Annotated in this window: 44 protein-coding genes (1 of these 44 running past the window's edge); 27 read left to right on the top strand and 17 right to left on the bottom strand. The window is 71.4% G+C overall.

Annotated elements, in window-relative coordinates; all coding sequences use genetic code 11:
* Positions 1 to 734 carry the 3' portion of a cytochrome c peroxidase gene (locus tag K8612_RS05670; protein ID WP_223761507.1) on the top strand. Its footprint begins 706 nt before the window's first position, so only the last 734 of its 1,440 coding nucleotides appear in the window; the start codon falls outside the window, past its left edge; its stop codon occupies positions 732 to 734.
* A 10-nt stretch (positions 735 to 744) separates the two neighbouring features.
* Here the strand turns inward: K8612_RS05670 and K8612_RS05665 are convergent, their stop codons facing one another.
* Complete coding sequence (locus K8612_RS05665; RefSeq protein WP_223740457.1) at positions 745 to 1,248, bottom strand: SRPBCC family protein; 504 nt, start codon at positions 1,246 to 1,248, stop codon at positions 745 to 747.
* Between the two features lie 440 nt (positions 1,249 to 1,688).
* Between K8612_RS05665 and K8612_RS05660 the strand changes: the two genes are divergently transcribed.
* From K8612_RS05660 to bla, 5 genes are all read left to right on the top strand, one after another.
* Positions 1,689 to 2,321: an OsmC family protein gene (locus tag K8612_RS05660; protein ID WP_223740458.1), complete on the top strand. Its 633-nt coding sequence runs from the start codon at positions 1,689 to 1,691 to the stop codon at positions 2,319 to 2,321.
* Positions 2,290 to 2,487: a hypothetical protein gene (locus K8612_RS05655; RefSeq protein ID WP_223740459.1), complete on the top strand. Its 198-nt coding sequence runs from the start codon at positions 2,290 to 2,292 to the stop codon at positions 2,485 to 2,487. Before K8612_RS05660 ends, K8612_RS05655 begins: the two co-directional genes overlap by 32 nt.
* A gap of 202 nt (positions 2,488 to 2,689) precedes the next feature.
* Positions 2,690 to 4,825 (top strand): ATP-binding protein, encoded by a 2,136-nt coding sequence (locus tag K8612_RS05650; protein ID WP_223761506.1) that lies wholly within the window; start codon positions 2,690 to 2,692, stop codon positions 4,823 to 4,825.
* Positions 4,822 to 6,165, top strand: coding sequence for a sigma-54 dependent transcriptional regulator (locus tag K8612_RS05645; protein WP_223761505.1), 1,344 nt, complete (start codon positions 4,822 to 4,824; stop codon positions 6,163 to 6,165). Before K8612_RS05650 ends, K8612_RS05645 begins: the two co-directional genes overlap by 4 nt.
* Before the next feature lie 88 nt (positions 6,166 to 6,253).
* Positions 6,254 to 7,129 carry a subclass B3 metallo-beta-lactamase gene (gene bla, locus K8612_RS05640; RefSeq protein WP_255671398.1) on the top strand — a complete coding sequence of 292 codons (876 nt, stop codon included), beginning with the start codon at positions 6,254 to 6,256 and terminating at the stop codon, positions 7,127 to 7,129.
* Between the two features lie 89 nt (positions 7,130 to 7,218).
* Here bla and K8612_RS05635 read toward each other — a convergent pair whose 3' ends face one another.
* The 3 genes from K8612_RS05635 to K8612_RS05625 form a co-directional block, all read right to left on the bottom strand.
* The gene (locus K8612_RS05635; protein ID WP_223761504.1) at positions 7,219 to 7,629 is read right to left on the bottom strand and encodes a Tsi3 family protein; all 411 of its coding nucleotides are present in this window, start codon (positions 7,627 to 7,629) and stop codon (positions 7,219 to 7,221) included.
* A 92-nt stretch (positions 7,630 to 7,721) separates the two neighbouring features.
* On the bottom strand, positions 7,722 to 8,351 hold the full coding sequence (locus tag K8612_RS05630) for a hypothetical protein (RefSeq protein ID WP_223761503.1): 630 nt from the start codon (positions 8,349 to 8,351) through the stop codon (positions 7,722 to 7,724).
* Positions 8,348 to 8,794 carry a hypothetical protein gene (locus K8612_RS05625; RefSeq protein WP_223761502.1) on the bottom strand — a complete coding sequence of 149 codons (447 nt, stop codon included), beginning with the start codon at positions 8,792 to 8,794 and terminating at the stop codon, positions 8,348 to 8,350. The genes K8612_RS05630 and K8612_RS05625 overlap by 4 nt, the downstream gene beginning before the upstream one ends.
* A gap of 310 nt (positions 8,795 to 9,104) precedes the next feature.
* Between K8612_RS05625 and K8612_RS05620 the strand changes: the two genes are divergently transcribed.
* Positions 9,105 to 11,549 carry an Ig-like domain-containing protein gene (locus K8612_RS05620; protein ID WP_223761501.1) on the top strand — a complete coding sequence of 815 codons (2,445 nt, stop codon included), beginning with the start codon at positions 9,105 to 9,107 and terminating at the stop codon, positions 11,547 to 11,549.
* Between the two features lie 36 nt (positions 11,550 to 11,585).
* Here the strand turns inward: K8612_RS05620 and K8612_RS05615 are convergent, their stop codons facing one another.
* The 3 genes from K8612_RS05615 to K8612_RS05605 form a co-directional block, all read right to left on the bottom strand.
* A complete protein-coding gene (locus tag K8612_RS05615) occupies positions 11,586 to 12,878 on the bottom strand; it encodes a porin (RefSeq protein WP_223761500.1) in 1,293 nt (430 codons plus the stop codon).
* A gap of 112 nt (positions 12,879 to 12,990) precedes the next feature.
* Positions 12,991 to 13,422 carry a hypothetical protein gene (locus K8612_RS05610; RefSeq protein ID WP_223761499.1) on the bottom strand — a complete coding sequence of 144 codons (432 nt, stop codon included), beginning with the start codon at positions 13,420 to 13,422 and terminating at the stop codon, positions 12,991 to 12,993.
* 155 nt (positions 13,423 to 13,577) lie between these two features.
* Complete coding sequence (locus K8612_RS05605; protein ID WP_223761498.1) at positions 13,578 to 14,480, bottom strand: endonuclease/exonuclease/phosphatase family protein; 903 nt, start codon at positions 14,478 to 14,480, stop codon at positions 13,578 to 13,580.
* Between the two features lie 58 nt (positions 14,481 to 14,538).
* On the opposite strand from K8612_RS05605, the gene K8612_RS05600 reads away from it, so the two are divergent.
* Together K8612_RS05600 and K8612_RS05595 are read left to right on the top strand one after the other, a co-directional pair.
* Entirely contained in the window at positions 14,539 to 15,027 is a 489-nt protein-coding gene (locus K8612_RS05600; RefSeq protein ID WP_223761497.1) for a VOC family protein, read from the top strand.
* A gap of 40 nt (positions 15,028 to 15,067) precedes the next feature.
* On the top strand, positions 15,068 to 16,435 hold the full coding sequence (locus K8612_RS05595; protein WP_223740469.1) for a hypothetical protein: 1,368 nt from the start codon (positions 15,068 to 15,070) through the stop codon (positions 16,433 to 16,435).
* A 7-nt stretch (positions 16,436 to 16,442) separates the two neighbouring features.
* Here K8612_RS05595 and mtgA read toward each other — a convergent pair whose 3' ends face one another.
* Positions 16,443 to 17,330: a monofunctional biosynthetic peptidoglycan transglycosylase gene (gene mtgA / locus K8612_RS05590; RefSeq protein WP_223761496.1), complete on the bottom strand. Its 888-nt coding sequence runs from the start codon at positions 17,328 to 17,330 to the stop codon at positions 16,443 to 16,445.
* A 188-nt stretch (positions 17,331 to 17,518) separates the two neighbouring features.
* Positions 17,519 to 17,791 carry a hypothetical protein gene (locus tag K8612_RS05585; protein WP_223761495.1) on the bottom strand — a complete coding sequence of 91 codons (273 nt, stop codon included), beginning with the start codon at positions 17,789 to 17,791 and terminating at the stop codon, positions 17,519 to 17,521.
* On the opposite strand from K8612_RS05585, the gene K8612_RS05580 reads away from it, so the two are divergent.
* Positions 17,778 to 19,088: a hypothetical protein gene (locus K8612_RS05580; RefSeq protein ID WP_223761494.1), complete on the top strand. Its 1,311-nt coding sequence runs from the start codon at positions 17,778 to 17,780 to the stop codon at positions 19,086 to 19,088. The genes K8612_RS05585 and K8612_RS05580 overlap by 14 nt on opposite strands.
* Here the strand turns inward: K8612_RS05580 and K8612_RS05575 are convergent.
* Positions 19,069 to 20,037 (bottom strand): alpha/beta hydrolase, encoded by a 969-nt coding sequence (locus K8612_RS05575; protein ID WP_223761493.1) that lies wholly within the window; start codon positions 20,035 to 20,037, stop codon positions 19,069 to 19,071. The genes K8612_RS05580 and K8612_RS05575 overlap by 20 nt on opposite strands.
* A 37-nt stretch (positions 20,038 to 20,074) precedes the next feature.
* The gene (locus tag K8612_RS05570; RefSeq protein ID WP_223740474.1) at positions 20,075 to 20,674 is read right to left on the bottom strand and encodes a TetR/AcrR family transcriptional regulator; all 600 of its coding nucleotides are present in this window, start codon (positions 20,672 to 20,674) and stop codon (positions 20,075 to 20,077) included.
* 289 nt (positions 20,675 to 20,963) lie between these two features.
* Between K8612_RS05570 and K8612_RS39155 the strand changes: the two genes are divergently transcribed.
* Genes K8612_RS39155 through K8612_RS05545 form a run of 5 tightly spaced genes read left to right on the top strand, consistent with a single transcriptional unit; the run spans position 20,964 to position 29,325 of the window.
* Complete coding sequence (locus tag K8612_RS39155; RefSeq protein WP_223761492.1) at positions 20,964 to 22,958, top strand: AHH domain-containing protein; 1,995 nt, start codon at positions 20,964 to 20,966, stop codon at positions 22,956 to 22,958.
* A complete protein-coding gene (locus tag K8612_RS05560; RefSeq protein ID WP_223740476.1) occupies positions 22,955 to 23,602 on the top strand; it encodes a hypothetical protein in 648 nt (215 codons plus the stop codon). The genes K8612_RS39155 and K8612_RS05560 overlap by 4 nt, the downstream gene beginning before the upstream one ends.
* A gap of 42 nt (positions 23,603 to 23,644) precedes the next feature.
* Positions 23,645 to 25,672 (top strand): CHAT domain-containing protein, encoded by a 2,028-nt coding sequence (locus tag K8612_RS05555; RefSeq protein ID WP_223761491.1) that lies wholly within the window; start codon positions 23,645 to 23,647, stop codon positions 25,670 to 25,672.
* Positions 25,669 to 27,705 (top strand): hypothetical protein, encoded by a 2,037-nt coding sequence (locus K8612_RS39150; RefSeq protein WP_306799610.1) that lies wholly within the window; start codon positions 25,669 to 25,671, stop codon positions 27,703 to 27,705. Before K8612_RS05555 ends, K8612_RS39150 begins: the two co-directional genes overlap by 4 nt.
* A 3-nt stretch (positions 27,706 to 27,708) precedes the next feature.
* Positions 27,709 to 29,325, top strand: a complete 1,617-nt coding sequence (locus K8612_RS05545) for a WD40 repeat domain-containing protein (protein WP_223761490.1) — start codon at positions 27,709 to 27,711, stop codon at positions 29,323 to 29,325.
* Here the strand turns inward: K8612_RS05545 and K8612_RS05540 are convergent.
* Positions 29,308 to 30,759, bottom strand: a complete 1,452-nt coding sequence (locus K8612_RS05540) for a hypothetical protein (RefSeq protein WP_223761489.1) — start codon at positions 30,757 to 30,759, stop codon at positions 29,308 to 29,310. The genes K8612_RS05545 and K8612_RS05540 overlap by 18 nt on opposite strands.
* A gap of 172 nt (positions 30,760 to 30,931) precedes the next feature.
* Between K8612_RS05540 and K8612_RS05535 the strand changes: the two genes are divergently transcribed.
* From K8612_RS05535 to K8612_RS05505, 7 genes are all read left to right on the top strand, one after another.
* On the top strand, positions 30,932 to 31,342 hold the full coding sequence (locus K8612_RS05535) for a response regulator transcription factor (RefSeq protein ID WP_223740479.1): 411 nt from the start codon (positions 30,932 to 30,934) through the stop codon (positions 31,340 to 31,342).
* Positions 31,343 to 31,497: 155 nt separating this feature from the next.
* Complete coding sequence (locus K8612_RS05530; RefSeq protein WP_223740480.1) at positions 31,498 to 31,887, top strand: response regulator; 390 nt, start codon at positions 31,498 to 31,500, stop codon at positions 31,885 to 31,887.
* A gap of 414 nt (positions 31,888 to 32,301) precedes the next feature.
* Positions 32,302 to 41,067, top strand: a complete 8,766-nt coding sequence (locus tag K8612_RS05525; RefSeq protein ID WP_223761488.1) for an Ig-like domain-containing protein — start codon at positions 32,302 to 32,304, stop codon at positions 41,065 to 41,067.
* Positions 41,064 to 42,242, top strand: a complete 1,179-nt coding sequence (locus K8612_RS05520) for a FecR family protein (RefSeq protein WP_223761487.1) — start codon at positions 41,064 to 41,066, stop codon at positions 42,240 to 42,242. Before K8612_RS05525 ends, K8612_RS05520 begins: the two co-directional genes overlap by 4 nt.
* A 1-nt stretch (position 42,243) precedes the next feature.
* Positions 42,244 to 43,716 carry a CHASE2 domain-containing protein gene (locus K8612_RS05515; RefSeq protein WP_223761486.1) on the top strand — a complete coding sequence of 491 codons (1,473 nt, stop codon included), beginning with the start codon at positions 42,244 to 42,246 and terminating at the stop codon, positions 43,714 to 43,716.
* Between the two features lie 128 nt (positions 43,717 to 43,844).
* Positions 43,845 to 45,644 (top strand): diguanylate cyclase domain-containing protein, encoded by a 1,800-nt coding sequence (locus K8612_RS05510; RefSeq protein ID WP_223761485.1) that lies wholly within the window; start codon positions 43,845 to 43,847, stop codon positions 45,642 to 45,644.
* Positions 45,645 to 45,858: 214 nt separating this feature from the next.
* Complete coding sequence (locus K8612_RS05505; RefSeq protein WP_223740484.1) at positions 45,859 to 46,890, top strand: LLM class flavin-dependent oxidoreductase; 1,032 nt, start codon at positions 45,859 to 45,861, stop codon at positions 46,888 to 46,890.
* On the opposite strand, the gene K8612_RS05500 is transcribed toward K8612_RS05505, so the two are convergent.
* The 4 genes from K8612_RS05500 to K8612_RS05485 all read right to left on the bottom strand — a co-directional run bounded on the left by K8612_RS05500 (position 46,841) and on the right by K8612_RS05485 (position 51,307).
* Positions 46,841 to 47,341 (bottom strand): DUF6232 family protein, encoded by a 501-nt coding sequence (locus tag K8612_RS05500; protein ID WP_223740485.1) that lies wholly within the window; start codon positions 47,339 to 47,341, stop codon positions 46,841 to 46,843. The two genes, K8612_RS05505 and K8612_RS05500, sit on opposite strands and share 50 nt — an antisense overlap.
* A complete protein-coding gene (locus K8612_RS05495) occupies positions 47,334 to 47,699 on the bottom strand; it encodes a DNA-binding response regulator (protein WP_223740486.1) in 366 nt (121 codons plus the stop codon). Before K8612_RS05495 ends, K8612_RS05500 begins: the two co-directional genes overlap by 8 nt.
* A 127-nt stretch (positions 47,700 to 47,826) precedes the next feature.
* Positions 47,827 to 49,197 carry a sigma-54 dependent transcriptional regulator gene (locus K8612_RS05490; RefSeq protein ID WP_223740487.1) on the bottom strand — a complete coding sequence of 457 codons (1,371 nt, stop codon included), beginning with the start codon at positions 49,195 to 49,197 and terminating at the stop codon, positions 47,827 to 47,829.
* Positions 49,175 to 51,307 (bottom strand): nitrogen regulation protein NR(II), encoded by a 2,133-nt coding sequence (locus K8612_RS05485; RefSeq protein ID WP_223740488.1) that lies wholly within the window; start codon positions 51,305 to 51,307, stop codon positions 49,175 to 49,177. Before K8612_RS05485 ends, K8612_RS05490 begins: the two co-directional genes overlap by 23 nt.
* Before the next feature lie 199 nt (positions 51,308 to 51,506).
* Here K8612_RS05485 and K8612_RS05480 point away from each other — a divergent pair, with 199 nt between their 5' ends.
* From K8612_RS05480 to K8612_RS05460, 5 genes are read left to right on the top strand one after another with little or no spacing between them, the layout of a single operon-like run.
* Positions 51,507 to 52,202 (top strand): TetR/AcrR family transcriptional regulator, encoded by a 696-nt coding sequence (locus K8612_RS05480; protein WP_223761484.1) that lies wholly within the window; start codon positions 51,507 to 51,509, stop codon positions 52,200 to 52,202.
* On the top strand, positions 52,199 to 52,999 hold the full coding sequence (locus K8612_RS05475) for a CoA-transferase (protein WP_223761483.1): 801 nt from the start codon (positions 52,199 to 52,201) through the stop codon (positions 52,997 to 52,999). The genes K8612_RS05480 and K8612_RS05475 overlap by 4 nt, the downstream gene beginning before the upstream one ends.
* Positions 52,996 to 53,742, top strand: coding sequence for a CoA-transferase subunit beta (locus K8612_RS05470; protein WP_223761482.1), 747 nt, complete (start codon positions 52,996 to 52,998; stop codon positions 53,740 to 53,742). The genes K8612_RS05475 and K8612_RS05470 overlap by 4 nt, the downstream gene beginning before the upstream one ends.
* A gap of 48 nt (positions 53,743 to 53,790) precedes the next feature.
* Positions 53,791 to 54,828, top strand: a complete 1,038-nt coding sequence (locus K8612_RS05465; protein ID WP_223740492.1) for a zinc-binding dehydrogenase — start codon at positions 53,791 to 53,793, stop codon at positions 54,826 to 54,828.
* A 41-nt stretch (positions 54,829 to 54,869) separates the two neighbouring features.
* Positions 54,870 to 56,120 carry a hydroxymethylglutaryl-CoA synthase family protein gene (locus tag K8612_RS05460; RefSeq protein WP_223740493.1) on the top strand — a complete coding sequence of 417 codons (1,251 nt, stop codon included), beginning with the start codon at positions 54,870 to 54,872 and terminating at the stop codon, positions 56,118 to 56,120.
* A gap of 77 nt (positions 56,121 to 56,197) precedes the next feature.
* Here K8612_RS05460 and K8612_RS05455 read toward each other — a convergent pair whose 3' ends face one another.
* Positions 56,198 to 57,544, bottom strand: coding sequence for a hypothetical protein (locus tag K8612_RS05455; protein ID WP_223761481.1), 1,347 nt, complete (start codon positions 57,542 to 57,544; stop codon positions 56,198 to 56,200).
* Between the last annotated feature and the right edge of the window lie 127 nt (positions 57,545 to 57,671).

Genomic DNA, 57,671 nt, shown 5'->3' with positions numbered 1-57,671 from the left:
TGCTCGACGCCTCCGAGCGGCGGGGCCGCGACGTCTACAACCTGGCCTGCGAGGCCTGCCACGGCGACCGCACGCGCAACCGCATCGTGAACCGCGCCACGCACGACGCCCTCTTCTACGCGCTCAAGCCCGACGGCAACATCCAGTACACCGTCACGCCCGGCCGCCCGCCCGAACCCGTGCGCGTCCCCCGCCCCCACAGCGAGTTCCTCAACGCCGGGTACGCCTACATGACCTACCTGGGCCAGCGCGGCGTCGTGCCCCAGTACAACGCGTCCGTCGACTTCCCCCAGTACCGCTTCCGCTTCTACACGGACGGCACGCGCCAGCACGCCGTCACCGACCTGCCCCCCATCCCGGTCACCGCGAGCGGCGATCCGGATGACATCAACCCCGCGCTGGATGAGAACGGCGCGCCCATCGTGGGCCCCGCGCTCGCCGCGCAGTGGTACTCCACCGACCCCGGACGCGCGCTGATCAGCGGCGACCCCGCGGAGTTCGAGGCCTTCGACGTGCCGTCCCTGCGAGGCATTGCCCGCACCGCGCCGTACTTCCACGACAACAGCCACGCCACGCTCGCGGAGACGGTGGACACCTACAGCCGCTTCATCCTCCCGGGCATCCCTTCCGTGGGCGCGCCGCCGGTGCACCCGCCCGAGTTCCCGGGCGGGCCGCCGGAGTCGCTCGGCCCCGCGCAGAAGCGGGACCTGCTGCGCTTCCTCCAGCGGCTGTGAGCGCCGCCCCTCAGCGCCGCCACTCCAGCTCCGGCGCCGGCACCCGGGGCGGAGGCGGCAGGAAGGTGTGCGCCAGCCCCCGCAGGCCCCGCGCGAAGAACTCCTCGCGGATCCACTGGGCCAGCGCCGCCGCCTCGCCCTCGTGCCCGGGGGCCAGCCTGAAGGTCGCGTGCCACTCCACGAAGGTCTGCCCGGTCGCCGTCACCGGCGTCACCCGAAGCTTCGCCACGAAGTCGCGCACGGGCAGCGGGCCCTCCACCATCTCGTACGCATAGCTGCGCGCGTTCGGGTCGTACGCCAGGCGCGCCTCCAGGTACACCTCGCCATCGCGCGTGGTGAGCCTGCGCAGGGGGCCGGAGTCGGGACGCGTCACCCGCTCGCTGGAGACGACGCCCGGGTGCCAGCGGGGAAGGCTGTCAAAGCCTCCCACGCGGTCCCAGACCACGTCCGCGGGTGCCTGGATGAGCTGACTCGCATACGCCTCGGCCATCAGTGCCTCACGTCGATCTTGCATGGACATGCTCAAGAAGGGGCTTCACCCCGGGGGCGGCCATGCGACTGGAGGGAGCCCCACCGTCCACCGGCGGGCCTCCGGGCGCAGCGCGTGCCCCCATGAGTGGAGCGCGCTCCCCTCAGGCCGTGCGGCCCTGGAAGCCCTCGTAAAGCCATACAGTCAACGGACCCGCTGCCCCACCGCATCGCATCGCATTCATGCCGCCCCCCATGTCAGGCATTGAGGCGCGTGATGTGGAGCAAGAGCAGCGGAGCCGGAATCGTCCGAAAGGGCTGTTGTAAGCGCTCCGCATCCCGGGTCAGTCTGCGTGTGGCCCCGCGATCACCGGCCCACCTGGGGAGACTCGCCCTCCAGGGCATGGGCTGGCGGGATGTGAAGCATTGTCCCGGCATGGCTGTTGAAGGCGCATGGCGCATGCCCCCTTGCCGAGGAGATGCCCGATGACCTCCGCTTCCATCACCGAGTACGAAACGCGCCTCTATTGGCAGGGAGACCGGGGCGCGGTGCTGACGAGCGACCGTGCGCCCCCCGTTCCGATTGGCCGCCCGCTGTGCGGCCAGGACGGCGGGCCCGAGGACGGGCGGTGGGACCCGGAGGCGCTGCTCGTGGGCGCGGTGGAGGGGCGCACGCTGCACGCGTTCCTGGACGGGGCGCGGGAGGCAGGCGTGGGCGTGCTCTTCTACCAGAGCTCCGCCACGGCCCGGCTGGTGAGCGGGAGCCCTGAAGAGGCCGCCCACTTCACGGACCTCATCGTCCGGCCGCACGTCGCCGTGGCCAGCCTGAGGGAGGCGGAGGACGCGCGCGAGGTCTTCGCCCGGCTGCCGGCGCGGTGCTTCCCCAGCTCCATGCTCCAGCTCACCCCGCGCATCGAGCCGGTGGTGGAGGTCTGGGCCCACTCCCGTCGCGAGGACGCCACCGCACCTGTCGAAAACCACGCAGCCGCCTCCGGCGAAGCGGACGCGGTGGTTCCCTGGGAGAGCGGCGTGCGCAGTGTGGGAGGACATGCCGACGAATCCACAGACGAACCCGCCCACGAAGCCGGTGAAGGAGCCGGAACCGAAGCCCACGCCTGAGATCGAGCCGCCCCGGCCGCCCACGCCGGAGAAGGATCCACCGCCCGGCGAGCCCCGGCGCCGGGAACCGCCTCCGCCCCAGCAGGACCCGGAGGTGGAGCCGGGCATCCAGGACCCGCCGGCGCACGACCCCGACCATCCGGGGCCGCCGAAGATCATCGCGTGAGCGCCTGGCCGGAAGCGGCCGTGCCGCGCGGCATCAGGGGTTTCCACGATACGGCCCCACCCAGCGTTCGAGCGCGTTCACCGAGAGGGAGAGCCGTGACGGGTCTCCCTGGACCTTCGTCCAATGACTGCGTTGGACGCAGTCGCGCGGCAATGCAAGTCGATGCGAGGAACCATAAAGTGAGCCGCGCTCGTCTCGCGCCATGCTCACACCCTCCCCGCCCCATCACCGCCTCCGGATCCTGGCCGGCGCCGCCGCGTGCGCGGTGATCATGGGCCTGGCCGGGGCCTGGAGCGGGAGCCAGTCCCCGGGTGTCCGCGTCGCCGTGCTGGCGGTGAGCGCGTTCGCGCTTGCGGCGGTGGGCGCGGCGGCCGCGCTCCGCGAGCTGGCCCGGAGCGAGCGCGAGTGCGCACGGCTGCTTCAGCAGGCGGATGACGCGCGGGCGCTGCGCGACGCGGTGATGGACATCACGCCGGTGGGCTTCGCGTTCTACGACCGCGACCTGCGCTACGTGCACGTCAACGCCGCGCTCGCCGCGATGAACGGCCTGCCGGTGAAGGCGCACCTGGGCCGCCACGTCGCGGAGGTGCTGCCGGCGCTGGGCACCGCGCTCGCGCCCCGGCTCGCCCGCGCGCTGGAGTCGGACGCGCCCCTGCAGGACCTCAGCCTCCAGGTGGAGACGCCCGCCGCGCCCGGCGAGACGCGCTTCTGGTTCGGGAGCTACTCGCGCGTGCGCGGCTCGGGCGGCGCGGTGCTGGGCGTCATCGCGTCCCTGTCGGAGGTCACCGAGCGGATGCGCGCGGAGGCGTCCCTCCAGGAGCACGAGGGGCGCCTGGACGTGCTCACGCGGTCGCTGCCGGACTACCTGTGGGGTGGGAAGCTGCGGGACGGCGTGCTGCGTGACTTCTACTGCACGCCCGTCGTGGAGCGCACCACCGGCTATCCGGCCAGCGCCTTCACCACCGGCGGCGGCCCGGAGGGGACACCCTCGCCGCTGTGGGCGGAGATGATCCACCCGGAGGACCGGACGCGCTACCGCGAGTGCATCGAGTCGCTGGCCCTGGCCCCTAGCACCGAGGTTGAGATCGAACACCGCATCATCTGCGCGGACGGGCGCGTGCGCTGGGTGCGCAGCCGCGCCGCGGCCTCCGGCCTGGACGACCGGGGCGGCGTGCACCTGGGCTGCGTCGTCACGGACGTCACCGACCGGCGGCTCGCGGACGACCTTCGCCAGCGGTTGAATGACAGCTTCCGCCGCTCCGCGACGGAGTGGCGCCGCACCTTCGACGCGGTGTCCTCGCCGCTGCTGGTGCTGAGCGCGGAGGGCATCATCCACCGGCTCAACGACGCGGCCCGCGTGCTCTTCCGGGAGGCGGACCCCTCCGGCCAGCCGCTCTCCGTGACCGCCGGGGCGCCGCCCTGGTCCAGCGCGGGACCGCTGGTGGAGGAGCTGCACGCGACGCACGGCAGCACCAGCCGGCAGGTGCACGATCCAGAGTCCCACCGCACCTGGGAGCTGTCGGCCGCCTGGGTGGACGAGAAGGCGAGCGAGGACGCTCGCATCATCCTGGTGGCCACGGAGGTCACCCGGCTGCTGGAGTTGCAGGCGCACGTGCGCCGCAGTGAGACGATGGCCGCCATGGGCGCCATCGTCGCGGGCGTGGCCCACGAGGTGCGCAACCCCCTCTTCTCCATCTCCGCGGTCGTGGACGCGGTGGAGGCCACCTACGGCGCCCAGCCGGAGTTGAAGCCGTATCTGGACGTGTTGCGCGGCGAGGTGCGCCGGCTCACGCACCTGACCCAGGAGCTATTCGAGTACGGCCGCCCCACGCGGGGCGAGTGGACGGACGGCGCGGTGGGCGCGGTGGTCGCCGACGCCCTGTCCGCCTGCACGCTCACCAGCGACAAGGCGGCCGTGAAGCTCGCGCGCGAGGTGGCGGAGGCGCTCCCTCCGGTGCGCATGGACGCGCGCCGCCTGTTCCATGTCTTCCGCAACGTGGTGGAGAATGCCGTGCAGCACTCGCCCCAAGGCACTACCGTTCACGTGACCGCGGAGGCCGTGGAGGAGGCGGGGCGCCCGTGGGTACGCTGCACCGTCCATGACGGCGGGCCCGGCTTCAGGAGCGAGGACCTGCCCCACGTCTTCGAGCCCTTCTTCAGCAAGCGTCGAGGAGGGACCGGGCTGGGGCTGTCCATCGTCCAGCGCATCCTGGAGGAACACCAGGGGCGCATCCGCTTGTCCAATCACCCCCAGGGAGGCGCGGAGGTGACCATCCTGCTGCCGGCCCTTTCCCCCGCCGGCGACACCGGCACAACTCCGCAGTCACAGGTGTCATGACTCGCACCCGCATCCTGCTCGTGGACGACGAGCCCGGCGTCCGTCTGGGTATGAAGGGCTACCTCACCCAGCACGGCTTCGACGTGGACGAAGCCACCAGCGTGGCCGAGGCCCAGGAGGGCTTCCGCACGCACCGGCCCGACGTGGCCGTCATCGATTACCGCCTGCCGGATGGCACGGCGCTGGAGTTGTTACCCCGGCTCAAGGAGCTGGACGCCGCGGTGCCCCTGGTGGTGCTGACCGGGCACGGCTCCATTGAGCTGGCGGTGCAGGCCGTGAAGGAAGGCGCCGAGCAGTTCCTCACCAAGCCGCTGGAGCTGGCGGTGCTGAAGGTGGTGCTGGAGCGGCTCGTGGCCCAGCGGCGCGAGCGGCAGCGGCTGTTGGCGGACCGCTCGCGCGCGGTGCGCACGCAGGTGGATCCGTTCCTGGGGAACAGCCCCGCCATCCGCGCGCTGCGCGACCAGGCGGAGCGCGTGCGCGACAGCGACAGCCCGGTGCTCGTCACGGGCGAGACGGGCAGCGGCAAGAGCGTGCTCGCGCGCTGGCTGCATGAAGGGGGACCGCGCAAGGAGGCCCCCTTCGTGGACCTGAACTGCGCGGCGCTGTCCAAGGACCTGCTGGACTCGGAGCTGTTCGGCCACGAGAAGGGCGCCTTCACCAGCGCGGTGGCCGCGAAGCAGGGCCTGCTGGAGGTGGCGGACCGGGGCACGCTGTTCCTGGACGAGATTGGCGACATGGACGTGGCCGTCCAGCCCAAGCTGCTCAAGGTGCTGGAGGAGAAGCGCTTCCGGCGCCTGGGGGACGTGAAGGACCGGCGCGTGGACGTGAGGCTCGTGGCCGCCACGCACCAGGACCTGCAGGTGGCCGCGCGGGAGAAGCGCTTCCGGAGCGACCTGTACTTCCGCATCAGCACACTCATCCTCCACGTGCCGCCCCTGCGCGAGCGCGCGGAGGACGTGCCGGTGCTCGCGAGCCACTTCCTGGCGGAGATGGGCGCGCACCGGGGCCGCGGCCAGGTGGAGCTGGAGCCCGACGCGGAGCGGGCCCTCATGGCCTACGGCTGGCCGGGGAACATCCGCGAGCTGCGCAACGTGCTGGAGCGCGCGGTGCTCCTGTCCGGCACGTCGCGGCTGTCCCGCAGCGCCCTGCGCTTCGAGTCGCTCCTGCCCGTGGAGGAGCCGCTGGGCGAGGACCTCACGCTGGAGGAATTGGAGCACCGCCACATCGAGCGCGTGCTGGCGCGCGAGGGCGGCCACGTGGAGCGCGCGGCGACGAAGCTGGGCATCTCCCGCAGCTCGCTCTACGCGAAGCTCAAGGGCTGGCAGCACAAGGGGGGCTGACCGCGGTGCGCGAGGGCCTCCGGCCGGAGGGGGCTCGGGACTTCTGGCATGCTCGGGGTTCACTCCTCTTTTCGTATCCCCAGCCGCCATGCGTCTCCGAACCCTCACCCGCGCCCTCGCCGCCTGCCTGCTGCACGCCACCGCCACCGCCGCCGAGCCAACGACGCTGCCGCAGTTGGAGGCCTATACCGTCAAGGCGTCCTGGTTGCGGCCCATGCAGCCGCTGCGCATCGCCGACCACACCTGGCAGATCGGCACCGAGGGGCTGAGCGCCCTGCTGGTGGAGACCCCGGACGGCATCGTGCTGCTGGATGGGGGCATGCCGCAGATGGCCGAGCACCTGCTGGCCAACGTGAAGCGTCGCGGCTTCGCGCCGCATGACGTGCGCCTGCTATTGAGCAGCCACGCGCACGCGGACCACGCCGGCCCCTTCGCCGCGCTGAAGCGCCGCACGGGCGCGCGGATCGTGGCCAGCGCCGAGTCGGCGGTCCTGCTGGCGCGCGGAGGCAGCGACGACCTGCACTTCGGCGATGACATCGTCTTCCCGCCGGCCGTGGTGGATCGCGTGGTGATGGACGGCGAGGTCGTCACGCTGGGCGGCGTCGGGTTCACCGCGCATTTCGTGCCGGGGCACACCCCGGGCAGCATCGCCTGGACGTGGACCGACACGCGGGATGGCAAGCCGGTCCGCCTGGCCTACGCGGACAGCCTCTCCGCCCCCGGGTATCAACTGCTGGCCAACCCGCGTTACCCGCGCATCGTCGAGGACTACCGGCGCAGCTTCGCTACCGTGCGCGCCCTGCCCTGCGATGTGCTGCTGACCCCACATCCGGACTCCAGCGGCTGGGACTACGCGGCCGGAGACGCGGCTGGCGCCAAGGCGATGGGCTGCAAGGCCTACGCGGACGCCGCCGAGCGCGGCCTCAATACGCAGTTGACCGAGGAGCGCCGCAAGGCACGCTGAGACACGCGCAGGCGGTCCCTGCCCAGGCTGACAGCGCGTCCTGCCTGGGGGCTGCCATCGCCCTGCCCCGGGCTCAAGTCCCGTACTCTTCAGTGCGCCTGGCCTGGAGAGGTCTTCACCACCAGGAGCCCCTGGCGGCGGATCAAATCGTCCAACTCGAAACGCGGGGTCGGGCCGTCGGAGAAGCGCACCTGCTGGTAGCGGACGGAGTCGGGCTCCAGAACCTCGACATAGGTCAGGGTCACGGCGTCCCCGCTGGATCCGCCCTCGGAGGTTTCCACCGAGCGCCGCAACCGCCGTTCACCCACCCGCACAGTCGCTCCATCATCCGGGGCGGGGCTCGCGATGATGTCGACAGCAATCTGGAGCGGCTCGCGGGTCTCCTGGGCCCCTGAAGCCTGTGTGAGGCCCCAGCCGCGCTCGCGTGTCTTGGCTTCGTATTGGGGAGCAAGCCGGAGCTCATACCCCGCCACGGGTGGATGAATGCGCAGAGTGGTCATGGGGGGAGCCTCTTCCCGGCAACCGGGCATCCACAGCGAGAGGAGAGCCAAGACACCCACCACACGATGGGTTGCGGAATGCCTTCCCAGCGTCATGGAAGAACCCTCGCTGCCTTGACGTCGCGATAGGCTTCGAAGACGAACTCACCCCATCCCACGGACACAACATCGTCCCAGGCCCGGCTGGTGTACTCGGACCCGAGTGCGCGGATGTTGTCGGCGGGCAAGGCCGCGAAGCGCCTCCCATAGGCGCTCATGTCGATGCCCGGATACGCTGATTGAGTGACCGGGAGCTTGCCAATGCCGCGCCGCGCTCCTTCGTCGGCCACGATGCGCAGGTACTTCGCGACCGCGAAAATATTGAGGGCATCGTCAATCAGCAGGCGCGCGGTCTTGGCGTGGGAGGAGTTCCGCATCGTCTCATTGGAGATCGCGTCAGACAGAAGTTTGTGACGTGTAGCAGTCGAGACGACGACCTGTCCCAGGCCCAGAGAGGCATTGTGCGCCATCAGGCTGGTCGCGGAAGCGTAGTCCTTGGCATCCTCCAACCCTGACTGGTCGCGCTGCTCGGACAGCAGGAAGGCAGCGACCAGCGCTGGCTCGTGACCGTGGTGACGCGCTGCGACTTTGAGCACCTCCGCGCGCGAGGGAGGCCGGGGGCCCCAGATACCTGGCATGACCGTGGTGATCGGGCGCCTGAGCAGCAGTTCTGCCTGGCTCACCCGGTCGCTCGCGCTGAGACTGGCAAGGTATTGAGGCAGGATCGCACGTCAGAAAACAACCCACCCACGGTGGGCACCCCCAGCCGGATCAGATTGAAGCGAACCTGCCAGAGTTCCTCGGCGATGGTTGAACTGGCCGCTCCGCCAGGTCCGCCGGCCACCTGCACATCAAGGTCGGCCAATTCACCGCGGATGATGTCGGCATTCGACGCATCCGCATGGACGGCCAGAATGTCGAGCATTTCGCGGCGTAATTCGGGCTCGTCCACCCGACGAATCAACAGCTTCATCGACCCGCGCCGATTCAGCTCCGTGAGCGTCGCGGACAGTCTGCTGTCACGGCGCAGCAGGGCAACCACTTCACGCTGCTCCGTCCGCGTGACGGCCCAGTCACGCCAGCTATAGGAGAGCCTGGACTCGATCTGCTCGGCGATGCCCGGCATGCGCAAGAAGCTCCTTGAGCGAGCGTAATAGACGTCCTGAACCACTCCAACAATATGCCATTGTCGCAGCCAGGTCTTCTGGGTCAGGCAGGACCACGGCTCCAAACATGATCCGAACTCACCTCCCGCCCCATTGATACGATCTGCTTGTTTGCCGCACGGGCCACAGTTGCCTGTCAGGCAACTGTGGCCTCCCAGGCAACGACAGTCATCGGCGCGGCTTGAATGTTTTTAGAAACTTCTCCTGGAGCCAGGCCGATAAGATGGGTTGTTGCCCGCACCCCGCGGCTCGACATCCCGAGGCCTGGAAATGCCTGTGTTTCATGGAGCCCGCCGGCTCGCGCTCTGCCTGCTCACGTTCGTTCTCGCCTGTGGTTCCACCGAGCCGGATCCGACGCCTGGAGAGGGCGCCGACAACGACAAGGTCGCCGCGCTCACCCTCACGCCGAACGGAGCGACGCTCCTGGTGGGCGAAACGCTGACCCTGACCGCCCAGGCGCTCGACGACAGCGGCCACGCGCTCAGGGACGTCCAGGTGACCTGGTCCTCCTACCTGCCCGAGTACGCCACGGTGACCCAGGGCCGGGTCACGGGCGTGGCCCCCGGCGGCACGGTCATCACCGCCAAGGTGGGCTCGGTGAGCACGACCCTGACCGTGGTCGTGATGCCGGACGACCCGTCCCGCCCGTCGAGCGACGAGGTCCTGACGTCCGCGCATGAGGCGGGCCTCATCAACGACGAGGAGCTGCTGGCCTACCGGGTCTACGCCGCGTTCGGCGATCCCCGGCTGCCCCTCCAGTACAAGGCCCGGGTCGAGCCGGGCTTCGACGCCACCCCGCTCGAGGAGCTTCACGCGCGCTTCGATGCGCTCTCCGCGCCGATGCAGGAGGCGCTCGGGATGTACATGCTGCGCCCGGATGACCCGGGGAGCTGGCTCAACGCGCCCCTGCCCGACACCCGGCTGCGCAGCATGGCGCGGCCCACCTGCCGCCCCAGCTCCGAGCACTGGGACTCCCCTTCGAAGTCCTTCTCGAAGGTGAAGGTCTGGTACAAGTACGCCGTTCCGGGGCAGCGCGAGCAGGCCGTCCTCCTCGACGAGGCGATGGAAAAGGAGATCTGGCCGAAGCTGATGGCGCTGGGGCTCAAGGAGCCGCTCTCCGATGGGGCCTACGCCTGCAACGGAGGAAGCCCCCAGCTCGACATCTACCTGACGCCCAACATGGGCGGCCGGGGCTTGACCCTCCCGGAGGGCTTGGACAACACGCAGGCCGCCACCTACATCCTGCTGTCGGACGGGCTCACCGGTGACGATCTCAAGGGCGCGGCGGCGCACGAGCTGATGCACGCCATCCAGTGGTCCTACAAAACGAAGGGCTCGCAGGCCAGCTACGGATGGATCCGCGACGCGACCGCGAACTGGGCCATCGACCATGTGTATGGACAGAAGCCGCAGCTCGAGCACGACTACGCCGGCTGCTTCATGAGCAGCCCGGACCTGTCCCTGGAGGACCGCTCTCCGGGCCACTGCACCTCCGCGGGAGCGGGCAGCGGGGCTGGGCGCGACTACGGCGCCTACCTGTTCTTCCAATACATCGCGAAGAAGCACGGCCCGAACTTCGTGGTGGCGGCGCTGGAGAAGCTGACCACGGAGACCTCCAGCCTCACCGCGGTGGACTCCGCGGTTCCCGGCAAGCTGGAGAAGGTCTGGCCGGAGTTCGCGAAGGTGCTCTGGAACCAGGCGCCCATCGACGCCAAGGCGGAGTCCTTCACGAAGTGGGACCAGCTCACGGAGAAGGTGAAGTCCCACGCGCTCAACGGCGACCTGGGCGGCGCGCCCGAGCACAAGGAAGAGCTCCACGACGAGCTGAAGAACCTGTCCAACCACTACGAGCACTTCACGTTCAGCGACCCGAACACGCGCTCCATGCTCTTCCACAACGGGTGGTTCAAGAACGTCACCGAGTCGAATGAGCCGGTGAAGGTGCTCGCGCTCTGGAACGACGCGAGCGGGGCGTGGCACGAGGAGGACTTGAGCAACTACGAGTACGTGGGCTTCTGCCGCGACCTGAAGGCGCAGCGGGTCCAGGACCTGATCATCATCACCAGCAACGCGAAGTTCCAGCCCGGCGGCGGCGGGAGCCTGAAGGCGGCGAAGAAGCCCTACCTCAAGCGCAGCAACCTGGGCTGCTGGAAGTACAAGGGCACCACGAACGCGGTCCTGAAGGGGAGCGGCTGGTCGGGGCCGGGGAAGATCATCGACGCGAACCTGGAGTTCCAGGCGCTGGGTGACTTCTCGAGCGCGGACTATGATCACCCGAGCTTCCCGCACACGAAGCGGCTGGGGGCCTTCCTGATCATGCTGGCCTCGGGCGACTTCACGCTCGACATCGACTACACGTCCGGCAAGTGCCGGTACACGCACGGGCCCACGAAGTACTCGCTGGTCGCCTCGGGCGGGGTGATGTTGATGAACCCCTTCAACGAGTTGACGTCACCGGACCCCGACATCCAGTCGTGGCTGTCGCACGCCTCGCGCGCGTACACGGCGGCGATCGGGGATGGACGCCTGGTGGATGTCGCCCTGAGCGGCGGCACGGACTGCCGGGGGCCGGTGAAGGATGCCCCCGGGAACATCCTCCTCACGGATGACGGTCTGCTACTGCCGCTGGCGAAGCCCAATGGCGAGCTGTCCACGACGTTCACCTACGCGGACACCACCTTCACCTGGACGCTGCAACCGCAACAAGAGCCCTGAGGCGTGGGGGCTCCCGAGGGAGCCCCCGCCCGTGGCTCAGAACGCGACCTGGAACCGGGACAGCACGACGTTCTCTGCTTCCCGGTCCCCGTCCAGCGCCCCGCCCACGTAGTCCGTGCGGTGGTAGTTCAGCGCGACGCGCACGCGCCGGTTGAGGGCGAAGAGCGTGGCGACGCCGAAGCCCCGGGCCTGGCTCACGGAGCGGGTGGGGTCCGCGAAGACGGGGAACGCGTCGTCGTCCATGTCCAGGCCCTGGTAGCGCACGGAGATCTCCAGGGCGCCGCCCTTGCCCGTCTTGGGGTCGAAGGGGCGGTGGGGCTTGGGGCCCGTGAAGGACGCGTCCCCGCCCAGCACATACGACGCATACGCCTGCCACGCGTGGTGGCGCAGGCGCGCGCGCTGGTCCCCCACCCGCACCTCCTGGGACGACAGGACGTACTCCGCGAGCAGGCCCACCGGGCCCCAGTAGAAGGAGCCCTGGGGCGACAGACGCACGTGCTCTCCGTCCGCGACGACGGTGGGGCCCACGGTGCCGTTGTTCAGGAAGCTGAAGATGATCTCCTGGCCGGTGCTGCGCTGCGGCACCAGGCCGGTGTTGGCGACGGTGGCGGAGGGCGTGCCGAACTGGAGGCCCCGGGAGACGGCGACGCCCAGGCCCAGGCCCTCGAGCGCGGAGCCGGTGTCGCCCTTGAAGGGCTGGGCGAAGACGCGGGCCACCAGGTCGAAGCTGTCGTCGGTGTTGACGTCGATGCTGGCGCCGTCGGGATCGCCGTTGACCACCGCGAACGCATAGGCGAGCCGCCCTCCGGCGATGTCGCCGTGCAGTTGCAGGCCCGCGTCGCGGATGGGGACCAGGTCGAAGGTGAGCGAGCGCTCGATGAAGGGGACGTCCGTGTTGGCCTGGAGCAGCTCCAGCCCGAAGGGCGTCTTGAAGCGGCCGGCGCGCAGCTTGAGCCACTCGACGGGGCGCAGGTCGATGTACGCGTCCTGGATGAGCGGCTGGTTGACGCCGAAGTCCGGCATGAGGCGGAAGTCCACGAAGCCGAACAGCGTCCCGTCCAGGAAGGGGCGCAGGCGCCGGATGAGGAACGTGTTGGTGCCGGTCCGGTCCGAGTCCGCCAGGTAGAAGCGGCCGTCCCCCTGGAGCTGTCCGCGGATCTTCAGCACGAAGGCCTTGTCGGCGGTGGAGAAGACGTAGCCCTCCTCGGAGAGCTGGACGCTGGGGGGCTCCTGGGGCTTTTCGGGCTCGGTCGCCTGGGCGCGGGCCGGGGGCGCGGTGAGCAGCAGCATCCCCAGGGTGGCGAGGTGGGCGGCGGAGAAGGCGGACACGCGGGACCTTTCAGGCGGGGTGCGCCAGGGTTGGAGGGTGCGTCGGGCGAGCACCCTCCCCGCGTGTCAGTGACCCTGTCAAGCGCGCCAGCGCTTCCAGGGCCGGGACAGACTACTTCTTGCCCTTGCCCTTGCCGCCCTTGTGGTGGTCGCCATCGTGCCCGCGGCCGTGCCCGTGGTCATGGCCCCGTTCATGGTGCGACGCGGGCACCACGTTCCCCTTCTTCGCGTGCTTCCACCGCTTGTAACGGCCCGGAGGCAGCTTGACGACGGTGACGGGGACCCGCCGCTCCTCCACGACCACCCAGCCACCGCGGTAGTCGCGCGCCCGGTACCACCGCCCATCGCGGCGCACCCAGTACGCATCGTCCACGACGTAGAGGTCCTCGTCGTAGTCCTCCACCACCTGCACGCCCGGCTGCACGACGACGAGCGGCGGCGGAGTCGAGAAGACGATGTCGGGCAGCTTCACGTCGATGTCCACACGCACCTGCCCGAAGGCCATCGAAGGAAGCAGGACGAGCGCAGCCAGGAGTCGGTTCATCCGGCGAGCCTAGAGGCCCGCCTGCTCACCCGACAACCCCTCCCTGTGCCGCGCCCCGCACTGTGTGTCATTGCGCTCGTGGACGCGCGGAACGTCTCTTCCAGCCAATGTGTATCAGAGCAGCCCAGGTTCACAGGCCACGCGCCCAAACCGGTTCAGCCCTTCCCCTTCGGGCGGCTCACGGTGAACAGGACGATGTTGTGATCCGAGCCGCCGGTCGGGCCGGCCCGCACGTTGGTGACCTTGCACCCGTAGGACATGGCGTAGTCGATCTTCCCGTGGCCGTGGCTCTCCACGCCGCCATGGGTCTTCATGCCCGCCTGCCGTGCGATCCAGTTGGGGGACCACTTCCCCTTCGTCGACGCCGGCTCGTTCCAGTCGCCGCCGATGAGCAGGCCCTCGTCGGGGTTCTTCTCCATCTTCCGCTTCGCGAAGCCGAGCAGCTTCTCGGAGAGCGACTTGTAGGTGCTCACGCGGTTCTTCGGCCCGTCGATCTGCCCGCCCTTCCAGTCGACCGAGGGCGGCTGGTGGGCCGAGACGACCTGAAGCCAGCCCGCGAGCTTGACCGCGGTGGCCGCCCGCGGCGGTGCGTGGCCGCCGCGCACGGTGGTCCAGCCGCCGCCCTCTCCCTGGATGGAGGTCTTGTGCCCCTGGAGCAGGCTGTCCTTGACGAGGACGCCCGTCTCGCCGTGGTCCTTGGCGCCGGGGAAGGTCACCAGGTGGTAGCCGGGGATGTTCTCCAGGGCCTTGTGGTAGCCGTTGATCTCCTGGAGCTGGACGAAGTCGAGCTTGTTCTTCCTGGCGAAGTCGCCCAGCCACTTCCGCACGTCCTGGGGGTTGCGGTCGCGCTCGACGTTGTAGGTGGCGCCCTTGAGCTGGGACGGGGTCTTGCCCTTGCTGTCGCTGCCGCCCGTCGCGCGGGCCTGGGCGGTCCCGGCGTCGAAGCGGTCGTCAGCGGCGCCCTGGAGGTGACCGGCCGGCTTCTGGCGCGCCTCGGCCTTCTGGACGCCATGGTCAGGGGAACCGGCGTGGAGGGGACGTTGGAATCGGGCAGTCATTCGCATGATTTCCCCAATTCTCGACCATTGAGAGAAAATGTTTCCTAGACTCCCGGGCATGACGACCCCCGTGAACAAGACCGTCCTCTGTCTCTGGTACGAACACAGCGCTGAAGAGGCGGCGGCGTTCTACGCCCGCACGTTCCCTGGCAGCTCCGTCGGCGCCAAGCACCACGCACCGGGCGACTTCCCGGACGGCAAGGAGGGGGATGTCCTCACGGTGGACTTCACCGTGTTGGGCTTCCCCTGCATCGGCCTCAATGGCGGGCCCACCTTCAAGCACAGCGAAGCCTTCTCGTTCCAGGTGAGCACGAAGGACCAGGAGGAGACGGACCGTTACTGGAATGCCATCGTCGGCAACGGCGGGCAGGAGAGCCAGTGCGGGTGGTGCAAGGACAAGTGGGGGATCTCGTGGCAGATCACCCCTACTGCCCTGTCGGAGGGCATGAGTGATCCGGATCCGGCCGCGCGCAAGCGGGTGTTCGCCGCGATGATGGGGATGAAGAAGATCGACATCGCGGCGATCAACGCGGCCCGCCGAGGTTGAGGCTTGGGGTTCTTCCGGCGGATTCGATAGAAATCCGTTCGTGTCGACCCCTTCCTCCTCATCGCGCGGTGGCTTCGCGGCCTCCCCGCTCGCGCTCGGGCTGATGTGCCTGGCCTTGTTCGGCATCTACATCACGAGTGACGCGCGGTTGCAGACGGACTCGCTGTGGTCCATCCCCTCGGCGGCCAGCATCCTCCACGAGGGGAACACCGACCTGGACGAGTTCCGGCGCTCGTTCTTCCCGGGGACGGCCTATGCGCGCAACGAGGCCGGCGGCCACACGTACTACGTGTATCCGCCGGGCGTGATGGTCTCCGCGCTCCCGTTCCTGGCCGCGGCGGAAGGGCTGATCTCCCTGCTGGAGCCGGTGCTGCCCCGACTGGGGACGTTCGGCGCCGAGGCGCTCGCGTGGCGTGCGCTGTTCCGGCAGACCGGCGGGGTGGACCTGAGCGCCTTCGCCCGCACGGAGCAGCTCATCGCCTCGTTCTACGTCGTCGCCGCGGCGGCGGTGCTGCTCGTCACCCTGCGCAGGCGGGTGTCTCCGGGAGCGGCGCTCGTCACCGTGCTGCTCTTCGGGCTGGGCACCACGGCGTTCTCCACCGCGAGCCGGGTGCTCTGGCAGCACGGCCCCGGGCTCCTCACCATCGCCTGCGTCATGCTGCTGCTGGCCCGGCCCGCGCAGACCGGGCGCACCGCGTTGCTCCTGGGCTTCTGGGTCGCGGCCGCCTACGCCTGCCGGCCCACGCACTCATTGACCGTCCTGGTGGTCACCGGGTTCATGGCCCTGCGCTTCCGCCGCCAGTTGCCCGCCTACTTCGCGGGTGCGGCGCTGGTGGCGATTCCCTTCTGCGCGTACCACCTGGCGGTCTACGGCTCGGTGTTCTCGCCCTACTACCGGCACTCGTTGGATCCGCTCGCCGGCCGGTTCTTCATGGCCCTGGCCGCCAACCTCGTCAGCCCCTCGCGAGGCCTCTTCACCTTCTCACCGTTCCTGGTGCTGGGCGTTGTCGGCTTCGTCCAGCGGTGGCGCCAGCGGAGCCTGGAGCCCTACGAGGTCGCCTTCGCCCTCATCGTGGTCCTGCACTGGGCGGCCATCTCGTCCTTCTTCATCTGGTGGGCCGGGCACTCCATTGGCCCGCGCTTCTTCACCGACGTGCTGCCGTACCTCGCGTACTTCCTCGCCTTCCCCGTGCAGACGATCCTGGAGGCCCCTTCACGGCACCGCGTCCTCGCGGGCGCGCTCGTCGTGACGGCCGTGTTCAGCGTGTTCGTCCACTGGCGGGCCTCCATCTCCTACGACGTCCACAACTGGAACTCCTATCCGGCGAACGTGGACGCGGATCCCTCGCGCGTCTGGGATTGGAAGGACGCGCAGTTCCTTCGCGCCCTCCCCGCCCGCTACCGGTGAAGGGGCTTCAGCTCGCCTCGGCCACCCATCCGGACGTGGGCGGCGCAGCGAAGAAGCGCGAGAGCTCGGCCTGGGCCTCGCGGGCCTGCGCCGCGCTGATGCGCCCCTCGCGCTCCAGCCTGCCGATGATGACGCCCGCGCGGGTGCGCAGGGTCTCGGGCCGCTGCGCCGGCAGCCAGCGGCGCGGGGCGGGCAGCATGGCCGCGAGCATCGCGCCCTGCGCCACGCTGAGCGCCCGGGCCGAGACGCCGAAGTGCTCCCGCGCCGCCGCCTCGATGCCGTAGACGCCCTCTCCCCACTCCACGACGTTCAGGTACAGCGCGAGGATGCGCTGCTTGGGCAGGTGCGTTTCCAACTGGCGCGCGAGCAGGAACTCCTTTCCCTTCCGCAGCAGGCTGCGGTCCGTGGAGAGGTAGAGGTTCTTCGCCAGTTGCTGCGTGACGGTGGAGGCGCCGCGCCCCAGGCGCGCCTCGCGCACTGACTGCTCGAAGGCGTTCTCCACCTCGGTCCAGTCCACGCCCTCGTGCTTGTAGAAGCGCGCGTCCTCGGAGATCAGCACCGCGTCCACGGCGTGCGGGGCCACCGCGCCCAGCGACACCCAGGACTGGCGCACGCGAGGCTTCGTGCCCGTCTCCAGCGCCTCCTCGACTCGCTGCTCCATCAGCGCGGTGGTGCGCGGGTTCTGCGTCCGCAGGGCGCCCACGTCGGGCAGCCGCGCGGCCTCCACGCCAAACCAGAGGGCGAGCATCAGCCACCCGCAGAGCGCCCAGCGACGCCAGGCCGGGACGGAGGACTTCCCCGGCTTCCCCGCGGCACGCCGGGCACCGGAGGAGGGCTGCTTCGTCTTCTGCGTCCGGACGTTGGAGGCGCGCACAGAGGGCGGACGGGATGTCATGGCTACGCCTACATCTGCCTCCATCAACCCATGCTGTCCAGAAGATGGCCGGGACGGGCCCCGGCGGCGCCCCCTTGGCCGGACGCGGATTTAACCCGGCTTAATTCGTCCGCTGCGGCGCTACGCGCGACAACCCCTCTGTCTGACTCAGAGGGGGAAGTGCACATGCAGTGGCCGATCCGGAGCTTTCAGCCGTTCATCAACACCGTGAAGCCGTCCAGCAGCGGAGCCGCGAGCGCACCGCGGCAGGCCCCCGCCGGTCCGCCGCCGTCACCAGGCGGCACGTCGTCCTGGGGAGGCGCGCCCACCGACAGCTTCAGCGCGAGCACGCCGGGGGCGTCGAAGCGCAACCCGCTGAACGTGCCGGACTCCGCGCCCTCCCCCGCCGTCACGCCGATGCTGACGAAGCCGACCGCTTCCAGGGACTTCTCCGCCAGTGGCTCGGGGATGCTGGGCTCCAACGGCATCTCCGGGAGCGCGAGCCTCGAGGCGGGGGTGAAGCTGGACGCGGGCCTCGTCTCGATGAAGGTCGCCGGGTACACCGAGCTGGGGGCGGGCTTCAGCCGGGACGCGTCGATGACGACCTTCAGCGTGGACGCCGAGGTCGGCGTGAAGGGAGAGCTCCAGGCGGAAACGACGCAGGTCACCGTCACCGGCTCCGCCCAGGCGGGCGTGCGTGGCAGCTACCAGGTGACGCTGCCGACGGCGGCCGCGGCGGGCATCACCTCGCCCGAGCAGGCCGCCCAGCAGCTCAACCCGTCCCTGCCCCAGAACCTGCCGGTGGGCGCGACGGTGACGCTCACCGGAGAGACCTTCGTGGGCACGGGCCTGGAGGTGGCGTTCAAGAACATCGCCGGCATCTTCGGCGCCATCGGGGGGATGCGCACCGAGAAGGCCAGCGGCATGTCGCTCGCCGTCACCCGGCTGGACGACAAGACCGTCCGGGTCACCGTCGGTCCCACGGAGGCGGTGTCGCGCACGCTCGAGGGGAAGCTGGGGGTGTTCGGCATCGCGTTCGGCGCGACGGACACGCGGCGCGTGGAGGGGCGGTTGAGCTCGCGGCAGGTGGACTTCGACATCTCCACGTCGGCGGGACAGGCGGCCTACGACCGCTTCCTCGCCACGGGCGAGCTGCCGAAGAACGACCCGGCCCACGGCACATCCAACGCGGCGACGGTGCAGATCGCCTCCGACACGCTCACGCGCGAGGTCACCCTCGGCATCGACCTGGGCGCGGCCGTGCTCGACAGCAACGTCTACGTCGCCACGACCTACGACGCCGGTGGCCCGACGGAGTTCCAGTACACGGGCACCAAGGGGCCCGTCACCTTCTCGGTCAGCGGTGACTGGAAGGCCCCCGAGGACCCGTCCACGTACACCTATGCGGCCACGCTGCCGGACCTGGCCTCCGGGACCGCGAACGGGCTCCAGGACGTCTACCCGAACACGACGGGGAGCGGCTCCACGGCGTCCGTGTCCTTCACCCACGCGGAGGCGCAGCAGGTCCAGCAGCTCGCACGGGACTGGCTGACGGCCATCGAGCAGGGCCGCCCCGGCTACGCGGGCAACACGCCGGAGTCCTGGGTGATGGATGTCGCCAACGCCGCGACCCCTGAAGAGGCCCTGGCCCTGCTGCTGACGCCGGAGACCAACAACGTCACCGACGTGGTGGCGAACCGCGTGGTCGCGCTCAGCGTCTTCCAGCTCGACAACGGCGGAGGACAGATGCCCGGGTCGCTCACCCTCTCGGAGGGCTGACCTCGCGAGCAGCGAGCCCCACCCCAGGCGGCGGCGTCCCTCGCGCGGACGCCGCCGACGCCAGCAGCTCGGGGCCGGGCCAGGCATTGCTCGGCCTTCCCTCCGCCAGGAAGTCCACCGCGGGCGACAGCACCTCCGGGGCATAGAGGATGCGGAAGTGCCCCAGCCCTTCCGTGCGCGTGAGCTGCGCGCCCGGCCACGCGCGCGCCACCGCTTCGCCAGCTTCCAGCGGCACCTCGCGGTCCCCCACGTCGTGGAAGATGCGCAGCGGCACGTCCAGCCCTGGCGCGAAGGCAGGCAGCGCCAGGTCCGCCAGCCGCATGTCGAAGCGCGCCTCGATTCGCGCCGCCATCCGCCGCCACAGGGCCTCCGGCAGGCCCACCGTGTCCGCGAAGGCCCGGATGCCCGCCAGCGGATCCGCGGGCGGCGAGAGGAAGACCGCGCGCTCCACCTTCATCCCGTCCCGCAGCGCCACCGCCGTGGCCGCCGCGCCGAACGAGTGCGCCACCACCGCGTAGGGCCCGCCCGTCGCCTCTCCCACCGCCGCCACCATCCCCGCCAGCTCCGGCAGCGAGCTGGTGCGCCCGGAGGACGCCCCGTGCCCCGGCGCGTCGTACGTCACCACCGAGAACCCCGCGTCCACCAGGGGCTGCACGAAGGCCGTGAGCTGCCCGCCGTAGCCGCTCCACCCGTGCACGAGCAGCACCCGGGGCCCCTCGCCCCAGCTCCACACCGCCACCTCCTCGCCCTCCACCTTCAACACCCGGGGCTGGCCCCGCGCCAGCACCGCCTCCGCCGTGCGCGAGCGCCGCGGCCGCTGGGGTGTCAGGAACAGCCGCTCCGCCCACGCCGTGGCCAGCCCGGGCGACACCGCCCCCAGGCTCCGCGCCGCCGCCCGCACACCCCACAGCGCCATCTTCGTCCGAACGTTCGTGCTATTTTCAGCCATGATGAGGTCCTCCTCGAAGGACACGGCGACGACAAGGTCAGGAAGTGGGGGTGTGGGCGGCGGCGACGAGCGCGTCGAAGGCCCGGCGGGCTCGCGCCTCGGCCTGGGGGTCCCGCATCAACCGCTTCGCGTGGTGGAAGCCCAGCATCACGGCGTACTGATCATGGGCGAACTGCTCCACGTCCAGGGCCTCGCGGAAGTGCCCTTCCGCCACGGCGATGCGGGCGGCCTGGGCCAGGCAGTCCAGCCAGTCCCGCTGGCTCTGCACCAGCGTGTCCCTCGCGGGCCCGGGCGCGTCGTCCAGCTCCGCCGCCGCCGCCACGAAGATGCAGCCGCCCTCGAGCAGCTTGTCCCGGTCCCAGGTGAGCCAGCCGTCAAAGAGCGCCCGCACGCGGGGCTCGCCGCGGGCCTTGCCCAGCGCCGGGCGGACGACGCGCTCGGTGAAGACGGCGGTGGCCGCCTCCAGCACCTGCACCTGCAGCTCCGTCTTGGACTTGAAGTGCGCGAACAGGCCGCTCTTGGAGAGGCCCAGCTCCTCGGCCAGCCCCCCGATGCTCAGTCCCTGCAGCCCCACCCGGCTCGCCAGCCGGACGGCCGTCTCCAGGATGGTCTGATGGGTGAGCTCGCCCTTGCGCATGGGCACTTCATAGGACGGTCGTGCTTTTTCCGCAACCGCTTCTGCGGGAGCCGTGGCCGGGCGCGGAGTGCACACCCATGGCTCCTGCTGGCCCCCGTCAGACCGAAGCTGAGGGCGGGTCCAACGCGGCAAGGGTCACCCACCCGCACGGTCCTTCACTTGAGGTGCGGAGCCATGAATCCTCTCAAATCCGAGCCACGACGGCCCGTATGAAGGGATGTTGCCCGCTGGGGAACCACGGGTGTGTCTGTCATTCCCTCCTTCGCCGACTGCTCGACGGGAGGGGACCGTGACGATCAGGTTCGGCTTCATCGACAACAGTGAAGGAGCCAATCTTCGAACGCTTCCTGCGGGAGTCAAGGGCTCGACCTGCCTGACACCGTCCCCGCTACCGCCAGGCACACGGGTGACGGTGCTCCAAGGTCATTCCCAGGCGCCCGGCTGGTATTACGTATCGACCCTGGTGGGGGGATATCTCTTGCGTGGGCAGATACAAGACTTCCGCATCACGCTCGATCCGCCGGAACCCGCTGCGACCCTCTATCAGGTCAAGCCGGGAGACCGTCTGGAGCCTATCGTAGCGCGTCTCTACAAGGAGGCCATTGCGCCGGGACGCGATTTGCGATTCTACGAAAACGTCATCCTTCACGTGAACAAGGAGCGCGGCCGGATGGGCGTCCGGCGTGGCAAGAACGGCGTGGAGCTTGTCGCCGGGAAGCGCATCTGGCTTGTCAGCACCGCATACGCCAACCGCCTCCAAGAAGAAGTGCCGAGCGGGTCCATCACCGGCGGCGCGCTTGCGCGGGCGCGCGAGGCTGCCCGGCACCTGGAGGATCTGATCATCTCCGTCGACCAGTCAGGACAGCACTTCGGAGAGGTCACCGGGCAGTACGCCCAGGCCATCAAGGACAATCTGTTGGAGATCAGTGCCATCGTCGCGGGGTTCATCGCCGCGGAGGCGCTCTCCACCGTCCTCGCGGCGACGCCCACGGGGGTCGGCCAACTCGCTGCGGCGATCATCCAACTGGGGCTGGCGGCGTTTGGCGCTCAGGGAATCATCGACGCAGGGGTGGAGGCCCTGAAACATGCCAGTTCATGGATCACCCAGGCCTGGGAGGCCAACGGTTCCGCGGAGCGGCTCAAGGAGGCCAGCAAATCCTTCCTCCGGATGCTGATGAGCATCGCCGCAGCAGCGCTTGCGGCGATGGGCGCGAAGACCAACCTGGGACGAGGGGTCAAGCTGGCGAGAACCGTGAAAATCAACCCACCCCGCTTCTACATGATGGCGGCGCAAGGTCCCGGCGGCGCCTTTGCCGGCGTCCCTGTATTCCAGCCGGGCTCGATCACCTCTCATTCTGTGTCCCTGCCCTTCAATCCGTGGGGAGCCGGCAGGCCCCTGATGTCGAAGGCCGTCAAGGACGGCGCGTCCTCCAGGCCGGACACCGAACCCACCCTGACCGAGCGCACGGTCAGTGACGCCGAATGGGAAAGGCTCCTGGAGACGCTTCCCAACTGGGACAAGCTCAAGGAACTCGTCGGACGAAAGGTTCCGAAGGAAGGAACGCCCGCGTTCAACACATTCAAGAAGGAGCTGGAGACAGCCGGCTATCGCCTGGAGAAGATGAACAACGGCTCCCAGCCCTATCGCATTCGTCGCCCGGACGGGAAGGCCCTGAGCGACGAGTACGGAGCGCTCACAGTCACCGAGAACGGACTGGTCGTGCTCAAGATCGGCAAGGGGACGCCCCGCATCAGCATTTTCAGCCGCTACCGGAAGAACTACCTGGACTGGGTGGAGAAGACCCACGGCAAGGCAGCCCGGAAGGCAGCGGAGATACGCATCGCTCGCGGCAATCCCATGCACCACCTGATTCCGGATGCGGTCGCCCAGAAGCATCCGATGATCCGCAAGGCCATGGAGCGGCTAGAAAGCTACACCCTCGACCGAGGAACGAACATCCTCGACATGCCTTGCAAGGATCCGCAGGGAAAGATCATGCACCTGGGCAGCCATCCCAAATACAACAGCTACGTCACCACGCTGCTCGATGATGCACTGGAAGCGCTGGATGACTCCTTGGGCAAGCGCAAGCCTGGCTCCAGCCTGACGCCCCGTGAAATCGAAGATGCGATTCTCGAGATCGAATTAAACCTTCGTGAGGCCATTGAGACTGGCAACCTCCCTGTGGACGTCCTCAAGGAGTTGCGCGAGGATGGCATCGTCGTAGGAGTCAAGCTAGCGCTGCTGGAACTCCCCGCCCACGAGGACTCACGCACGGCATGATGTACGCACTGACGGCCGACATCTCGCACATCGAGGAAGAAGATGTCTTCGACGCCGTCAGCATTGAGTTCGACGGCTTCGAGTCCGTGACGTTCCACAAGCCCGGCGTCGACTACCAAAGGGAACGCGGCGCTCCTGAGATCATCGAGTTCGTTGGCAACCTGGAGAACGCCGCTCGGCTCGACCACCTGTTCACCGCGCCCCGGGGGCTGCTGCTGATCTCCCGGCGCATGGTGCGCGTGCTCGAATCCGTGGGGCCATTCCATCACCGGCTCATCCCCACGGTCATCTACGCGGAACGCATCAAGCACCTGGTGCGTGATCGGTTCACCCGGCAGCGGACCTGGTACCCGGTACAAGACCCCACACTGAAGAACGAGGGCTTTGTCATCCTCCAATTGCTGGAAGAAACCGACTGCCTCGACCGGGAACGGACCCTCGTCAAGGGCGTGCCCTTCCACCAAACCGGCGCGGGACTTCTGGGCAAGGAGAAAGCCCGGCCCCTCGTGCTCAAGACACCGCCGGGAGGCTTTCCTCCTGTGTTCGCAGTTCCCGAACTGGCGTTCTACTGCTTCACGGAGGAGGCCCGCCATGCCTGTGAACAGGCAGGACTGAAGGGACTCTGGTGGAGGCCCCAGGTGTAGCGCCCAGATGCGTGGAGCGAGGGAATCAGGATGTCGGGTCAAATGAGCACGAGCGGAACAGCGGCGCCCGCATTCTGGCTGGAGGTCGACCTCGCGCTGGCGGGCGATGAGGTCAGCGCCACGGCGCGGGGCAGCGGCGGCCAACAGCCCGCGCCCCACAGGTTGGGGCACTCGCGCGAAGCCCTCCTCCGCTTTGGCGAGTGGGTGCGGGACGCGGCCGTGCGCGGGGTGCCCCTGGAGTCTCCCGAGCAGGCGCGGGCGCTGCACTCCGCCCTCTTCCGCGAGGGGCTCCAGGAGGTGCTGCTCGAGCTGCGCGGCGTGTCGCGCAACACCGGGAGCCAGAGGCCGCTGCTGCTGCGGCTCCTGCCTCGGGACCGGGAGCTCCAGGCGCTTCCCTGGGAGGCGCTCTGTGGACAGTCCGGGCCGCTCGACTTCCTCGGCATCTCGCCGGAGCTGTGCATCGTGCGCGGGGTGCAGTCCACGAAGCCCTGGCTTCCTCGCGAGGTCACCGGGGCCGTGCGGCTGCTCGTCGTCTCGCCGCTGGACGAAGAGGCACCGGACCGCCTGCGCGCCATGCTCCAGCCGGCCATCGACTCCGGGGCGCTGGAGTGGATGCAGCCGCTCGTGGGGCCCCGCTCGCGGCGCGACTACGTCATCGACCGGCTCCGCTCGGAGCCCTCGCCGCACATCCTGCACTTCATCGGGCATGGCGGCGTGGACGCGCGGGGAGCCCCGGTCCTGCAACTCACGGACGCGGACGGCGCGTCCGCGGGGCTTCCCGTGGAGCTGCTGGCGAAGGAGCTGGCGGGAGCCTTCCGGGGCGACCTGCGACTGGTGGTGCTCGAAGCCTGTCAGGGCGCTCAACCGGGGACGCTGACGAGCGCGGCGGAGCTGCTCGCGCAGGGCGGCGCGGACGCGGTGGTGGCGCACCTGTGGCCGGTGAAGACAGACGTGGCGCGCGCGTGCTCGCGGGCCTTCTACCGCGCGTTGGTGGGGGACACCCGGCACCGGGGCGACGTGGCCCGCTGCCTCCACGACGCGCGCAGCACGGTGCTGACGGAGTTCAGCGAGAGCGCCGAGGCCTTCTCCCCCGTGCTGTACCTGCGTGGCAGTGACACCACCCTCTTCTCCTTCCGCCCCGCTCGCGCGAAGCCCGCGCCCCGCGCCCCCGTGCAGGCCGAACCGGTGCGCGGAGAGGATCCGTCCCTGCGCGGGTTGATGGACCTGGTCTCACGTCCCTTCTCCCTGGTGCTGGGCGACCACGGAGGCACCACGGACGAGGACCTCCGGGAGCTCCTGCACGGCCGGATGCGGGGCACGCCGTGGGCCGTGCCGGACGCCCTGCCGATGAGCGCGCTGGCGCAGCGGTTCACGCTGCGCTTCGGCCCCAAGACGCTGGACTCGCACTTCCAGGAGGTGTTCCGGGATGCGACGCCCACGCTGCCGCTGGTGGAGGCGCTCGCGCGGCGGCTGGGGCCCGGCGTGCACATCACGCTGCTGCGCATGCCCGTGCTGGAACAGGCGCTCGCGCGGCACCGGCCGGAGCTGCCGCTGTATGTCATCCAGCCCTCGTCGCCCGACGAGGGCTCCGCGCTGATCCGGCGGCGCCTGCCGGGCCAGGGCTGGGAGCCGCTCGACGCGCTGCCCCTGGACTTCGATCCGTCGCGCGACGTGGCGCTGGTGAGGCTGTACCGGGGCTACCTGCCGGACCGCGTCTTCGAAACGCCCCTGCTCACGGAGGACGACTACCTGCACGGCGTGCGGGACCTGGAGTCCGTCCTCCCGCCGGACCTGGCGGACGCCATCCTGGGGACCCTGGACAGCCGGCCCGCGCTGCTCGTCGGACTGTCATTGCTGGCGTGGCACCACCGCATGCTGCTGTCGCGGCTGTTCGGACGCCGGCCGCTCCCTCGCAAGAGCCTGGTGCTGCTGGAGCCCGGGGTGCATGAGGCGGAGTCGTGGAGGTCGGGCCGGGGCCTGCCCGCGGGCGCGGGCATCCAGGTGGTGCAGGCGGATGCGGACGCCGTGGCCGGGTCCCTCGGCACGGGGACGCCGGGAGGTTCGCGATGAGCAGCCCGGTGAACCCCTTCCTCGGTCCGCAGCCCTACCGCGCGGCGGACCGCGAGCGCTTCTTCGGCCGCGAGACCGTGACCCAGCGGCTGGTGAACCGCATCCTCGCGCACCCGTGCCTCACCCTCTTCGGTCCGTCCGGCGCGGGGAAGTCGTCGGTGATGCAGGCCGGCGTGATTCCGCTGCTGGAGGAGGCGCACGAGTTCCGCACGGTGCGCATCGACGGGTGGCTCGCGGGGGAGGCTCCGCTGGCGCGGCTCGTGCGCACGATGCACGCGGAGCTGGAGCTGGGGCCGCCGCCGGAGCAGGCGGGGACGGCGCAGGCGCTGGACGCGGCGCTGGAGCTCGCGTCGCAGCGCTCCGACCGGCCGGTCCTCATCTACCTGGACCAGTTGGAGCAGCTCTTCCTGCCGGGGCGCGACATCGAGGCCACGGGCGCGCTGCTGAAGGGGCTGGACGCGCTGGCGCGCAAGCCGGTGCGCGGGCTGCAGCTCGTGCTGGCGATGCGCGAGGACTACCTGGGGCGCTTCCGGGACCGCGTGCGGGGCCGGCGCGAGCTGCTGGAGCAGGGCTTCCGGCTGGGGCCGCTCACCGTGGGCGAGATGGTGAAGGTGTCGTGCCGGCTGGCCACCGAGAAGGGCCTGCCCTCGCAGCCCTGGTCCGAGCAGGAGGTGCGCGCGCTGATGCGGCAGGTGCGCATGGCGGGCCAGGGCGAACAGGACGATGACGCCGAGGTGCAGGCCGCGTTCGCGCAGATCGTCTGCCGGGCGCTGTGGGACGAGCGGGCGCGGGGCCAGGCCGTGGAGCCTGTCGCCGCGGAGCCGATGGTGCACCGCTACCTGGAGGCGACGCTGGACGCGCTCGGCTCCGACAAGAAGCGGGCGGCGCGCCGGTTGCTGGAGCAGCACCTCATCGCGAGCGACGGCAGCCGGACCCTGCTGACGGAGCAGGAGGCTCGCGCCGAGCTGCCACCCGAGCACGCGGACGAGGTGCTGACACACCTGGAGGCGGCGGCGGTGCTGCACGCGGAGCAGCACCAGGGCAGCCGGTACTTCGAGCTGGGACACGACTGGCTCGCGCGCAAGGTCTTCGAGCTCAAGCAGCAGCGCATCGAGCGGGAGTCCGCGCAGCGACAGCGCCGGCGTGAAGCGGCCGAGCGGCGCAGGCTCATCGTCCTGGCGTCCGTGGCGGCGGGCGTGGCGGTGTTGATGACCCTGCTGCTCGCCTGGGCCTTGAAGGAACAGGGCCATGCGGAGCAGGCGACGAAGGACGCGGAGCGCGCGAAGCAGGAAGCCGTCAAGCAGGCGCGAGACGCGCGGGGACTGGCGTTGATGACGGGGGCTCGCGACCTGCAGGGCCGCGGCTACACCGCGATGGCCACGAAGCTGCTGCTCGAAGTGCCCGAACCCGAGCAGGCGCGCTGGTGGACGCAGTTGGCGCATGACTTCTTGAAGGAACCCCTCCCGGAGGTGACGTTCCAGGGAACGGCCCCCCTGCACCACGCGGCCTTCAGTCCGGACGGCCAGCATGTGGCGGCGTCTTCGCCGGAGGGACTGGCGTGGGTGTGGCGCGTGGACGGGACGGGCACGCCCGTGGCGCTGAAGGGCCATCTGGGCTTCATCAGCTCCATCGAGTTCAGCCCGGACGGGCAATGGGTTGCCACGGCGTCCCAGGACGCCACCGTCCGGGTGTGGCGGACGGATGGGACGGGCAAACCCAGGGTGCTCCGGGGGTACGAGGACACCGTCCACTCGGCGGCCTTCAGTCCGGATGGCCAGTGGCTGGTGACGGCTTCCGCGGACATGAGCGCGCAGGTGCGGCGGGCGGATGGAATCGGAGAGCCCCTACGGCTCGCCGGGCACGAGGCATCGGTCCTGGCGGCGCGCTTCAGTCCGGACGGGCGGCGCGTGGTGACCGCGTCGTGGGATGGGACGGCGCGGGTGTGGCGGGCGGATGGGAAGGGCTCGCCCGTCGTGCTCAAGGGACACACCAAGCCCGTCTCCTCGGCCGAGTTCAGCCCGGATGGGCAATAGGTGGTGACGGCTTCCGAGGACAGGACGGCGCGGGTGTGGCGGGCGGATGGGAAGGGCTCGCCCGTGGTGCTCAAGGGACATGAGGGGATCGTGTTCTCCGCCACGTTCAGCCCCGATGGCCTGTGGGTGGTGACGGCTTCGGCGGACAAGACGGCGCGGGTGTGGAAGGCGGATGGAACGGGCACGCCCGTCGTGCTCGGAGGGCATGTGGACCCCGTCATGTCCGCGGGGTTCAGCCCGGACGGCCAGTGGGTGGTGACCGCGTCCCTGGACAGGACCGCGAGGGTGCGGAGGGCGGATGGAAGAGGCGCGCCCCTGGTGCTCAAGGGGCACCAGGGCTCGGTCGAGGAAGCGCGGTTCAGCCCGGACGGGCAGCGGATCCTCACCGCGTCCACGGATGGCGCCCTCCGGGTCTGGAAGGCAGGCGGGCCGGAGCTTCCCGTTGTGTTCCAGGACTCGGGCAGGACGGCCGGCGGGATCCAGACCGCGGCGTTCAGCCCGGATGGACAGCACGTCGTCGCGGCGGGCGCCGACGGAGCGGCGCGCGTCTGGCGCACGGAGGGGACGGGAGCCCCTGTCGTGCTCGACGGGCGCGACGGCCCTGTTTCGTCGGCCGCCTTCAGCCCGGATGGCCGCTGGGTGGTGACGACCTCCGAGAACGGGAATGCGCGGGTGTGGCGAGCGGATGGAACGGGCGCTCCGGTGGTGCTGAAGGGAGAGCTGCTCAAGCCCATCGCCTCGGCGGAGTTCAGTCCGGAGGGTCAGTCGGTGCTGACCACGCTCCAGTACGGAGGCGTGCCCCGGGTGTGGAGGGCGGACGGGAGCGGGACATCGCGGGCACTGGGGTCCGACCCGGCGCGCCTGGCCCGGTTCAGCCGCGACGGTCAGTGGGTGGTCACCGCGTCGGGCCGGACCCTGAAGGTGCTGAGGGCGGATGGGACGGGCACGCCCGTGGTGCTCGTGGGCCATGGAGGGGACATCCGTTCGGCCGAGTTCAGCCTCGATGGCCAGTGGGTGGTGACGGCGTCCGCGGACGCGACCGCGCGGGTGTGGAAAGCGGACGGAACGGGCACCCCCGTGGTGCTCAAGGGGCATGAGGGGGACGTCTCTTCCGCCCGCTTCAGCCGGGATGGCCAGTGGGTGGTGACAGCGTCCGCGGACAGGAGTGCGCGGGTGTGGAAGGCGGACGGAACGGGCACTCCCGTGGTGCTCAAGGGGCATGGGGGGGACGTCCTCTCCGCCAGCTTCAGCCCGGATGGCCGTTGGGTGGTGACGACATCGAGCGACAGGACCGCGCGGGTGTGGAGGGTGGACGGAACGGGACTGCCCGTGGTGATCCAGGGCTGTGAGTGGGGAGTCACCTCCGCCGAGTTCAATCCGACCGGACCGCAGGTCCTGACGGTCTGCTTCGATGAACAGGCGCAGCTCTGGCCCCTGGACGTTCCGGCGCTCCAGCGCCGGCTCCGGGCCGTCAACAAGGACTGCCTTCCTCCGGACGTCCGTCGCAGCTACCTGGACGAAAGCGAGGAGCAGGCACGGAGCGCCTATGCGGAATGTGAGCGGGTCCAGGGACGGGATCCGCGCGTGACGCCGCCCCCGGCGCTACGGCTGCTGCCCTGAAAGCCTCGCGGCGGGGTCTCCAAGCAACACATAGCCGCGCAAGTCATTGCGCTGCATCCACTGATAACCCTGTCGCTTCGGGTCGACCGGATCCGGAATGCCATACACCTGCGCGTCCTGCCGCGCCCGGTAGCCCGCCAGCAGCGCGTCGTTGACTCCCCGGTACGCGCTCATCAACGCGTCCAGGGCGACGCCCGCGCGGCTGCCATTGGACAAAATCTGGAGCGCGGAGAGCACACGCGACGCGCGGCCGCGCGTCATGTCCTCCGAGTCCAGGAACCCGAGCGTCCACGCGAGGTCACTGTGGCCGATGATGCCCAGCGGGCCGCGCGGGTTCGCCAGCAGGGCCTGGGGCAGCGCCGCCACGAAGGGCCGCTCCCCTGCCCTGGGCAGGCTGTGCAGCACGGAGTCAGGACGCCCCGAGAACCCGCCCGCCGCGGCGAGCTGCGCGAGCCATGCATGGAACGCGCTGTCCGGAGGGGTCGCCGCGCCGAAGCACGCCACGCTGAACCACATGCCCCCAGGGAGGAAGGGTGTGTCCCGCAGCAGCGCTCCCGTGAGCGGCGGGCCTCCGCCCAGCGTCAGCGCGCCCTGCAGCGCCCGCTGCTCCTGGGGAGACGCCCACCCCTTCGAGGGCCGCCCCAGCCCGTGCGCCACCGTGAGCATCACCGCCGAGCGCGCACCGGCCGCGGCCTCCAGGAGCGTGTCGGGGTCCGCCCAGTCATAGGGAATCTCGTGGACCTTCAACGCGGGCCGCTTCTGCTTCCACCGCGTCTCCATCACCTGCCGGCAGGGCTCCACCAGCAGTTGGTGGCCCGAGCTCGTCGCCGTCGTCCCGTCCCGCGCCGTGTAAAGGAGCATGTCGGGGGCCTCCGGCGGCGCGCCCCGCCTCTCGGCCGCGCTCACCTTCTCCGCATAGGACGTGTAGCCCGCGAGGTCCGGTGCACCGTCGGGCAGCCCCACGTGAAGCCGCCCCACGAACGCGCCATGCGCGAGCACGTGCTGCAACTCCATGGATACGTCGGGCAGGTCCCCGAGCAACAGCAGGTACCTGGGGCGCTCCTCCTCGGGGACGTCCTCGGCCCGGTGCACCGTCTCCTTCCAGCGCACCGCCGCGCCCGCGTCCATGCCGGGAGGGACGCGGTAGCGCATCACCGGCGCGCCCTGCTCCTGCTCGCGGTGCTGGAGGAGCGGCTCGATGGCGCGAAGCAGGGCATCGCCCGTCGCGCCCAGCGGCGCGATGACACCCCAGCGCTGCGCGGGCAGGTCATTGGGGTTCGCGTCGGGGCGCTCCAGCGTCATCCCCTCGGCGCGGCGGGGAAGCGGCGCGGGCCTGGGCGCATCCCGGGTGGAGTCCGCGGGGAGGCCGTCCTCCAGCACGGGCCGGCGGTCATCCGCGCGCGCGAGCAGGAGGTGCAGCGCTTCATCCTTCACGGGCTCGGGCATTCCGCGACAGGGTAGCGCTTTTCCGTCCAGAATCCGGAGACCGGTCCAGGAACTGGAAAGGGGCCGTCCCCCACAGCGCCTCCCTCCACTCAATCCCTTGCAATGATTGGGATTGGAGGATGACGCCCTGCGTGGCACAACCGCTGCACTGTTGTTGTGCATGCACGGTAAAATCCTCCTCCTCGATTCGAAGCCCCCGGTTCGTGGGGCGACGGCGCGTCACCTGACGGCCGCGGGCTTCACCGTCCTCACCGCTCGCACGGATTCCCAGGCGCGAGGCCTGCTGGACACGAACCTGTTCGACGCGGTCCTCATCGACCATCCCTTCGGCCGGCCCGGCATGGAGGAAGGGCTGCGGTTCGCTCGCGACCTGCGCCTGCACGACTCGCACCTCCCCATCCTGCTGATGACGGCGCTGCCCCTGGACGAGGTCCGGCACTCGGCGTGGGCGAGCGGCATCACCAAGCTGCTGCCCAAGCCGCAGTTGATGCCGGTGCTCATCCTCCACCTGTCCGCGCTCATCCCCGCCGCGGCCAACGAGGACCAGCCCCAGCCCATCCCCATGCGCTGAAAATCCGGGCTGCCGCCCTTGTCTGTTTCAGTCCGGATTCCGGAAAATGGATCCGCAAGCTGGACAAACGCGCGCGGAGTCCGGGTTTCGGGCGGGCCAAGTGGCTGTAACGACTTCATCGATTTATTCCCGGGGCCCTGGCCTCTCCCTTGCTCATGCGTCCTCGTGTGCCCCGGAACCTGCTGATCGTCGATGATGAAACGGTCCTGTGCTGGGTCCTGGGCCGCTTCTTCTCCAGCGCCGGATACGAGGTCGACTCGGCCACGGACCTGGACGAGGCCCTGGAGCGCGTGAAGCGCGGCCGGTACGACCTGGTCATCAGCGACCTGCGCCTGAGCGGGACGCAGTCCGAGGAAGGGCTCGTCATCGCGAAGCGGCTGCGCGAGTCCTCCCCCGCCACGCGCATGGTGCTGCTGACGGCGTTCGCGACGCCGGACCTGGGGACGCGCGCGCAGGCGCTGGGCGTGGACCTGGTGCTGAGCAAGCCCCAGCCGCTGCCGGACCTGGCGGAGCACGTCTCGCATCTGCTGGAAGCTCCGCGCTAGCAGGACGCGCGGTCGCCAGCCCTTCCTCCCCCTGACAAGCGCATCGCGCGGATCCACTCGGTGTCCGGGTCACCCTTGCCATGACACCGCCACACGCGTGCGCGCGATTGCTCCGCGCCCCGGAGTGACGCACCGGGACTCGCGTGGGGGCGGATCCGGATTCTGGAAAGTGGATCCGCAAGCTGGACAACTCGCTCCGTGCGAGCGCGTCACCTATTCCAAACACTCGAAAGAATTCGGCCGTGCTCGTCCGGCAGCCCTGGCCCTGGCCTTGCTTTGCATTGCTTCGTGCCCCCACCGCCGCCCACCGCCGATTCGGTGCTCCCCCAGCACCTGAACCCGCCCGCACGAGCGCCAGGACATACGGCGGGAGCGGGTTCCCGCACACCCCCGCCGCCGGACCGACGGAGCTCCATGGACCCCACCCCCAACGACCTCCCCCTCGCTTCCGGCCGGCTCACCGCCCCCTTCGCGCGTGCCTGGATGTTGTCGTGCCTGGTGCTCCTGGCGCTCCTTCCCCAGGGGGCCTCCGCCGCTCCGGCGCTGCGCTACCAGGTGGATCAGCGGGGCGACTTCGTGCTGTTCGGCAACACGCTGTCGCAGGAGTGCCGCTCCGGCACGCCTGCGCCGTTGACCGGGACGGTGGGGGCCTGCGGCACCAACACCACCGACCAGGCGTCCGACGTGCACTGGAGCACCGACGGCCTCACGGCGTTCGCGGACACGTCGGTGGCGCCCGCGGATTCGAAGAGCCAGGCGGTGCTGGTGCTGCCCGCGGGCGCGGTGGTGACGTACGCGCGGCTGTACTGGGGCGCGGTGCGCTCGGTGGCGAGCCGCACGGGCACCCTGCAGCCGGGCACGTCCGTGACGCTGTCGCGGGTGGGCACGGGCGCGTTCTCCACGAGCGTCACCGCGGACTCCAGCAAGGGCTACACGAGCGGCAGCAACTACGCCTATCAGTCCACGGCGGACGTGACGGCGCTGGTGCAGCAGCGCGGCACGGGCGCGTACCTGCTCGCGGGCGCGGACGCGCTGGACTTCCGCAACGTCAACGACACCTTCCCCTACTCCGGCTGGGCGATGGTCGTCTTCTACCGGCTGGCCAGCGAGCCCCTGCGCAACCTCACCCTCTTCGACGGGCTGGACACGGTGAGCAACGGCGTGAGCGCGACGGCCACCCTGTCCGGCTTCCTGGTGCCCGCCTCCGGCTACACGGCGAAGCTGGGCGTCATCGCCTATGAGGGCGAGAACTCGTTCACGGGCGACGCGCTGAACTTCAACGGCGTGGCCCTGACCGACGCGCAGAACCCGGTGAACAACTTCTTCAACGGCACGCGCAGCCGGCTGGGCGTGGCGCAGAACAACGAAGGGGACCTGCCTCGCTTCGCCGGCACGCCCGGCACCACCGAGGGCCTGGACCTGGACGTGGTGGACATCACCTCGCGCGTCTCCGCGGGCCAGACGTCCGCCACGGTGTCCGCCACCTCCACGGCGGATCAGTACCTGCTGGGCGCGTTCATCACGTCCATCTCCACGCAGAAGCCGGACTTCATCCAGACGGTGAAGAGCGTGGCCGCGGTGTCGCCTCGGCCGGACGGCAGCCTGCGCGGCGGCGACGTGCTGGAGTACACGGTGCAGACGACGAACACGGGGGATGACTCCGGCATCCTCACGGTGCTCACGGACAACCTGCCCTCGAACGTCACCTATGTGCCGGGCTCGCTGCGGGTGACGACCGGCGCCAACACGGGCGCGAAGACGGACGCGACGGGTGACGACCAGGGCGACTACGACGCGGTGAACCGCCGCCTCACGGTGCGCCTGGGCACGGGCGCCACCGCCACGCAGGGCGGCGTCATCAACATCGGCGAGAGCACGACCATCGTGTTCCGGGTGACCATCAACGCGGGGACCTCGGGGAGCATCGACAACCAGGCCATCGTGCGCAGCACCGGGCAGCAGGGAGCGCCGGAGACGACGTTCCCGTCCTCGCCCCCGGTGGGGACCGGCCCCACGACGACGCCGGTGGGAGCGCCTCCCGCGCCCACGGTGGTGGCGCCCACGGCGGGCTCCACGCTGGCGACGGGCACGCCCACGTTCAGCGGCACCGCGGAGGCGGGCAACACCGTCACGGTGCGCGAGGGCACCACCGTCCTGTGCACGGCGACGGTGAACGCGTCCGGCAACTGGAGCTGCACCCCCTCCGTGCCGCTCCCGGACGGCGCGCACACGGTGACCGCGCAGGCGGCGGACTCCAGCGGCAACCTCAGCCCCACGACGTCCGTGGGGTTCAACGTGGACACGACGGCGCCGGTGGCCCCGGTCATCTCCACGCCCGCGCAGAACGCGCAGCTCAACACGGCGACGCCGACGTTCACGGGCACCGCGGAGGCGGGCAGCACCGTCACGGTGCGCGAGGGCACCACGGTGTTGTGCACCACCACGGCCAACGCCGTGACGGGCGCCTGGAGCTGCGCGTCCACTGTGACGCTGGGGTCCGGCTCGCACACGGTGACGGCGACGGCGCAGGACGCGGTGGGCAACACCGGCCCCGCGTCCGCCGGGCGCACGTTCGTGGTGGACGTGACGGCTCCGCCAGCGCCGGTCATCGTCGCGCCCGCGAGCGGCGCGGCGGTGGGCAGCACGACGCCCACGTTCAGCGGCTTCGCGGAGGCCGGGAGCACCATCACCGTGGTGGTGGGCGGCGTCACCGTCTGCACCGCGACGGCCAATGCCTCCGGCGCCTGGTCCTGCGTGTCGGCCACGACGCTGCCCCAGGGCCCCCAGACGGCGACCGTCACCGCCACCGACGCGGCGGGCAACACCGGCCCGGCCAGCACGACCACGTTCACGGTGGACACGGTGGCTCCGGCCGCGCCGGTGGTGACGGCCCCCACCGCGAACCAGACGGTGGCCACGAAGACGCCGGTCTTCTCCGGCACGGCGGAGGCGAACAGCACCGTCACCGTGCGTGAGGGCACCACCGTGCTGTGCACGACGACGGCCAATGCCTCCGGGGCCTGGTCCTGCACGTCCTCCACGCTCGCGGAGGGCGCGCATACGGTTTCCGCCACCGCGCGGGACGCCGCGGGCAACACCGGCCCGGCCAGCACGGCCGTTCCCTTCACGGTGGACTCCGTGGCGCCGGCCGCGCCGGTCGTCACCGCGCCCACGGCCAACCAGACGGTGGCCACGCAGACGCCGGTGCTCAGTGGCACCGCGGAGGCCAACAGCACCGTGACCGTGCGCGAGGGTACGACGGTGCTGTGCACGACGACGGCCAATGCCTCCGGCGCCTGGACCTGTACGTCCTCCACGCTCGCGGAAGGCGCGCACAGCATCACCGCGACCGCTCGGGACGCGGCGGGCAACACCGGCCCGGCCAGCACCGCGGTCCCCTTCACCGTGGACACGGTCGCTCCGGTGGCCCCCGTCATCGCGTCTCCCACCGCGAACCAGTCCGTGGGCTCTCAGACGCCGGTCCTCTCCGGCACGGCCGAGGCGAACAGCACCGTGACCGTGCGCGAAGGCACCACCGTGCTCTGCACCGCCACGGCCAATGCCTCCGGCGCCTGGTCCTGCACGTCCTCCACCCTCGCCCAGGGGGCGCACACCATCACCGCCACGGCGCGGGATGCCGCGGGCAACACCGGCCCTGCCAGCGCGGCCGTTCCCTTCACCGTGGACACGGTCGCTCCGGCGGCTCCGGTCGTCACGGCGCCCACGGCCGGTCAGACCCTGACCACCCAGACGCCGGTCCTCTCCGGTACGGCGGAGGCCAATAGCACCGTCACTGTTCGCGAGGGCACCACCGTGCTCTGCACCGCCACGGCCAATGGCTCCGGCGCGTGGTCCTGCACCTCGTCGACGCTTGCGGACGGCTCGCACAGCATCACCGCCACGGCCCGCGACGCGGCTGGCAACACCGGCCCGGCCAGCACGGCCGTTCCCTTCAGCGTGGACACCACCGCCCCGGCGGCTCCGGTCGTCACGGCGCCCACGGCCGGTCAGCAGCTCGCCACGTCGACGCCTGTCATCACCGGCACGGCCGAAGCCAACAGCACCGTCACCGTGCGCGAAGGCACCACCGTGCTTTGCACCACGACGGCTGACTCCAGCGGCGCGTGGTCCTGCACGTCCTCCACGCTCACGGACGGCCCGCACACCGTGTCCGTCACGGCCCGCGACGCGGTGGGCAACACCAGCCCGGCTCGCACCGTGTCCTTCACCGTCGACGCCAGCGCGCCCGACGCGCCGGTCATCGCCACACCGATGAATGGCTCGGTGCTGGCCGCGCCCCCCGCCACGTACAGCGGCACGGCCGAGCCCGGCAGCCGCGTCACGGTGACGGTGGACGGCACTCCGCTGGGCACCGTCACCACCAACGGCTCCGGCGAATGGAGCATCACGCCCGGGCCCGCGCTCGCGGACGGTGGCCACACCGTCACGGCCGTCGCCCAGGACGCCGCCGGCAACAACAGCCCCGTCGCCACCTCCACCTTCAGCGTGGACACCACCGCGCCGGACGCGCCGGTCTTCACCGCGCCGGCCCTGAACGCGACCGTCACCACCGCGCGGCCCGCCATCACCGGCACCGCCGACGCCGGCTCGCAGGTGACGCTGGTCATCGGCGGTACCTCCTACGGTCCGCTGACCGTGGATGGCACCGGCCACTGGAGCTTCACGCCCGCCACCGACCTGCCCCAGGGCACCCTCACCGTCACCGCCACCGCGACGGACGCGGCGGGCAATGTCAGCGACGCGTCCCAACTGACGTTCACCGTGGACTCGGTGCCGCCCGACACCGTCATCACCTCGCGGCCCCCGGTCGCGAGCAACAGCCCGTCCGCCACGTTCACCTTCCAGGGCACGGACGCGGACGTCGCCGGCTTCGTCTGCACCCTGGACGCGACCAGCGTGGCGTGCGCCTCGCCGTACACGGCGACCGGCCTGGACGAGGGCCCGCACACCTTCACCGTCGCCGCCGTCGACACGGCCGGCAACCTGGACCCCACGCCCGCCAGCTCCACCTGGACCGTGGACCTCACGCCCCCCGACGCGCCCATCGTCCTCCAGCCCACCAGCGGCGAGGTGCTCACCTCCGCGTCGCCCGTCATCACCGGCACCGCCGAGCCGGGCAGCACCGTGTACCTGGTGCTCGACAACGGCGCGCCGCTGGGCCCCGTGCTCGTCAACGCGCAGGGGGAATGGAGCTACCCGGTGCAGGCCACGCTCGCGGATGGCTCGCACACGCTGAGCGCCACCAGCACGGACGCCGCGGGCAACACCAGCCCGCCCGTGTCGCTCACCTTCATCATCGACACGGACGCGCCGGACACCACCATCGAGTCGGGCCCCGCCCAGCCCTCGAACAGCGCGAGCGCCACGTTCGAGTTCAGCTCGACCGGCGGCGGCATCGGCTACGAGTGCAGCGTGGATGACGCGGCGTTCAGCGCCTGCGACAGCCCCTTCACGCTCGACAACCTCTCCGAAGGCGAGCACACCCTCGCCGTGCGCGCCGTGGACGCGGCGGGCAACGCCGACCCGACCCCGGCCGAGTACACGTGGACGGTGGACCTGGGCATCCCCGAGGCCCCGGCCATCACCTCGCCCGCGAACGGCGCCCTCTTCAACACGGGCGCGGTGTCCTACGCCGGCACCGCGGAGGCTGGCGCCACCGTGCGCGTGACGGTGGATGGCGTCTTCGTGGGCACGACCGTGGCCTCCGGCACCGGCGCGTGGACCTTCACCGCGGGCCCGGTGCTGGACACCGGCGCGCACACCGTCAGCGTCGTCGCCGTGGACGCGGCCGGCAACGTCAGCCCGTCCACGAGCGCCTCCTTCAACGTGGACCTGGTGGCGCCGGACACGGCCCTCACCGCGTCCGTCCCCGCCGTCACCTCGAGCCGCGACGCCTCCTTCGAGTTCACCTCGAACGAGTCCACCGCAACCTTCGAGTGCCGCTTCGACACGGGGACCTTCGTCCCATGCACCAGCCCCCAGGCGCGCACGGACCTCGCGGACGGCACGTACACCGTGCAGGTGCGCGCGGTGGATGCGGCCGGCAACGTGGACCCCACGGCCGCCACCTTCACGTGGACCGTGGACACCACCGCGCCGGACACCTTCATCCGCTCGGGCCCGGTCGCGAACGACGCGCCGAACCCGGCCACGTTCGACCTGGACTCCAACGAGGCGGGCGTCACCTATGCGTGCAGCCTGGATGACGGTCCGTTCACGGCGTGCTCGGATCCGGCGCTCTTCACCGTGACGGCCGGGCCCCACACCCTCGCCGTGCGCGCCACGGACGCGGCGGGCAACGTGGACGCCACCCCCGCCACCTGGTCCTGGTCCGCGACCGACGACGCCGACAACGACGGCCTCACCGACGCGGAGGAGGCCCAGCACGGCACCGACCCGCGCAACGCCGACACGGATGGCGACGGCCTCTCCGACGGCGTGGAGGTCCGCTCCGGCCGCACCGACCCGCTGGATGACGACTCCGACGACGACGGCCTGCTCGACGGCAACGAGGACGCCAACCACGACGGCATCACCCAGGACACGGAGACCGACCCCACCCTCGCCGACTCCGATGGCGACGGGCTGACCGACGGCCTGGAGCTGGGCCTCACCGCGCCCCAGGGCACCGGCACCGACCCGGCCCGCTTCGTCGCGGACGCGGACCCCGCCACCACCACCGACCCGCTCAAGGTCGACACCGACAACGGCGGCGTCTGGGATGGCTTCGAGGACAAGAACCACAACGGCAAGGTGGACCCGGGCGAGACGAACCCGCTCAACGCCGCCGACGACGTGGACGCGGACGGTGACGGCGTGGACAACGCCACCGAGCTGGAGCTGGGCCTCGACCCCTTCAACCCGGACAGCGACGGCGACGGGCTGATGGATGGCATCGACGGTCTGGTCGACACGGATGGCGACGGGCTCATCGACGCGCTCGACACCGACAGTGACAATGACGGCCTGCCGGATGGCGAGGAGGACGTGAACCACGACGGCGTCACCCAGCCCACGGAGACCGACCGCCGCAAGGCCGACACGGACGGTGACGGGCTGAGCGATGGCATCGAGGTGCGCGGGCAGAACCCCACCGACCCCCTGGCCAGCGACACGGACGGCGACGGGCTGTCGGACGGCGAGGAGGACACCAACGCCAACGGCATCCGCGACGCCAACGAGGCCGACCCCAACAACGCGGACACGGACGGCGGCGGCGTGTCCGACGGCGTCGAGGTGAAGGGCGGCACCAACCCGCTCGACCCGGACGATGACTTCCAGGTGCTGGGCCGTGGCTGCTCCACGGGCGGCGCCGGGGGGCTGCTCCCGCTGGCGCTGGGCCTGCTGTGCGTGCCGTTCCTCGGGCGCCGCCGCCGGTCCGGCGCGGGCCGGGGGCTGGCGCTGACGGTGGCGGTGGGCCTGTCGCTGGGCGCCGCGTCGCGTGCGCAGGCCCAGGCGTCGGTGTCGCAGGCCATCGACGTGCAGCAGTACAAGCCGGGGCCGGGCGCTTACGACGTGCTCGGGGTCCACAGCGCCCGCGTCGCGCCGCACCTGACGTGGAACGTGGGCGCGTCCCTCAACTACGCGCACCAGCCGCTCAACTTCTACGACCCGCGCGAGGAGACGTTCGTCTACCGCATCGTGGAGCGGCAGGTGTCGTTGGACCTGATGGGCGCGGTGTCCCTCTTCGACCGGTTGGAGGTGGGCCTGGTGCTGCCGCTGACGGTCACCGGCTCCCAGCCCGCAGGCGTCGTGTCGGAGCAGTTCGCGGACGGCGTGGGCACGGCGGGCCTGGGTGACCTGCGCGTGGTGCCCAAGCTGGCGCTCTGGAAGCAGGGCGCGCTGAACCTGGCGGTGGTCGCGCCCTTCACCCTGCCCACCGGCGGTGGAGAGCACTTCCTGGGCGCGGACGGGCCCACCTTCCAGCCTCGCGTCGCCGGGGAGTGGGCCACGCCGTCGCTGCGGCTGCTGGCCAACGTGGGCGTGAACCTCCGCAAGGCGCAGGACCTGCGCAACCTGCGCGTGGGCAACGAGCTCGCGTTCGGCGTGGGCGCGGAGGTGCCCATCACCCAGGCGCTGTCCGCGCAGGCCACGCTGGCGGGCGCGGTGGGCCTGTCGGAGTCCGACACGGAGGAGTTCCCCCTGGAGCTGCTGGGCGCGGTGAAGTACCGCTTCGCCCGGGGCTTCGCCGCGCACGTGGGCGCCGGGCCGGGCCTCACGCGCGGCTACGGCACGCCCGCCTTCCGCGTGCTCGCGGGGCTGGCCTACACGCCGGGCGGGACTCCTGCCCCGGTGGCCGCCGCGCGGGCCCCCACCTGCGCGCTGGGGCCCGAGGACTTCGACGGCTTCCAGGATGACGACGGATGCCTGGATCCGGATGACGACAACGACGGCATCCCCGACGTGAGCGACACCTGCCCCACCGAGCCGGAGACGGTGAACGGCTACCGCGACGACGACGGCTGCCCGGACACGGTGCCCGAAGCGAAGCCGGAGCCGAAGCAGGCCTCGGAGGGCGCCCCGCCCCAGGCCGCGCTCGCCCTGCCGCCCGCTTCCGCGGACACGGACGGCGACGGCATCCCGGACGCGGAGGACCGCTGCCCCACGGCCGCCGAGGACAAGGACGGCTTCGAGGACGAGGACGGGTGCCCGGATCCGGACAACGACAAGGACGGCATCCCGGACGCGGACGACCAGTGCCCGCTGGAGGCGGAGGTCATCAACGGGGTGAACGACGAGGACGGCTGCCCGGACAAGGGCGAGTCGAAGGTGCGCCTGGAGGGGTCGCGCATCGTCATCCTGGACAAGGTGTATTTCGCCACCGGCAAGGACGTCATCCTGCCCAGGTCGTTCCCGCTGCTGGCGCAGGTGGCCTCCATCCTGCGCGCCCACCCGGAGCTGGAGCGGGTGCGCGTGGAGGGCCACACGGACAGCCAGGGCGACGACGCGAAGAACCTGGACCTGTCGCAGCGGCGCGCGAACACCGTGCGCGACTGGCTGGTGAAGGGCGGCATCGCGGCGCAGCGCCTGGAGGCGGTGGGCTATGGTGAGACGAAGCCGGTGGACACCAACGCCACGGCGAAGGGGCGGGAGAACAACCGCCGCGTGGAGTTCAACGTCCTGAAGACCGCCGGCCAGGCGGAAGGAGTGTCGCCGTGAGGAAGGCGGGCGCCCCCCTGATGCTGTCGCTGCTGCTGTCGGCCTCGCCTGTCGCGGGGCTCGCGGCGGAGGCGGAGAGCGCCTGCGGCGGGCTGACGTTCGACAACGGGCGGCTCACGACGGGCCAGCCCCTGGAGGCGAAGGGGCCCCGGACGGAGGCCTGCCTGCGCGAGGTGGCGCAGGCCGTGAAGGCGCGCCCCGCCATCCGGGGCCTCACCGTGGCCGCGAAGCTGCCGGACGCGGAGCGGCTGGACGGCCAGGGCCTGGCGGTGGCGAAGGCCGCGGCGGAGGTGCTGGTGAGCGCGGGCGTCCCCCGCACGCGCGTGTCCTTCGTGGCGCCCCCGGCCGACGCCAACACGCCGGGCCGGCTGCAGCTCGCGTACGTGGAGCGCCCCACGCAGGTCGCGGTGGCCCGGCTGCGCACGGCCAGCGGACAGGTGACGGCGAGCACCGGCGAGGGGCAGCCCACGCCGAGGCTGGCGGGGGACTCGCTGTACGCGGGCGAGCTCGTGGCGACGGACGACACCGGCCGGGCGGAGCTGGGGCTGGCGGACGGCAGCGTCCTGTTGCTGTCCCCCCGGAGCGCCGTGCGCCTGGGCACGCTGGAGCTGACCGCCGAGCGCCAGCGCAAGGTGCTCTTGGACCTGGTGAAGGGCACGGTGGAGACGCAGGCGGCGCCGGGCGGCGCGGGCTCCACTTTCGAGGTGCGCACGCGCGGCGCGGTGGCGGGCGTGCGCGGCACGCGCTTCCGCGTGTCCCAGCAGGAGGACGGCACCAGCCGCCTGGAGACGCTGGAGGGCAAGGTGGCCCTGGGCGCGGAGGCAGGCTCCGTGGACGTGGACGCGGGCTTCGGTTCGCGGGCCCGGCCGGCCCAGGCGCCGGAAGCACCCCGCGCGCTCCTGGCGGCGCCGGTGCTGGAGCGGCCCCGGGGCGGCACGTACCCGAAGGCGCCGTCGCTCGTGTGGAAGGCCGTGCCGGGCGCGAAGGTGTACCGGGTGGAGCTGGGGGCGACGGCGGACTTCGCGGGCGACGTGAAGGTCCAGGAGTCGGCCCACCCCACGGTGGACGCGGCGGCGCCGGGCGCGGGCAAGTGGTTCTGGCGGGTGCTGGCGGTGGATGCCGACGGCTTCGTAGGCTACCCGTCGAAGATCTTCAGCTTCGACGTCGCCGGGTGAGATGACGCTGCCTGCTCGCGGTCCCAGGTCCACGTGGCTGTCCTCCCCCGCCCTGCCCCGGTGGCTGGGCGTGGGCGTGGGCCTGCTGCTCGCGGTGGGCACGGCGGTGACGGGCGGCGCGCCGGGCCCGGGCGAGCGGGCCCTGTATGACTTCGCGGTGAGCCGGCTCCTCCCGCCGCTGCCGCCCACCGCGGACCTGGTGCTGGTGGAGGTGGACGACCGCGCGCTCGCGGCGCTGGGCGAGCGCTGGCCGCTGTCGCGCGCCACCTGGGCGAAGGCCTTCCAGTCACTGGCGGCCTACCGTCCCAACGCGGTGGTGGTGGACGTCCTCTTCGACGCGCCGGAGTCCCGCGACGCGCTGGACCTGGGCGAGGACGTGCTGGAGCGCCTGCGCGCGTCGGGGCTCGCGGACACGCCCGCGGGCGCGTCGCTGGCCCAGGACCTGGAGGCCCGGCTGTACGCGCAGGACGGTGACGCGCGGCTCACGGAGGCCTTCTCCGGAGCGGGCACCGTCATCCTGGGCAGCATGGCGCTGGCGGAGGACACCGGCGGCGTGCCCGTGCCGGGAGATCCGCTGACGCCGGTGCCCCTGGACGCGGACCGGCTGCGGCTGGGCGCCCGGGGGCTGTCCACGAACCTGGCCCCGCTGCGGCTGGCGGCCTGGGGCAGCGGGACGCTGAACGTGCTGCCGGACGCGGACGGCGTCATCCGGCGCTATCCCTACGCGGTGCGGGTGGCGGGCAGGGCGTGGCCCTCGCTCGCGCTGGCGACGGCGCTGCGCCTGTGGCCGGAGCGTTCGGAGGCGCTGCTGCGCGTGGCGTCCACCGACGACGGCGCGCCCCTGATGCGGCTGCCCGCGCCGGACTGGCTGCCGCGCGTGAGCCTGGCGGACGTGCTGGCCGCGGGGCCGTCCTCCGTGGGGCTGGACCTGGCGCTCCGGGAGAAGACGGTGTTCGTGGGCGTCACCGCCACGGGGCTGCACGGACAGAGCACCCTGCCCGGCCAGCTCGCGGTGCCGGGCGTGGAGATCCACGCCTTCGCGATGGACAACCTGCGCACCGGCCGGGTGCTGCGAGCCACCGGGCCCGCGGAGCTCGTGGGCCTGGTGGAGACGTCGCTGGTGCTGGGCCTGCTGCTGTGGCGCAGGGGCCGCGCGCGGAGCCTGGGCGCGGTGGTGGCCCAGGCCGCGCTGCTCGTCGCCGCGCACACGGTGTTCGTGGGCTGGCTCCTGGCGGACCCGGGCTGGGTCGTGCCGCTCCTGCCCGCGGGGGTGGGCGTGGTGCTCGTGACGCTGGCGGAGGCCGTGGCGCGCACCGACGACCTCCAGCGGCAGAGCGGCGCCCTCAAGCGCCTGTTCGGCCGGTTCCCTCGCGAGCCAGCCCCTCCGCCCTCCGAGGCACATGACGCGGGTACGGCCCCGGGCGCGGCGGCCTCCGGGGCGTCACGCCCGCTGCCGGGGGACCCGCGGTCCTGACGCGGACGTTGTCCGTCGTGGAAATCCCCTAGTGTCTCGCACCGTCGGCCCATGGACGGGCGGCCCTCACTTGGACAAAGGGCCAGGGTACGCAACGGCGATGCGCGTGGCAGCATGAGCGGACCGCCATGCCTCGCTACGCCCTCATCGCCGAACCGGATCGCCATCGTGCCGCGGGACTGCTCGCGCTGACGCAGCAAGAGGGGCTGGAGGGCGCGGTGGCGCGCGATGGCGCGGAGGCCCAGGAGCTGGTGCGCCAGCGCGGCGCGCCCACGCTGCTGGTGACGGACCTGGCGCTGCCCCGGGTGGACGGGTTCGCGCTGCTGGCGTGGCTGCGGGGCCGCTCGGACGCGCGCGACACGGCCGTGATGGTGGTGACGGCGTTCGACGAGCTGCGCGTGCGCGCGTGGCAGCTCAAGGACGCGCTGGGCATCCACGCCCTGCTCAGCCGGCGCGCGGGGCCGGAGGCGATGCGCGACGGCGTGCGGCGCGCGCTCGCGGGACAGCTCGCGGGCCACGGCCAACTGGAGCTCAACGCGGACGAGGAGAAGCGGCGGCTCGCGCGCATCGACGCGCTGAGGCTGGTGGACCCGAACCTGCCCGAGCAGGAGCTCCAGGAGCTGGTGGCGGAGGTGGCGCAGGCCTTCGGGGTGCCCGTCGCGCTGCTGACGCTGGTGCTGGGGGACAAGCAGTGGTTCAAGGCGCACGTGGGGCTGCCCGCGGCGCTCGCCAAGGACCGGGGCACGCCGCGCGACTGGGCCTTCTGCCACCACGTGGTGCAGGGCCGCGAGGCCCTGGTGGTGCCGGACGCCACGCGCCACCCGGTGTTCTGGGACAACCCGCTGGTGCGCGACGGCATCGTCGGCAGCTACGCGGGCGCGCCGCTCATCACCTCCACCGGGGACGTGCTGGGCTCGCTGTGCGTCATCGACACGCGGCCGCTGATGCTGGGCCCGGAGGACCTGGCGGCGCTGCGGGAGCTGGCGGGCCGCGTGGCGGAGGACCTGGAGCACTCGTCGGGGCGGGCACGGCCTCCTCCCGCCCTGCCGCGTCCCCAGGCCGCGGCGGAGCCGGTGCTCAGCGAGGCGGCGGCGCTGGCGCTGGTGCGCGAGGCGGTGAGCGCCCTGGAGGCGCCGGTGCTGGTGGTGGCGCCGGGCCGCAAGCCCTTCGCCGCCAACGCGGCGCTGGCGGAGCTGCTGGGGCTGCCGGAGGAGCGGCTGTCGGGCATGGCCTTCGATTCGTTGTGCCAGCACATCGCGAGCCTGACCGCGGACCCCGGCGGCACGCTGCGGCAGTTGGACCTGGCGGCGGAGAGCTCGCGCGGGCTGCACCTGACGCTGTCGCTGGAGCGGCCCCGGCCGCGCGTGGTGCGCTGGGTGGCGCGGCCCTTCCTGGTGCCCGGGGGCGTCGCGCAGCTCCTGTCGCTGATGGACCTGGGCATCGGCGCGGACCTGAAGGGCAAGCGCGAGCGGCTCCTGCGCCAGGACGCGCTCACCGGGCTGGACACCCGGCGCTTGGGCGAGGAGCGGCTGGCCAAGGAGATTGGCCGCTGCCGCCGGGAGGGCCTGCCCATCAGCCTGCTCCTGGTGGACCTGGTGGAGCTGGGCGCCATCAACCGCGCGCGCGGCTACGACGCGGGCGACACGGCGCTGCGGGAGCTGGCCCGGCGCGCGGAGGAGCTCTGTCCTCCCCCGGGCTTCGGGGTGCGCTGGACGGGGGACACCCTCCTGCTCGCGATGCCCGGGGCGGACGCCGTGGTCGCGGAGGCCGCGCGCCAGCAGCTCCACGACGTCCCCGCCCAGCCCGCCTGCGTGTCCATCGCCGTGACGGTGCAGGGAGAAGAGGATCCGCACGGCACCCTCGCCCGCGCCCACGCCGCGCTGGTCCGGGCGAAGTCGGAGCGCAAGCCGGCGCCTCCGCGCGATTGAAGCCGCCCCCGGGCGCGGCCGGCGGAAAACCTGTCCGACTGTCGGACAGGTTTTCAGGCGGCGGTCCCCGCCCCCGGCGACAAGCCCGGCTGATGGGTGGCATGGCCCCTGCCTGCCGGGCCGGGGGGCCTGGGGGGCGTCAATGGCGTGAAAACCCCGGGGGCGCTGGCTATCGAAGGGCTTTTCCGCCCCCCGTGGCGCGAGGGTCCCCCCGATGATCCCCTTCTCCGTCCTCGACCTGTCCCCCGTCATCTCCGGGGGCGACGCCGGCCTCGCCCTCCGCAACAGCCTGGACCTGGCCCGCCACGCGGAGGCGTGGGGCTACAAGCGCTTCTGGCTGGCCGAGCACCACAACATGACGGGCATCGCCAGCGCGGCCACGTCGGTGGTCATCGGGTACGTGGCGGGGGGCACGAAGACGATCCGCGTGGGCGCGGGCGGCGTGATGCTGCCCAACCACGCGCCGCTCATCATCGCGGAGCAGTTCGGCACCCTGGAGACGCTCTACCCCGGCCGCATCGACCTGGGCCTGGGCCGGGCGCCGGGGACGGATCAGCGCACCTCCGCCGCGCTGCGCCGGGGGCTGGGGGGCGCGGACAGCTTCCCGCAGGACGTGGTGGAGCTGCAGAACTACTTCAAGGACCCCACGCCGGGACAGGCCGTGCGCGCGGTGCCGGGCGCGGGCCTGCACGTGCCGCTGTGGCTCCTGGGCTCCAGCACCTTCAGCGCGCAACTGGCCGCGGCCCTGGGGCTGCCCTTCGCGTTCGCGTCGCACTTCGCGCCCGCGCAGATGATGAGCGCGCTGCACCTGTACCGCACGCAGTTCCGCCCGTCGGACGTGCTCCAGAAGCCGTACGCGATGATCGGCGTCAACGTCTTCGCCGCGGACACGGACAAAGAAGGGCAGCGCCTCTTCACGTCGCTGCTCCAGGCCTTCCTCAACCTGCGCCGGGGCCGGCCGGGCCCGCTGCTGCCGCCGGTGGACAGCCTGGATGGTCAGCTCAACGAGATGGAGCTGGCGGAGATCGAGCACATGCTGGCGTGCACCGTGGTGGGCTCGCCGGACAGCGTGCGCGAAGGCCTCCAGTCGCTCCTGGAGCAGACCGGGGCCGACGAGCTGATGGTGACCGCGCAGATCTTCGACCACGCGGCGCGGCTGCGCTCCTTCGAGATCGTCTCCCAGGTGCGCGAGCAGCTCACCGCCGCGGACACGCGGCCCGCACCGTCCCCGCAAGCCGCGCGATGAGCTGGGCGTCGTGGCTGCCGAAGACGCGGCGCGAGCCGCCCGGCAGCCCTAGCACCAGGTAGTGGGTGTCCTCCACCACGAGCAGCGCGGCCATGGACGCGAAGAGGCCCAGGGCGGTGAGGCCCAGGCCCGCCTCGTACGCGCCCTTCAGCGCCGACACGCTCACGGACAGCCAGGACAACAGCGGCAGCCCCAGCGCCGCGGCCAGGCCCACCGCGAGCAGGTAGGGCCACACCTTCGGGGTGCGGCGCGCGGTCTCCACCTGGAGCACGTCGCGCAGCGCCCAGCTCTGGCCGCCCACGACGAGCCGCTCGCCGGTGACGCGGACCTGGCCCGCATGGAAGAGGGAGGTCTCCCCGGCGTCCGGCACCGGAGCCACCGGGCGGCGCTCCGCTTCACGCAGGGGGACAACGGGGCGCAGCACGGTGACGACGGCCATCGGTTCACCCATGGGTGGTCTCCAGCAAAGGGAAGTGCGAGCGCAGGAGGGCGCGAAGCTCATCGAGCGGGCGGCCCAGCGCGAAACATGCCCGGGCCCCCTGACACAGGGCGCGGGACACCAGGCGCTCGTCCGCGAAGGGCAGCAGGACGACGACGGGCGCGGCGGCGGCGCAGACCCGCGCGTGCGTCAGCACCGGGAGGATGGCCTCCCCACGCTCCACGTGCGCCAGCACCAGGTCCGGCCGGGCCGCGTCCCCCGCGTCCAGGAACAGGGCGATGCCCAGGTCGCCCAGCACGTCCGCCAGCAGCGACGCCAGGGACTCATCCGCACCGAGCAGCAGGGCCCGGGTTGTGCGCAGGGACGCCACGGCCCCACGTCACAGCAAGCGACATGCCGGAACCACCGTCCCCCGGGGCCACCGAGTGATCACCCGTGGACCGTGGCAATCCGCCATCCCCCCGTGGCGCATTGCCACGCCCCCTGGCGTGACGCGCCTACCGCTCCCGCTCGCGGCGATGGATGGTGGACACATCGATGCCCAGCAGCTCCGCGGCGCGGGTCTTGTTCCCGCCGCAGTGCTGGACCATCCAGTGGATGTACTCCCCCTCCAGCTTGCGCAGGGTCCACACGCCCTCCCGCGCCTGGGCGAAGGGCGTGGCCTCCTCCGCCGAGAGCACCGGCGCGTGGGGCCGCAGGTCCTCCAGCGTCACCGTCTCCCGGGGCACGAGCACCACCAGCCGCTCCACCAGGTTCTCCAGCTCGCGCACGTTGCCCGGCCAGGGCATGGCGCCCAGCGCGGCCACCACCTCCGGTGACAGCGACGTCACCCGGGAGCGCGGGTTGCGCGCCCGGGAGCGGGCGGTGAAGTGCTCCACCAGTTGGGGGATGTCCTCCCGGCGCTCCTTCAGCGAAGGCACCCGCAGCGTGACGACGTTGAGCCGGTAGAAGAGGTCCGCGCGGAAGCGCCCCTCCCGCACGCGCGCCTCCAGGTCCTGGTGCGTGGCGGCGACCACGCGCACATCCACGGTGCGGCTGGCATCCGAGCCCACCGCGCGCACCTCGCCGTCCTCCAGCACGCGCAGGAGCCGCGCCTGGAGCTCCGTGGGCATGTCGCCAATCTCGTCCAGGAACAGCGTGCCGCCGTGCGCCTCCACGAACAGGCCGCGCCGCACGGACGTGGCCCCGGTGAAGGCGCCCTTCACGTGGCCGAACAGCTCGCTCTCCAGCAGCGGCCCCGGCAGCGCGGTGCAGTTGACGGCCACGAAGGGGTTGGCCGCGCGCGGGCCCTCGACGTGGAGGGCGCGGGCCACCAGCTCCTTGCCGCTGCCGCTCTCCCCCCGGAGCAGCACCGGGGCCGCCGCGTGCGCCACGCGGTCGATGAGCTCGTACAGCCCGCGCATGGGCGCGCTCCTGCCCACCAGCGCGCCCAGGCCGGAGCGCTCCTGCGAGGCCTGCTTCAGCGCCCGGTGCTCCGCGCGCAGCCGCCGGTCCTCCAGCGCGCGGCCCAGGTACAGCCGCACCTCGTCCAGGCGGAAGGGCTTGGTGAAGTAGTGGTAGGCGCCCCGGCGCATCGCCTCCACCGCGCTCTCCACGCCGCCGAAGGCCGTCATCAAGAGCACGGGCAGCGCCGGGTCCACCGCGCGGGCGGCGTCCAGCACGTCCAGGCCGTCCACCTTCTCCATGCGCAGGTCCGTCAGCACCGCGTCGTACACGCGGGAGCGGATGAGCGTCAGCGCCTCCTGCCCGCCCGTGGCCAGGTCCACCGTCCAGCCCGCGTCGGCCAGGGGCTCCTGGAGCATGCGCCCCATCTCCACGTGGTCGTCCACCACGAGGATGCGCGCGTCAGACGGCGAGTCGCTCGGCATTTCGTTCCTCTGGGACGGCGCGGGCCACCGGCCACAGCACGGTGACGCGGGTGCCCTGCCCCGGCGTGCTCTCCAGCTCCACCCGTCCGCCGTGGTTGCGCACGACGTGGGCCACCATCGTCAGCCCCAGCCCCGTGCCCTGCCCGCGCTTCTTCGTCGTGAAGAACGGGTCGAACACCTGGTTGAGGCGCTCCTTCGGGATCCCGCACCCGTCGTCGCGCACGGTGAGCGCGACCAGGCCCCACGTGCCCTCCTCCGGGCCCGCCAGCGCGGAGGCCGAGACCTCCACCGCGCCGCCCTCGCTGCACGCGTCGCACGCGTTGAGCGTGAGGTTGAGCAGCACCTGCTGGAGCTGATCCGCGTCCGCCGCCAGCGCGGGCACGGACTCCGGCACGTCCACGCTCAAGCTCACCCGCCGCCGCTCCGCCTCCACCCGCAACAGCTCATGCACGCTCCGGGCGAGCGGCCCCAGCGACACCGGCCGCACCATCGCCGGCTGCAGGCGCGAGAAGTCCAGCAACTGGCGCAGCGTGCGGCTCACCCGGTCGATCTGCTCGACGATGACGCCCAGCCCCGGCCCCTGGGGGTGCGAGGCGCCCAGCTTGCTTTGCACGTACTCCGCCCGGCCGCGCACCACGCCCAGCGGCGTGCCGATCTCATGCGCGATGCCCGCCGCCAGCACGCCCACCGTGGCCAGCTTCTCCGCGCGCAGCAACTGCGTCTCCAGCGCGCGCACGTCGCTCAGGTCCTCCACCACCAGGAGCGCGCGCGTCTCCTCCTTCGGGTCCTCCGCGGTCAGCGGCACCGCGTGCAGGTTGTACGTGCCCTCGTCGCCGAAGAGCGCCAGCGGTTCGCCCAGCAGGCTCAGCGGCCGGTCCTCCTTGCGCGCGGACGCCACCAGCGCGGAGAGCCGCTCCACCACCGGCGCGGGCGCCCCGGGGAACGCGGACGCCAGCGGCGCGCCCGTCACGTTGCCGGGCACGCGCGAGCGCAGGGCCTGGTTGACGGCGCTGATCCGCCCGTCCTCCGTCAGCGCGAGGACGCCCGTGGGCAGGTGGTCCAAGATCTTCCGCGTCCGGTCATGGAGCGCGGCGAGCTGGGCCGCGTGCCGGCGGCTCTCCGTCAGCGCCACCGCCCTGCGCCGCGCCAGCACCACGTACACCGCGAAGGTCACCAGGAAGAACGCCACCAGCGCGCCCGCGCCCAACAGCCGCACCACCAGCGACTGCTCGTGCGAGCGCAGCGCCGCGGTGGACACCAGCGTCGCCACCGCCCAGTGGCTGCCGCCGCGCATGCGGATGGGCGTGTAGACGGCCACCACCTCCGCGCGCCCCAGCCCCAGCCGCTCCGCCTCCTGCTCGGACAGGGGCAGCATGCCGCGCGCGCCGGCCTTCAGCCGGGACACCAGGAACGCGAAGCCCGGCACCCCGGCGTCCTTCTGGCCCACGCGGGCGAACCACTCCGCCAGGGCCGGGTCGCTCGCGGGCGTGGGCTGGCCGTGCGTGCCCACGAGCAGCATCCGCGCCTCCAGGTCCGAGGTGACGATGCGCAGCGGCGCGAAGAACGTCTCCGTGTCCACCAGCACCGCCACCGCGCCCTCGGGCTTGCCGTCCGTCGCGGGCAGCGCGGTGGCCAGGATGCGCAGCCAGCCGCCGTTGGCCGCGTCCAGGATGGGCGACGTGGTGAGGTCCCCCGGCGGACGCAGGAGCGCGCGGCGCGCCGTGCCGGCCATCTCCGCCACCAGCCCTTCACGCGACAACTGCGGGTCCGGCTTGCGGTCCAACAGCAGGAGCCGCTCCGCGCCGTCGCCGTCGTATGCCGCGATGGCCTTGTACTGGCCCACCGCCTCCAGCAGCGCGCGCAGCTCCCGCCGGTGCTCCGCCAGGCTCCCCGGCTGGGACATCAGCTCCCCGGCGAAGCGCAGGTTCTTGCCCACCTCCTCCAGCGAGTCCGTGACGCCGCCCACCGCCTCGTCCAACTGCTTCTGCCGGTCCCCCGCGAACTGCTCCACCAGCGCCGTCCGGCTGCGCTTCACGAGCGTCCAGACCCCCACCCCCACGCTCGCCAGCGCGGCGCACAAGAGGAGGATGGGCAGGAGCGTGGACCGCATGGGTGACCCGCAACCTAACCCGTTGGGTGGGTCCAAGTCCTTGTTTCCAATAGCTTTTATCCCACCTGCCCTCCGGTACTTGCCCGTTGACGAACCGCGTCGCCGAGTGCTACCTACCGGTCGGTAGGTGGAGTGACCTACCGGTCGGTAGGTCGACTTAACCCGGCAGCGGCAGGCAGGCCGGCAAGGGAAGGCACGCATGACACCCACGGGGCGCAAACCGGACGAGGGCGAGCGGTACCGGGCCATCCTGGAGACGGCGGCGCGGCTCATCTGCGAGCGCGGCTACGAGGGCACGTCGATGCAGGAGATCGCCGCCGCGTGCCGGATGACCAAGGCGGGGCTCTACCACCACATCCAGAACAAGGAGCAGTTGCTCTTCGCCATCATGAACTACGGCATGGACGTGTTCGAGGAGCAGGTCCTCGCGCCCGTCCAGGACGTGGCGGATCCGGTGGAGCGGCTGCGCCAGTGCATGCGGCAGAACATCCACCTGGTGACGAGCGGCCGCAGCAAGGAAGTCATCATCATCCTCCACGAGCACGCCACGCTCACCGGTGAAGCGCGCGAGTACATCGACCGGCGCAAGAAGCGCTACGTGCGCTTCCTGGAGGACGCCTTCGCGGAGGCCAACCGCCTGGGCCGCCTGCGCGGCGTGGTGGACCCCACGGTGGCGGCGTTCTCGTTCCTGGGGATGATCCTCTGGGTCTACAAGTGGTTCAAGCCGGACGGGCGCCTCACCGAGGAGCAGATCGCCGACGGCATGGTGGAGCTGCTCTTTCCCTCCGGAGCGGCGGCCGTGAGCGCCCCGGCCCCTTCCGGTGAAGACGCGCCCGCGCTGCGCATGGTGCCGCGCGCCGCTTCCAGCTCCGGTCCTGGAGGAGAGCCCCAGTGAACCGCGCCCGTTGGAGTTCCCTGCCGGAGGCGGTGGCCTCCATCCCGGACGGCGCGTCGCTCGCGGCCGGGGGGTTCATGCTGGGCCGCGCGCCCATGGCGCTGGTGCTGGAGCTGGTGGCCCAGGAGAAGCGCGGCCTGCAGCTCATCTCCCTGCCCAACCCGCTGCCGGCGGAGTTCCTGGTCGCGGGCGGGTGCTTGAAGCGCGTGGAGCTGCCCTTCGGCGCGCTGGTGCTGGAGAACCGCGTGCGTCCCCTGCCCTGCCTCAAGCGGGCCATCGAGGCGGGCGAGATTGAGTGGCGCGAGCACGACGGCTACCGCGTGGTGCAGCGGCTGCGCGCGGCGTCCATGGGGCTGCCGTTCATCCCCGCGCCGGACGCGGACGTGTCGGAGCTGGCGGAGGTGGACGCGCCGCGCACGGTGGAGGACCCGTTCACCGGCCGCCGCGTGCCGGTGGAGCCCGCGTACTACCCGGACGTGGCGCTCATCCACGCCCGGGCCGCGGACGACAAGGGCAACCTGCTGATTGAAGACCCCACCACGGACCTGCTCGTCGCGGGCGCGGCGAAGCGGATCATCGCCACGGTGGAGGAGCGCGTGCCCAGGCTGTCGCGCGTCACCATTCCCGCCTTCCAGGTGGAGCGCGTGGTGCTCGCCCCCGGCGGCGCGCTGCCCACGGGCTGCCTGGGCCAGTACCCGCATGACGACGCGATGCTCGCGGCCTACCTGGCCGCGGCGGACGCGGGCGACGCGAAGGGCTTCCTCATGTCGCTGCGCGCGACGCGGAGCGCGGCATGACGACGACGACGGTGGACGCGACGCCCGCGGAGACGGTGGTGTCGCTGCTGGCGCGGGAGATCGAGGACGGCTCGGTGGTGGCCACGGGCGTGGCGTCGCCGCTGGTCATCCTGGCCATCGCGGTGGCCCGGGCCACGCACGCGCCGGGGCTGACGTACCTGGCGTGTGTCGGCTCGTTGGATCCGGCGCTGCCGGAGCTGTACCCGTCGTCCGAGGACCTGCGCTACCTGGACGGGCGCTCCGCGGAGGTGAGCATCGCGGACCTGTTCGACCACGCGCGGCGGGGCCGGGTGGACACGGTCTTCTTCGGCGCGGCGGAGGTGGATCCGGCGGGCCGCACCAACATGACGGCGTCCGGCAGCCTGGACAAGCCGCGCACCAAGTTCCCCGGCGTGGCGGGCGCGGCGACCTTGCGTCAGTGGGTGAAGAACCCGGTGCTGCTGGTGCCCCGGCAGTCGCGGCGCAACCTCGTCCCCCAGGTCCAGGTGGCCACCACGCGCGACCCCAGCCGTCCGGTGCGGCTCATCTCCGACCTGGGCACGTATGAGCTGGGCAGCCCTCGTGGGGCGAGGCTGTTGTCGCGTCACCCCTGGGCCACGGTGGACGGCATCGCCGAGCGGACCGGCTTCGAGTTCGCGGTGCCGGACGCCCTGCCCGTCACCCCGCTTCCGGACGCGCGCACGGTGTCGGCCATCCGCGCGCTGGACCCCCGCAACCTGCGCGACGCGCTCGTCGGCGGCTGAAAAGCACTGCTCCCCCACCTTCAAAGCCACACGGAAAAGAGGCACCGCATGGAAGCCGTCGTTCTTCGCCAGTTCGGCAGTGCAGAGAACCTGCGCCTGGAGACCGTGCCGGTCCCCCGGCCGGGCAAGGGCGAGGTGCTGCTGAAGGTCCACGCGTGCGGCGTCTGCTACCACGACGTCATCAACCGCCGCGGCAACCTGCCCCGCACGCACGTGCCCGCCATCCTGGGCCACGAGGCCGCGGGCGAGGTGGTGGAGGTGGGCCCGGACACGGTGGGCTGGAAGGTGGGCGACCGCGCGGCGACGCTGCAGCGCATGTCCTGCGGCGAGTGCGCGCTGTGCCTCTCCGGCCGCAACAGCCTGTGCAAGACGGACAACCGCTTCTTCGGCGAGGAGCTCCAGGGCGGCTACGCGCAGTTCATGGTGGCCCCGGTGCGGGGCCTGGGCCGCGTGCCGTCCGACCTGCCCTGGGCGGTGGCCGCCACGGTGTGCTGCACGCTGGGCACCGCCGTGCACACGCTGCGCACGCGGGCCAAGGTGAAGGCCGGTGAGACGGTCCTCATCACCGGCGCCAGCGGCGGCGTGGGCCTGGCCGCCGTGCAGTTGGCCAAGGTGGACGGGGCGCGCGTCATCGCCATCACCTCCGGCGAGGCGAAGGTGGCGGCCCTCAAGGAGGCGGGCGCGGACGAGGTGATCGTGTCGCGCGGCCTGGACTTCGGTTCGGAGGCGCGCAAGCGCACGCAGGGCCAGGGTGTGGACGTGGCGGTGGAGATCGTCGGCAGCGCCACGTTTGATCAGACGCTCAAGGCCATGGCGCCCGGTGGGCGCGTGGTGGTGGTGGGCAACCTGGAGTCGGGGGTGGTGAACCTCAACCCGGGCCTGGTCATCGTGAAGGAGCTGGAGATCCTGGGCGCGTACGCGACGACACGCGAGGAGCTGGACGAGTCGCTGCGGCTGACGGCCCGGGGCCTCATCCGCCCCTTCGTGTCGGAAGAGGTGGCGCTGGCGGACGCGGGCCGCGCGCACTTCCGCCTGGAGAACCGGGAAGTGGCGGGCCGGCTGGTGCTGGTGCCGCCCGCGGCGTGAGGCCCACTGGATTCGCGACCTTTTGACTTGAGGAGTTCCCCATGAAGAAGCGGGTTGGAATCGAAGCGCTGGCGGTGGCGGTCCCCCGGCGGTACGTGGACATCGAGGACCTGGCGAGGGCGCGCGGCGTGGACCCGGCGAAGTTCACCGCGGGCCTGGGCGCGAAGGAGATGGCGGTCAACGACCCCGGTGAGGACTCCGTGTCGCTGGCGGCCACGGCGGCCGCGCGCCTCATCCAGCAGCAGGGCGTGGACACCTCCAAGCTGGGCATGCTGGTGGTGGGCACGGAGACGGGCGTGGACCACTCCAAGCCCATCGCGTCGCACGTGCACGGGTTGCTGAAGCTTCCGCGCGGCATGCGCACGTTCGACTCGCAGCACGCGTGCTACGGCGGCACGGCGGGCCTGATGGCGGCGGTGGAGTGGATCGCCTCCGGCGCGGCGGCGGGCCGCTCCGCGCTGGTGGTGTGCACGGACATCGCGCGCTACGGCCTGAAGACGGCGGGCGAGCCCACGCAGGGCGGCGGCGCGGTGGCGCTGCTGGTGTCGGAGACGCCGGACCTCTTGGCGGTGGACGTGGGGCTCAACGGCGTGAGCACCGCGGACGTGTACGACTTCTGGCGGCCAGTGGGCCGGCGCGAGGCGCTGGTGGACGGGCACTACTCCATCACCTGCTACCTGGACGCCATGGCCGGCGCGTACCGGGGCTGGCGCGAGCGCGCCATGGAGCAGGGGCTGGTGCGCTGGGACTCGAAGCTGCCCAGCGAGCAGTTGGCGCGCATCCTCTACCACGTGCCCTTCTGCAAGATGGCGCGCAAGGCGCACGCGCAGGTGCGGCTGTGCGACCTGGAGGACTCGGGCAACGGGCCGGCCACGCCCGAGGCGCGCGACGAGGCGGCGAAGTCGCAGGCCAGCTACGACGCGCAGGTGGCGAAGTCGCTGGGGCTGAACGCGCGGGTGGGCAACGTCTACACGGCGTCGCTGTACCTGGCGCTCGCGGGCCAGTTGCACGCGGAGGGCGCGGCGCTGGCGGGCCAGCGCATCGGCCTCTTGTCCTACGGCAGCGGCTCCTGCGCGGAGTTCTACTCCGGCGTCGTGGGTGAGAAGGCCGCGGAGCGCATGGCCCGCGCGGACCTGGACACGGTGCTGGCCAAGCGCGAGCGCGTGTCGGTGGAGGAGTACGAGCGCCTGATGAACCTGCCCTACGACGCGCCGGAGGCGATTGCCCCGGAGCCGGGCACGTTCCGGCTGGCGGAGATCCACGAGTTCCGCCGCAAGTACGCGGGGGCGTAGGGCTCCACGGCTTCCAGGCAGTCCCTACGGGCGATGCGCGCTTCAAGAGCGTGCATCGCCCGTTCGCGTTCGCAGGGTCAGAGCGAATCGAACTCGTCCGAGAACAGCAATCGCTGTCCCAGGATCGCCAGCTCCAGGAAGGCCACGAATTCACCATCCTTCCCCTTCAGCGACCGGACCCCGATGGCGGGACTGATCCGGATCAAGCCCTTGTAGTTCTCGGACGAGGCCGTCGCGACCGAGAGGTAGGCATTGATCCTGAACAGCCCAAGGAACCGCTCCTCGCCAGTCCCAATCAGCAGATCCGGTCCGGCGCTCAGTCGCCAGTTCCCGCGGGCTTCATCGACCCCGCCGATAAAGGCCGCGAGCTGGACTCCGTTTGAATGAGCGGGTCCCTTGAAGACCGCTTCATTGCACACCTCGCTCGGCACCGTCGTGGAGGGGTCGTCGTCCAGGGGAACATCGCCCTCGGGCCGGCACCAGCTCACCTTCTCCTTCGATGCCGTCCACTCCGAGCGGTAGTTGGCGAGCCCCTCCAGCGTCAAGGAGACCGGCCCGCGAGCAAGAATGCTCGAGAAGGCGGCGCCAGCCTTCCCGATGACTGGCGTCTTGGACTGCTCGAGCAGGACACCCGCCCCCTGCGAGCGGGCCTCCCGGTATTTGAACGAGGCCCTCCCGACCTTCATGCCCAGCCGGGCGTTCCAGGGCGGAAACCGTCGGACGAAGGGACTCTCGGCCTCCAGGTACATGCGATTGCCGGCCGCACACAGGTTCTCCGTAGGAAAACCCACCGGATCCTCAAGGGGCCAGCCAGGGAGCGTGCACCCCTCACGGCCATAATCGGCGCACCGCGCATCGCATGCCTTCGCGGCCTCCAGCTTCTTCTCGATGCTCACCCCCAGGTCCGGCTCCTGTTCCGCTGCCCGAGCCATCTCCTGCTGCCCCCCACAGAACGCCTCGGGTGGCACGCTGAAGAGCGCCTGGCCTGCCCGGTCCTTGAGGTACGTCATCCTGCTCTCGCAGAACGTCTTCACATCCGGCGTGCTGGACACCCCGCACATCTGCTTGCAGTGGGCATAGGCGCTGTCCTTGGCCCTCGTAATCGGGTGCTCGTCGCCAGGGCCAATGAACTCGTCAGCATCGCTGATGCCACTGGCCGCCGCGGTCACGCCCAGGGTCCACGGCAGGGAATCGCCGGATTCGCCAGAGCCAGCGCCCCAGAAGGTGGCAATCCCATTCGTGGTGCTGACTTCATAGGTCCCCGTCACGGACATATCGACTTGTTCAGTGGCCGCCCAGATTGTGCCCGCCCCCACCTTGAACATGCTGTCGCCGCTGGAAGTCGCCTTGATTGACACAGGCAACAGATAGGCGGTGCTCCGCTTTGGACTGGCATCCTCGGCTGCCGCCACGACCAATGGCATGAGCCAGACGAGCCCCCCCATCCCGGTCGCCACCAGGCTCCGGGGTACGCGGCATCCGCTTCCGGTTTAGCCGCCGCTCCCGAGAGAAGCCTCACGCTTCCGTCGTTCGCGCTCTCGGCGCTGCTGG

Origin of the sequence: Corallococcus sp. AS-1-6 (genome assembly GCF_020037015.1) — a bacterium.
Lineage (GTDB): Bacteria > Myxococcota > Myxococcia > Myxococcales > Myxococcaceae > Corallococcus.
The sequence above is the reverse complement of the archived record's forward strand: the minus strand, read 5'-3'. Positions and strand labels throughout refer to the sequence as shown.

Excerpts from the sequence above, each read along its gene's own strand:
- K8612_RS05665 (WP_223740457.1), bottom strand. The coding sequence starts at position 1,248 with ATGCAAGATCGACGTGAGGCACTGATGGCCGAGGCGTATGCGAGTCAG.
- K8612_RS05660 (WP_223740458.1), top strand. The coding sequence starts at position 1,689 with ATGACCTCCGCTTCCATCACCGAGTACGAAACGCGCCTCTATTGGCAG.
- K8612_RS05650 (WP_223761506.1), top strand. The coding sequence starts at position 2,690 with ATGCTCACACCCTCCCCGCCCCATCACCGCCTCCGGATCCTGGCCGGC.
- K8612_RS05645 (WP_223761505.1), top strand. The coding sequence starts at position 4,822 with ATGACTCGCACCCGCATCCTGCTCGTGGACGACGAGCCCGGCGTCCGT.
- bla (WP_255671398.1), top strand. The coding sequence starts at position 6,254 with ATGCGTCTCCGAACCCTCACCCGCGCCCTCGCCGCCTGCCTGCTGCAC.
- K8612_RS05635 (WP_223761504.1), bottom strand. The coding sequence starts at position 7,629 with ATGACCACTCTGCGCATTCATCCACCCGTGGCGGGGTATGAGCTCCGG.
- K8612_RS05625 (WP_223761502.1), bottom strand. The coding sequence starts at position 8,794 with ATGCCGGGCATCGCCGAGCAGATCGAGTCCAGGCTCTCCTATAGCTGG.
- K8612_RS05620 (WP_223761501.1), top strand. The coding sequence starts at position 9,105 with ATGCCTGTGTTTCATGGAGCCCGCCGGCTCGCGCTCTGCCTGCTCACG.
- K8612_RS05610 (WP_223761499.1), bottom strand. The coding sequence starts at position 13,422 with ATGAACCGACTCCTGGCTGCGCTCGTCCTGCTTCCTTCGATGGCCTTC.
- K8612_RS05605 (WP_223761498.1), bottom strand. The coding sequence starts at position 14,480 with ATGACTGCCCGATTCCAACGTCCCCTCCACGCCGGTTCCCCTGACCAT.
- K8612_RS05600 (WP_223761497.1), top strand. The coding sequence starts at position 14,539 with ATGACGACCCCCGTGAACAAGACCGTCCTCTGTCTCTGGTACGAACAC.
- mtgA (WP_223761496.1), bottom strand. The coding sequence starts at position 17,330 with ATGACATCCCGTCCGCCCTCTGTGCGCGCCTCCAACGTCCGGACGCAG.
- K8612_RS05580 (WP_223761494.1), top strand. The coding sequence starts at position 17,778 with ATGCTGGGCTCCAACGGCATCTCCGGGAGCGCGAGCCTCGAGGCGGGG.
- K8612_RS05575 (WP_223761493.1), bottom strand. The coding sequence starts at position 20,037 with ATGGCTGAAAATAGCACGAACGTTCGGACGAAGATGGCGCTGTGGGGT.
- K8612_RS05570 (WP_223740474.1), bottom strand. The coding sequence starts at position 20,674 with ATGCGCAAGGGCGAGCTCACCCATCAGACCATCCTGGAGACGGCCGTC.
- K8612_RS05560 (WP_223740476.1), top strand. The coding sequence starts at position 22,955 with ATGATGTACGCACTGACGGCCGACATCTCGCACATCGAGGAAGAAGAT.
- K8612_RS05555 (WP_223761491.1), top strand. The coding sequence starts at position 23,645 with ATGAGCACGAGCGGAACAGCGGCGCCCGCATTCTGGCTGGAGGTCGAC.
- K8612_RS39150 (WP_306799610.1), top strand. The coding sequence starts at position 25,669 with ATGAGCAGCCCGGTGAACCCCTTCCTCGGTCCGCAGCCCTACCGCGCG.
- K8612_RS05535 (WP_223740479.1), top strand. The coding sequence starts at position 30,932 with ATGCACGGTAAAATCCTCCTCCTCGATTCGAAGCCCCCGGTTCGTGGG.
- K8612_RS05530 (WP_223740480.1), top strand. The coding sequence starts at position 31,498 with ATGCGTCCTCGTGTGCCCCGGAACCTGCTGATCGTCGATGATGAAACG.
- K8612_RS05525 (WP_223761488.1), top strand. The coding sequence starts at position 32,302 with ATGGACCCCACCCCCAACGACCTCCCCCTCGCTTCCGGCCGGCTCACC.
- K8612_RS05515 (WP_223761486.1), top strand. The coding sequence starts at position 42,244 with ATGACGCTGCCTGCTCGCGGTCCCAGGTCCACGTGGCTGTCCTCCCCC.
- K8612_RS05510 (WP_223761485.1), top strand. The coding sequence starts at position 43,845 with ATGCCTCGCTACGCCCTCATCGCCGAACCGGATCGCCATCGTGCCGCG.
- K8612_RS05505 (WP_223740484.1), top strand. The coding sequence starts at position 45,859 with ATGATCCCCTTCTCCGTCCTCGACCTGTCCCCCGTCATCTCCGGGGGC.
- K8612_RS05500 (WP_223740485.1), bottom strand. The coding sequence starts at position 47,341 with ATGGGTGAACCGATGGCCGTCGTCACCGTGCTGCGCCCCGTTGTCCCC.
- K8612_RS05490 (WP_223740487.1), bottom strand. The coding sequence starts at position 49,197 with ATGCCGAGCGACTCGCCGTCTGACGCGCGCATCCTCGTGGTGGACGAC.
- K8612_RS05485 (WP_223740488.1), bottom strand. The coding sequence starts at position 51,307 with ATGCGGTCCACGCTCCTGCCCATCCTCCTCTTGTGCGCCGCGCTGGCG.
- K8612_RS05480 (WP_223761484.1), top strand. The coding sequence starts at position 51,507 with ATGACACCCACGGGGCGCAAACCGGACGAGGGCGAGCGGTACCGGGCC.
- K8612_RS05470 (WP_223761482.1), top strand. The coding sequence starts at position 52,996 with ATGACGACGACGACGGTGGACGCGACGCCCGCGGAGACGGTGGTGTCG.
- K8612_RS05465 (WP_223740492.1), top strand. The coding sequence starts at position 53,791 with ATGGAAGCCGTCGTTCTTCGCCAGTTCGGCAGTGCAGAGAACCTGCGC.
- K8612_RS05460 (WP_223740493.1), top strand. The coding sequence starts at position 54,870 with ATGAAGAAGCGGGTTGGAATCGAAGCGCTGGCGGTGGCGGTCCCCCGG.
- K8612_RS05455 (WP_223761481.1), bottom strand. The coding sequence starts at position 57,544 with ATGCCATTGGTCGTGGCGGCAGCCGAGGATGCCAGTCCAAAGCGGAGC.